This is a genomic window from Alcaligenes sp. Lyrl_28, from assembly GCF_051948705.1.
Classification (GTDB): Bacteria; Pseudomonadota; Gammaproteobacteria; order Burkholderiales; family Burkholderiaceae_B; genus Alcaligenes; species Alcaligenes ammonioxydans.
Map to the genome: position 1 here is coordinate 343753 of NZ_JAYJLG010000003.1, position 57671 is coordinate 401423.

Annotated in this window: 50 protein-coding genes (2 of these 50 only partly in view); 30 read left to right on the forward strand and 20 right to left on the reverse strand. The window is 56.6% G+C overall.

Annotation, left to right across the window (positions count from 1 at the left end; all coding sequences use genetic code 11):
* Positions 1–435 carry the beginning of a bile acid:sodium symporter family protein gene (locus VF694_RS09310; protein WP_440164155.1) on the reverse strand. The gene continues 498 nt to the left of window position 1, outside the view, so the window shows 435 of its 933 coding nt (coding positions 1–435); it begins with the start codon at positions 433–435; the stop codon falls past the left edge of the window.
* A 348-nt stretch (positions 436–783) separates the two neighbouring features.
* On the opposite strand from VF694_RS09310, the gene VF694_RS09315 reads away from it, so the two are divergent.
* The 6 genes from VF694_RS09315 (at position 784) to VF694_RS09340 (ending at position 6312) form a co-directional block, all read left to right on the forward strand.
* Positions 784–1707, forward strand: a complete 924-nt coding sequence (locus VF694_RS09315) for a DMT family transporter (RefSeq protein ID WP_219235949.1) — start codon at positions 784–786, stop codon at positions 1705–1707.
* 182 nt (positions 1708–1889) lie between these two features.
* Positions 1890–2333, forward strand: coding sequence for a ShlB/FhaC/HecB family hemolysin secretion/activation protein (locus VF694_RS09320; RefSeq protein WP_440164156.1), 444 nt, complete (start codon positions 1890–1892; stop codon positions 2331–2333).
* Between the two features lie 2 nt (positions 2334–2335).
* Positions 2336–3946, forward strand: coding sequence for a hypothetical protein (locus VF694_RS09325; RefSeq protein WP_440164158.1), 1611 nt, complete (start codon positions 2336–2338; stop codon positions 3944–3946).
* Positions 3943–4416 (forward strand): hypothetical protein, encoded by a 474-nt coding sequence (locus VF694_RS09330; protein WP_003801366.1) that lies wholly within the window; start codon positions 3943–3945, stop codon positions 4414–4416. The genes VF694_RS09325 and VF694_RS09330 overlap by 4 nt, the downstream gene beginning before the upstream one ends.
* A 241-nt stretch (positions 4417–4657) precedes the next feature.
* Positions 4658–5059: a hypothetical protein gene (locus VF694_RS09335; RefSeq protein ID WP_440164160.1), complete on the forward strand. Its 402-nt coding sequence runs from the start codon at positions 4658–4660 to the stop codon at positions 5057–5059.
* Positions 5060–5382: 323 nt separating this feature from the next.
* Entirely contained in the window at positions 5383–6312 is a 930-nt protein-coding gene (locus VF694_RS09340) for a dienelactone hydrolase family protein (RefSeq protein ID WP_131071906.1), read from the forward strand.
* 84 nt (positions 6313–6396) lie between these two features.
* On the opposite strand, the gene recJ is transcribed toward VF694_RS09340, so the two are convergent.
* Entirely contained in the window at positions 6397–8121 is a 1725-nt protein-coding gene (gene recJ / locus VF694_RS09345) for a single-stranded-DNA-specific exonuclease RecJ (RefSeq protein ID WP_003801358.1), read from the reverse strand.
* Positions 8103–9050, reverse strand: coding sequence for a hypothetical protein (locus tag VF694_RS09350; RefSeq protein ID WP_440164162.1), 948 nt, complete (start codon positions 9048–9050; stop codon positions 8103–8105). Before VF694_RS09350 ends, recJ begins: the two co-directional genes overlap by 19 nt.
* A 42-nt stretch (positions 9051–9092) precedes the next feature.
* Between VF694_RS09350 and VF694_RS09355 the strand changes: the two genes are divergently transcribed.
* The 9 genes from VF694_RS09355 (at position 9093) to guaB (ending at position 22950) form a co-directional block, all read left to right on the forward strand.
* A complete protein-coding gene (locus tag VF694_RS09355; RefSeq protein ID WP_003801355.1) occupies positions 9093–10367 on the forward strand; it encodes a lipoprotein-releasing ABC transporter permease subunit in 1275 nt (424 codons plus the stop codon).
* Positions 10360–11073, forward strand: a complete 714-nt coding sequence (locus VF694_RS09360) for an ABC transporter ATP-binding protein (RefSeq protein WP_003801352.1) — start codon at positions 10360–10362, stop codon at positions 11071–11073. The genes VF694_RS09355 and VF694_RS09360 overlap by 8 nt, the downstream gene beginning before the upstream one ends.
* A 75-nt stretch (positions 11074–11148) precedes the next feature.
* Entirely contained in the window at positions 11149–11982 is an 834-nt protein-coding gene (locus VF694_RS09365; protein ID WP_003801350.1) for a TatD family hydrolase, read from the forward strand.
* Positions 11983–12206: 224 nt separating this feature from the next.
* Positions 12207–14672, forward strand: coding sequence for a DNA internalization-related competence protein ComEC/Rec2 (locus VF694_RS09370; protein WP_440164164.1), 2466 nt, complete (start codon positions 12207–12209; stop codon positions 14670–14672).
* Positions 14673–14792: 120 nt separating this feature from the next.
* Complete coding sequence (locus VF694_RS09375; RefSeq protein WP_003801346.1) at positions 14793–15689, forward strand: alpha/beta fold hydrolase; 897 nt, start codon at positions 14793–14795, stop codon at positions 15687–15689.
* A 6-nt stretch (positions 15690–15695) separates the two neighbouring features.
* The gene (locus VF694_RS09380) at positions 15696–16544 is read left to right on the forward strand and encodes a PHP domain-containing protein (protein WP_240208787.1); all 849 of its coding nucleotides are present in this window, start codon (positions 15696–15698) and stop codon (positions 16542–16544) included.
* Positions 16545–16561: 17 nt separating this feature from the next.
* Positions 16562–17155: a transcription elongation factor GreB gene (gene greB, locus VF694_RS09385; RefSeq protein ID WP_003801341.1), complete on the forward strand. Its 594-nt coding sequence runs from the start codon at positions 16562–16564 to the stop codon at positions 17153–17155.
* 230 nt (positions 17156–17385) lie between these two features.
* Entirely contained in the window at positions 17386–21447 is a 4062-nt protein-coding gene (gene purL, locus VF694_RS09390) for a phosphoribosylformylglycinamidine synthase (RefSeq protein ID WP_131071576.1), read from the forward strand.
* A gap of 42 nt (positions 21448–21489) precedes the next feature.
* Positions 21490–22950, forward strand: a complete 1461-nt coding sequence (gene guaB, locus VF694_RS09395) for an IMP dehydrogenase (RefSeq protein ID WP_131071577.1) — start codon at positions 21490–21492, stop codon at positions 22948–22950.
* 228 nt (positions 22951–23178) lie between these two features.
* Here guaB and VF694_RS09400 read toward each other — a convergent pair whose 3' ends face one another.
* Positions 23179–24069, reverse strand: a complete 891-nt coding sequence (locus tag VF694_RS09400) for an alpha/beta fold hydrolase (RefSeq protein WP_003801336.1) — start codon at positions 24067–24069, stop codon at positions 23179–23181.
* Positions 24070–24230: 161 nt separating this feature from the next.
* On the opposite strand from VF694_RS09400, the gene guaA reads away from it, so the two are divergent.
* Positions 24231–25817: a glutamine-hydrolyzing GMP synthase gene (guaA, locus tag VF694_RS09405; RefSeq protein ID WP_003801334.1), complete on the forward strand. Its 1587-nt coding sequence runs from the start codon at positions 24231–24233 to the stop codon at positions 25815–25817.
* Between the two features lie 421 nt (positions 25818–26238).
* Here guaA and VF694_RS09410 read toward each other — a convergent pair whose 3' ends face one another.
* Complete coding sequence (locus tag VF694_RS09410; RefSeq protein WP_003801333.1) at positions 26239–27150, reverse strand: LysR family transcriptional regulator; 912 nt, start codon at positions 27148–27150, stop codon at positions 26239–26241.
* Between the two features lie 111 nt (positions 27151–27261).
* Here VF694_RS09410 and metE point away from each other — a divergent pair, with 111 nt between their 5' ends.
* From metE to hisI, 12 genes are all read left to right on the forward strand, one after another.
* Positions 27262–29553 carry a 5-methyltetrahydropteroyltriglutamate--homocysteine S-methyltransferase gene (gene metE, locus VF694_RS09415; RefSeq protein WP_440164166.1) on the forward strand — a complete coding sequence of 764 codons (2292 nt, stop codon included), beginning with the start codon at positions 27262–27264 and terminating at the stop codon, positions 29551–29553.
* Positions 29554–29805: 252 nt separating this feature from the next.
* Entirely contained in the window at positions 29806–30783 is a 978-nt protein-coding gene (locus tag VF694_RS09420) for a DUF1852 domain-containing protein (protein ID WP_003801329.1), read from the forward strand.
* Positions 30784–30812: 29 nt separating this feature from the next.
* Positions 30813–31841 carry a methionine synthase gene (locus tag VF694_RS09425; protein ID WP_003801327.1) on the forward strand — a complete coding sequence of 343 codons (1029 nt, stop codon included), beginning with the start codon at positions 30813–30815 and terminating at the stop codon, positions 31839–31841.
* Between the two features lie 538 nt (positions 31842–32379).
* Entirely contained in the window at positions 32380–33027 is a 648-nt protein-coding gene (locus tag VF694_RS09430; protein WP_059317735.1) for a TetR/AcrR family transcriptional regulator, read from the forward strand.
* Positions 33028–33046: 19 nt separating this feature from the next.
* A complete protein-coding gene (locus VF694_RS09435) occupies positions 33047–34759 on the forward strand; it encodes an acyl-CoA dehydrogenase family protein (RefSeq protein WP_003801323.1) in 1713 nt (570 codons plus the stop codon).
* Between the two features lie 284 nt (positions 34760–35043).
* Positions 35044–36267 (forward strand): zinc metallochaperone GTPase ZigA, encoded by a 1224-nt coding sequence (gene zigA / locus VF694_RS09440; protein WP_440164168.1) that lies wholly within the window; start codon positions 35044–35046, stop codon positions 36265–36267.
* Positions 36268–36330: 63 nt separating this feature from the next.
* On the forward strand, positions 36331–37272 hold the full coding sequence (gene folE2 / locus VF694_RS09445) for a GTP cyclohydrolase FolE2 (protein ID WP_440164170.1): 942 nt from the start codon (positions 36331–36333) through the stop codon (positions 37270–37272).
* Between the two features lie 130 nt (positions 37273–37402).
* The gene (gene yidD / locus VF694_RS09450) at positions 37403–37678 is read left to right on the forward strand and encodes a membrane protein insertion efficiency factor YidD (protein ID WP_003801316.1); all 276 of its coding nucleotides are present in this window, start codon (positions 37403–37405) and stop codon (positions 37676–37678) included.
* The gene (locus tag VF694_RS09455; protein ID WP_440164171.1) at positions 37575–38132 is read left to right on the forward strand and encodes a SufE family protein; all 558 of its coding nucleotides are present in this window, start codon (positions 37575–37577) and stop codon (positions 38130–38132) included. Before yidD ends, VF694_RS09455 begins: the two co-directional genes overlap by 104 nt.
* Positions 38129–39523: a dihydroorotase gene (locus tag VF694_RS09460; RefSeq protein ID WP_440164172.1), complete on the forward strand. Its 1395-nt coding sequence runs from the start codon at positions 38129–38131 to the stop codon at positions 39521–39523. Before VF694_RS09455 ends, VF694_RS09460 begins: the two co-directional genes overlap by 4 nt.
* A 25-nt stretch (positions 39524–39548) precedes the next feature.
* On the forward strand, positions 39549–40001 hold the full coding sequence (fur, locus tag VF694_RS09465) for a ferric iron uptake transcriptional regulator (RefSeq protein WP_131071638.1): 453 nt from the start codon (positions 39549–39551) through the stop codon (positions 39999–40001).
* On the forward strand, positions 39998–40513 hold the full coding sequence (gene hisI / locus VF694_RS09470; protein WP_230406289.1) for a phosphoribosyl-AMP cyclohydrolase: 516 nt from the start codon (positions 39998–40000) through the stop codon (positions 40511–40513). The genes fur and hisI overlap by 4 nt, the downstream gene beginning before the upstream one ends.
* 130 nt (positions 40514–40643) lie before the next feature.
* Here hisI and VF694_RS09475 read toward each other — a convergent pair whose 3' ends face one another.
* The 7 genes from VF694_RS09475 to VF694_RS09505 all read right to left on the reverse strand — a co-directional run bounded on the left by VF694_RS09475 (position 40644) and on the right by VF694_RS09505 (position 47727).
* Positions 40644–42167, reverse strand: a complete 1524-nt coding sequence (locus VF694_RS09475) for a tripartite tricarboxylate transporter permease (protein WP_003801306.1) — start codon at positions 42165–42167, stop codon at positions 40644–40646.
* Positions 42168–42169: 2 nt separating this feature from the next.
* The gene (locus VF694_RS09480; protein WP_081050018.1) at positions 42170–42619 is read right to left on the reverse strand and encodes a tripartite tricarboxylate transporter TctB family protein; all 450 of its coding nucleotides are present in this window, start codon (positions 42617–42619) and stop codon (positions 42170–42172) included.
* A gap of 122 nt (positions 42620–42741) precedes the next feature.
* Positions 42742–44124, reverse strand: a complete 1383-nt coding sequence (locus tag VF694_RS09485) for a sensor histidine kinase (protein WP_059317732.1) — start codon at positions 44122–44124, stop codon at positions 42742–42744.
* Positions 44117–44836: a response regulator transcription factor gene (locus VF694_RS09490; protein ID WP_003801300.1), complete on the reverse strand. Its 720-nt coding sequence runs from the start codon at positions 44834–44836 to the stop codon at positions 44117–44119. The genes VF694_RS09485 and VF694_RS09490 overlap by 8 nt, the downstream gene beginning before the upstream one ends.
* A 228-nt stretch (positions 44837–45064) precedes the next feature.
* A complete protein-coding gene (locus VF694_RS09495) occupies positions 45065–45529 on the reverse strand; it encodes an NUDIX hydrolase (RefSeq protein ID WP_003801299.1) in 465 nt (154 codons plus the stop codon).
* 259 nt (positions 45530–45788) lie between these two features.
* Positions 45789–46115, reverse strand: coding sequence for a hypothetical protein (locus VF694_RS09500; protein WP_059317731.1), 327 nt, complete (start codon positions 46113–46115; stop codon positions 45789–45791).
* Positions 46116–46209: 94 nt separating this feature from the next.
* Positions 46210–47727 carry a CoA-acylating methylmalonate-semialdehyde dehydrogenase gene (locus VF694_RS09505; protein WP_059317730.1) on the reverse strand — a complete coding sequence of 506 codons (1518 nt, stop codon included), beginning with the start codon at positions 47725–47727 and terminating at the stop codon, positions 46210–46212.
* 497 nt (positions 47728–48224) lie between these two features.
* On the opposite strand from VF694_RS09505, the gene VF694_RS09510 reads away from it, so the two are divergent.
* Both VF694_RS09510 and VF694_RS09515 read left to right on the forward strand, forming a co-directional pair.
* Complete coding sequence (locus VF694_RS09510; RefSeq protein ID WP_440164175.1) at positions 48225–48779, forward strand: cytochrome b; 555 nt, start codon at positions 48225–48227, stop codon at positions 48777–48779.
* Between the two features lie 3 nt (positions 48780–48782).
* Positions 48783–49715: an NAD(P)H-dependent flavin oxidoreductase gene (locus tag VF694_RS09515; protein WP_003801290.1), complete on the forward strand. Its 933-nt coding sequence runs from the start codon at positions 48783–48785 to the stop codon at positions 49713–49715.
* A gap of 60 nt (positions 49716–49775) precedes the next feature.
* Here VF694_RS09515 and VF694_RS09520 read toward each other — a convergent pair whose 3' ends face one another.
* The 8 genes from VF694_RS09520 to VF694_RS09555 form a co-directional block, all read right to left on the reverse strand.
* Positions 49776–50690, reverse strand: coding sequence for a LysR substrate-binding domain-containing protein (locus VF694_RS09520; protein ID WP_440164177.1), 915 nt, complete (start codon positions 50688–50690; stop codon positions 49776–49778).
* A gap of 394 nt (positions 50691–51084) precedes the next feature.
* On the reverse strand, positions 51085–52710 hold the full coding sequence (locus VF694_RS09525; RefSeq protein ID WP_003801283.1) for a copper resistance CopC/CopD family protein: 1626 nt from the start codon (positions 52708–52710) through the stop codon (positions 51085–51087).
* 53 nt (positions 52711–52763) lie between these two features.
* Positions 52764–53300 carry a YcnI family copper-binding membrane protein gene (locus tag VF694_RS09530; RefSeq protein ID WP_003801280.1) on the reverse strand — a complete coding sequence of 179 codons (537 nt, stop codon included), beginning with the start codon at positions 53298–53300 and terminating at the stop codon, positions 52764–52766.
* A gap of 62 nt (positions 53301–53362) precedes the next feature.
* Positions 53363–53785, reverse strand: coding sequence for a hypothetical protein (locus VF694_RS09535; RefSeq protein WP_131071643.1), 423 nt, complete (start codon positions 53783–53785; stop codon positions 53363–53365).
* A gap of 222 nt (positions 53786–54007) precedes the next feature.
* Positions 54008–54610: an ATP-dependent Clp protease proteolytic subunit gene (locus tag VF694_RS09540; RefSeq protein ID WP_003801276.1), complete on the reverse strand. Its 603-nt coding sequence runs from the start codon at positions 54608–54610 to the stop codon at positions 54008–54010.
* 454 nt (positions 54611–55064) lie between these two features.
* On the reverse strand, positions 55065–56552 hold the full coding sequence (locus tag VF694_RS09545; RefSeq protein ID WP_440164180.1) for a surface lipoprotein assembly modifier: 1488 nt from the start codon (positions 56550–56552) through the stop codon (positions 55065–55067).
* Between the two features lie 115 nt (positions 56553–56667).
* The gene (locus VF694_RS09550; RefSeq protein ID WP_440164182.1) at positions 56668–57543 is read right to left on the reverse strand and encodes a Slam-dependent surface lipoprotein; all 876 of its coding nucleotides are present in this window, start codon (positions 57541–57543) and stop codon (positions 56668–56670) included.
* Between the two features lie 64 nt (positions 57544–57607).
* A protein-coding gene (locus tag VF694_RS09555) for a TonB-dependent receptor domain-containing protein (RefSeq protein ID WP_301607303.1) crosses the window boundary here: on the reverse strand, positions 57608–57671 show its end. It continues 3104 nt past the right edge of the window; 64 of the gene's 3168 nt are visible here — the last part of the coding sequence; the start codon falls outside the window, past its right edge; the stop codon is at positions 57608–57610.

The following is a 57671-nucleotide window of genomic DNA, read 5'->3' on the forward strand; positions in this document are numbered from 1 at the left end:
GGCGGGAGTCACAATGGGCGCAAGCAAAGTGGTCACCGAAGTGATGGCTACTGACAGGGCCAGGTCGCCACGAGCCAGGAAGGTCATGACATTGGACGAGGTGCCGCCGGGGCAGCAACCCACCAGAATCACGCCAATGGCCAGTTCGGGTGGCAGAGAAAAAGCGTAGGTCAAAAACCAGGCCAGGGCGGGCATGATGATGAATTGACCCAGTACGCCGATGGCCACCCGGCCGGGCCGGACAAACACTTCGGCAAAGTCCTGACGTGACAAGGTCAGTCCCATGCCGAACATGATGATGCCCAGAAGTGGAACAATATAGGCGCCCAACCAGCGATAGTGGTCGGGGAAGTAGTAAGCCAGAATGGCAAACAGGAGAACCCAGATGGCAAAGGTATTGCCAACAAAACGGCTCAGGCGGGCGATAGCCTGCATGATCAAATTTCCTTCAAGGAGCACGGCTGGCCGGTAGGCTGGCACGATGCGGATTAGTCTGTGATGGGGAGCAGCATGGATCGGGCCGGATTGTCCCGGCCCTACATCGCAATCCTGCTTAAGGACTGGCGACGCGACGTTCCGCAGGGGTGGGATAAAACGCTGGCAACACAGTGCCGTACAGCAGATCTGGGTAAGGTCAGGGGTACAGGCGGCGGTGAGCGAAACGGGCAACATGGCAGGCCATGTCTTTTATCCAGGAAGGTCGAGCTCGGGCGTATTGTAGACCCTGGTCACCGTGGTATTTTGATTAGCTGCCTGGCGAATGTGTGTATTAGGAGAGGGTGGGTGAAGAGAGCGGGATCACGTCTGACGGCCTACGCGTGTTTGGCCTTGTCCATGTCCTTGGTGGGCAGTTATATCGCCCTGACGCGGCCCCTGGTCGCAGCGTTGCCAGTGTTTTTGCTGGCCTGGCTACGCTTTGGCATTGGCGCAATAGCCATGCTGCGCTGGGTACGCAAACCATCGACGGAGCCCGCACTGGACCTGCGTACTCGAGGCCTGATTTTTCTGGAATCCTTCCTGGGCAATTTCCTCTTCACTCTTTGCATGGTGACGGGCATCAGCATGACCAGTGCGGTCTCTGCGGGCGTTATTTTGTCGGCCATCCCTGGCATGGTGGCCTTGTTCAGCTGGTATTTTCTAAAAGAAAGCATAGGACCGCGTACGTGGGCGTCTTTGGCCTTGGGCATGGGGGGTATTGCTTTGTTGGCTTGGGTGCAGGCTGATGAGCACGGGGTGGATCAATTGGAGCCAGGGAAAGTGTGGTTGGGTAATGCACTGATTTTTTGTGCGGTCCTGTGCGAATCGGCCTACGCCGTTATTGGCAAACGCCTGACTGCCATGCTTAGCCCCAAACGTATCAGCGCGATCATTAATCTCTGCAGTTTGGCCCTGATTACGCCACTAGGCTTATACGCCGCCTGGGATTTTGATTTCACGGCACCGGCAGGCTGGATCTGGCCGCTGCTGGTTTTTTATTCTTTGGCCGCCAGTGTCTGGACGGTTTGGCTGTGGATGACGGGTGTGCGTTCCGTGCCTGCTTCGCAAGCCGCAGTGTTTATGGTGCTGATGCCGTTAGGCACCGCAGCAGTGGGTGTGCTGGTGTTGGGGGAGAGCTTCACCACCGTGCATGTGTACGCTTTCATCCTGGCTTTGGCGGGCTTGGTGCTCGCGACTTTGCCGCAGCGTTCAGAAGCCAGATTGTCCTGATGGCTAGCCATTCAAATTGTCCTTATTCGTAAGTATTTCTACAGGGTATTACTGTCGCGCCCATCATTTGTTTACTTGGGTATCATTAGCCCCGCCAGTTTCCTGGTATTAGAAAAAAATATTGATGCTTACGAAAAGGGATATGGGTGATGAGGGGCACGGTTTGGCCCAAGAGGTGGCCTTTGCTGGTTTTGTTTGCGCCGTTTGTTCCTGCATTGGCGCAGACACAAAATGGAATGGCGCAAGAGTTGTTGCGACAGCAGGAACGGGAACGTGTGCTGCGTGAGCAGCAAGAGAGCCTGCCTGATGTGCGTTTGCCGCCTGTGCAAATCCCCGCTCCCGAGCAATTGCCTGACAAGGAAAGTCCTTGTTTTCCTATTTCACAGATCGGGCTGGAGGGGGATCAGTCCCAGCGTTTTATTGGTGGCCGTTACTCGGTGCGTGGCTTTGATGGTGAGCTGATGCTCATGGGTGAGCGTGGCTGGGCCTGGCACAATGAAATCGGTGTATCAGTGGGTGCTTATTATGGTCATGTGGGTGGGCCGTCCACAAGCTGGCTTCAAGAGCGCAACTTAGCGGGTTCCGTGATTGGGCTGGGAGCAGGTGCCTGGCACCACCTTGCCTAACCATGGCGGCCAGCGGCAAGAGTGGCAGCACCACGTCTAGCGGTATTAGTGGCGCCCAAATCACCATTACAGATCAAGCTAAGCAACAGCTTCTGACAGGGGAAACACTGGATGAGCGTCTTGCCAGTTTGAACCGTGACGTATTGACGAGCCAGGACGGCAGCAATGCTCTTAAGCCGATTTTTAATGAGCAGGAAATTCAGGCGGGTTTTGAGATTGTCGGGGCTTTGCAACGTGAGACCGGCGTATTCCTGAACAATCGGGCCAAAGAAGCCACAGCCGCCAAGAATGCATTGGATCGTGAGCGGAGCAAGCCGGAAGGTGAGCGTGATCCTGCCCGTTTGGCGGCGCTTGAACAACAGCTAAAAGCCACGGCAATCTGGGCCCCGGGTGGTGCTGGCCGTCAGGTGCTGACAGCCCTGGCGGCGGCCGCGGGGGGCAATGTGACTGGCGCCTCCTCACAGTTTGCCCAGAATCTGGTGGTCAATTACCTGCAACAGCAAGGGGCCGGGTTTATCGGCGGCTTAGTTAAAGATGGCACATTGACCGAAGGCAGCGCCTTGCATGCCGCCTTGCATGGTGTGCTGGCATGTGCGGGAGCGGCGGCCAGCGATCAAGCTTGTGCTGGCGGGGCACTAGGCGCTGCAAGCAGTAGCTTGTTGACCAATCTGTTCCTGGATCAACCGGGAGAGACGGCGCAGGCAAAAGAAGCGAAGCGCAATCTGATTGCAACGCTGATGGCCGGTATCAGTGCAACCGGTGGTCTGGAGGCGGCTACCGCCACCAACAGCGCCATTGCTGCTCTTGATAACAACTATCTGACGCAATCTTCGGTCGATAAAGTGAAAGCCTGCCTGAGCGGCAAGACATGTTCCTCCGAGGAGCAAAAGAAGGCCAGCCAGCAAGAGGCTGAACGGCTCAGTCAGTTTCTAGATAAAGAAATGAATGCGCTTTGCGCGGCCAATCCGCTTGGTGATGCATGTCGTACGGCGGTCAATACGGCCACGCAGTACATTGCCATGCAAGATGCCTGGGCCTTATTGAATGGAGACGTGACTCGTTCGTCCAAAAACACCTTTGATTATGTCTACAACAGCCTTGGAGCAGAGTCGCGCTTTGCGTTGTACTACAACACCATTGATAACCGTGCGGATTTCTTTGGGGCATCGGACCGTTATGAGCAGAACATTGGTTCGGGGGCGAAATGGTATGGGGGTGCGGAATTTGTTTCCAGAGCACCATTAACGGGCTTGGGGGCAGATGGAAGTGGGTCTGGTTATACGTTTCTATTAGGGTCTGTTCTAGCTGGAATAAATGCACCTTCCATTTATGAGTGGCGAGCAGAAGCGGGTAACTCACTGATGGATGCTGGGTTTAGTAATTTCAGCAATTTGTATAATAAAACGATTAATAATGTTGTGTCTTGGGATATCAACCAATTAATGAGCGAGCAGAAAATTCTTCAGCCAATCCATGAAAAATACCTTACCGAAAGAATTATTTTCAGAACAGCATCAAGAATTTCAGGTGTTGATATTCTGGACTATGCATCACGAGTTCGCTTTGGTTGCAAGTTACTTGGATATAGTGAAGCGCAGGGATGTAAGCCATGAGTAAGTATCCTGTATTGAGAGTCATATTGGCTTTCTCTCTCGTTCCTATGTGGGGAGGGTTGTGTATGGGATTGGCAATTCTATTCACGATGCCTGCTTCCGATACCGTAGGGATTTTGTTGAATGTATGGCTTCAGTTCGTAATGTTGCTGCTCTCTATGGCTGTTGCCCTGTTCTTTGAAGTGGTTCCCGCAGCTATCTTGGGGGCGCTTTATGCTTGGATAAAGCTAAAACGAGGAGCATTGAGTTACTTGCTCGTTTTTATATGTGGAGGTTCTACAGCATATGCTTGGACAGAGTATGTTTTTGGGTTGGGTGGAAATGATCTATCAGCTAGATTTCAACACGCTTATCCATTAATTTTGCAGAACATACAGTCAAAGGCATTCGTATTAGGTGCGATATTTTCGCTGATAACGGCGATGGTTGTTTTGCCCCCATCTAGAGGAGAGCAAAGCTTCAGGTCGTGAAAACCATTTCAAGCGGGTCGACAAATCTGCTCTAATGGGCAGTGGCCTGGATGCAGCTACCGGCACCAACAGTGCCATTGCTGCTCTTGATAGTATTAAGGGATTTGTTTAAGTATCCTAGCGGCGAATCATTTAATTCGTCTTGTGATAAGGGCTGAGGTTTGTTTATGTTTCGACCTCCGAGGTATAGCCAGGAACAGGGGCGCAAGCCATGAGCCCATACCCACGCAGGCGTGTGTTTTTGAGTTTCTTGCTGTGTCCCGTGCTGGCCGGCCCATTTATTGGGGTATGGCTGGCTTTGTCGGGGTCACAGACCGGGGATGAGGTATGGGTGGTGCTGGTAGGCAGTATGGCAGGTGCTTTGCTGGCCGCACTCAATGCGCTTGTTTTCTATGGTGTTCCAGCGCTGCTATTAGCCTTGCTCTATAGCGTAGTGCAACCTACAAAAACAGGGCTTAGTGTCTTATTAATTACCCTTCTGGGGGCGCTGACTGCCTTATTTTGGAATATGTTTGTGTTTCCCGGTCTAAAGGATTGGGTGAGTGCGTTGTTAGGGGGTGGCACCTCATTGTTCATGACCCTATGGGCCTTACCTGAGCAGTCTCCAAATTCGCATCTGAAAGGCACGATGTCGGACAAGTAGAGCGAAATCGACTATGAATGTTGATGTGGGATGTAAATAGGTTCTAACAAGAATTAAAGCAAAGGGCCGATCATTTTTTACACCTTGTCTCAGTAGCGGGGAGTGTGAGCAAAGAGCACTAAGGGACAAGCGGTCACGGCAATCAATAGCGTCCATAGGCCTGCCAAGCTCGGTTGAATCACACTTTCATTTATGTTGCACTAGGGATGAAGCTGCATCGTCGCCGTACCACTTGGTGACAGCAGCAAGCTTTATGTTCTAAACGAGATTTCCTGGTCGTGGTGGCGATGAAAAACAGTAGACAGAGCCTGGTGAATAATCGGATGGATGCAGAGCAGACAGCCAGCGGCTTTACGCGTAGGTCTGGTTCGCGGTTCAGGGGCCTGATTGCAGCGGCTTTGGTGCTGGGCGGGACCATGCTGGGAGTGGCGCAGGGAGAACCGGTGCAGCCCGAGCAGCTTAGTTTTCCTAGCCTTGATACGTGGAAGGGAGATCAGGCTTTAACGCTGGACGGATACCTGTTCAAGCCGGCCGCTCAGGCGCCTTTTCCTGCTGTTGTTATGTTTCATGGCTGCGCCGGAGCATTATCTGCCAAGACTGGGCGCATCACCCCGCGATTTACCAAAATGGCGCAGTTGCTCAACGAGATGGGCTATGCGGTGTTGATGGTGGACAGCTTTAATCCACGCGGCGTGTCACAGATATGCACGACTCCTCTTGCGGATCGGGATATCAAGAACAGACACCGGGTCTTGGATGCTTATGGGGCCTTGCAATACCTGAACTCGCGCTCCGACATTGTTAGGAACAAGATCGGCGCCATCGGGTTTTCGCACGGGGGTAGCGGGGCACTGTCGGTAATGGATGCGACAAGTGAAGCGTATAGGCGTTCGGGCCAGCAATTTGCAGCAGCAGTGGCCTTGTATCCAGGTTGCGGCTGGCAGTCGCGCAAGCGTCCCGAGTTTTCGGCGTATGGCCCCTTGCTGATTTTAGCGGGCGAGAAAGACGATTGGACGCCGGTAGAGCCCTGCCGAGAGTTGGCTACCCGTAGTCAGCAGCGCAACGAGCCCGTTGAACTGCGCGTGTATGAAGGTGCCTATCATGCCTTTGACAGCGACAATGAGGTTTACGTCCGTAAAAATGTTCCCAACGGTGTTAATGGCGAGGCAGGGGTGCATGTAGGAGCCAATCCGGCTGCCCGCGAAGCGGCCTATGAACGCATCCGCGGGTTCTTCCGTGATCATTTGAGTTAACTCATCTGGAGTGCGCTATCCCTGTGCGGCGATAATCAAGGGATAGCGAACGTTAATGGGGTGCGGGCAGGGGATTGGGTTTGGTCAGCCCGCTGGGTTGATGGGGCAGTCCTGAGCGAATTCAATAATGAATTGCACACTGACATTGCCATTCCATTCGTTTTGATCCAGGCGATAAGCGGCTTCGATATGCTCGGGCAGCAAGGCGTCACGATTGAACCAGATGGCATCGAAGTATTCGCCGTTACGCTCCAGGTTCAGTTTCAAATGCTTGTTTTTCAGCAGGCGCTGCTGGCGAACAAAGAACCTGTCGCGGAATACGGGTGCTGGGAAACCTGCCCCCCAGACTTGTTTTTGCAGCATTCCAGCCACCGTGATATTGATGTGCTCAGGCTCCAGGGAGCCGTCTGTTTCAATGACGGGGTCAAATTGGAAGCGACCAGTGAGCTCTTGCACGGCCTCATCAAAAGCCTGCACAAAGACATCGTAATTGTCCTCTTCAATCGTCAGCCCGGCTGCCATGGCGTGGCCGCCAAACTTCAGAATCAGGCCAGGATAGCGTTTAGAGACCAGATCCAGTGCATCGCGCAGATGAACGTCGGGAATGGAGCGGCCTGAGCCTTTGATTTCGCCTTCATCACCTTGGGCGAAAGCCAGGGTCGGGCGCCAGTACTTTTCTTTCAGGCGGGAGGCCACCAGACCCACCACGCCCTGGTGCCATTCAGGATGATAAACGCAGACCGTGGCGCTGGTCTCCGGCTCGGCCAGTTCAGCTGCACGCAGTGCCTCTTCGCGCATGGTTTGCTCAATCGATCGACGATCCTGATTCATCTCCTCCAGTTCGCGAGCTAAATGGGCGGCCTCGTCTTCATCGTCCGTAATCAGGCAGCGTATCCCCAAGGCCATGTCGGCCAGTCGACCCGCGGCATTGATACGTGGGCCCAAGGCAAAACCCAGATCGAAAGCACTGGCCTGGCGGGGGTCACGACCGGCCACCTGGAATAGCGCCCGTAGTCCCACTTGCATTTGGCCTTTGCGCATGCGCTCCAGCCCCTGGGTGACAATCAGGCGATTGTTGGCATCGAGACTAACCACGTCGGCCACCGTACCCAACGCCACCAGATCGGCCAGCTCGTTCAGGCGTGGGCCACCATTGGCGTCAAGAACGCCGCGTTGACGCAGCTCGGCACGCAAGGCCAGCATCAGGTAAAAAATGACCCCGACGCCGGCCAGGTTTTTGGAGGGAAAGGCGCAGCCGGGCTGGTTGGGATTCACAATTGCCAACGCGTCGGGCAACTCATCGCCCGGTAAGTGGTGATCGGTGATCAGCACCTTCATTCCTGCCTGATGGGCAGCCTCGACGCCCTCAATACTGGCAATGCCGTTATCGACGGTGATGAGCAGATCCGGCTTGCCCGAGGGGTGTTGCTCGGCCAGTTCGACGACCGCTGGGGACAGGCCGTAGCCGGTTTCAAAGCGGTTGGGAACCAGAAAGTCCACAATGGCTCCCATGCTGCGCAGGGCGCGCAGGCCTACGGCGCAGGCCGTGGCACCATCACAATCGTAGTCGGCGATGATCAACATGCGATCACGACGGGCAATGGCATCGGCCAGCAGGGCAGCGGCCTCACGGGCCTGTGTCAGCATGGCAGGTGGAATCAGATTGCGCCAGGCTGGATCAATCTGCGCGGCGTCTGTCACTCCTCGGGAGGCCAGCAAGCGGGCCATTAAATCGTGAATTCCGGCCTGTTTCAGGGCGTGGCTGGCGGCTTCTTGGACGGGACGGGTTTTCAGGATAGGGGTGACCACCACTGACTCCAGTTAGAGGGTTGTTTGAACAGGGAAAAAGGCCAGATACGGCGCGCCGCGGGACCGACGTGAGCGTAGCGGTCCAGTCCGGTCAACACCAGCTCTGGCATGGGCCCTGTGAGCAAGGGGGCAAGCAGGGTGCGATCCAATTGGGCCAGTTGTTCAAGCCAAAGCCCCCAGTCTTGCCGTATCAAGCTGTCATGCAAATCATCCACCAGATGCAAGTCCCCAGGTTCGCGGCCTAACTGCTGGCAGGACGCCCCACCAAATAGCCACAAGCTGTTGACACTGGGTAAACCTGCCTGTTCGCGCTGCCGATTGTCGGGCAGGGCAAAGGCCAGCATCTGAAATTCATTGATCAGACGACGCCAGGGGCGGGTTTGCACATCTTGAGTCCACCAATTGTTCAAATTGCTTTGACTGACCAGTTCTGTTGAGGCCGCTTGCACCGTAAAATCAGCCGGTGGTGTGACGCGCCACCATTCGGGGCTGAGATACTCGAATTGAAAGCCAGTGTCGTCCAGGTACGGAGCAATGGCCTGCAACAAGGCTCGGCTGTAGGATTCGGACAAGGCCAATTGGTCGGCGGGGATCAGCATGGCGCCCTCGCGTGACGGGGCAATGTGTACCAGTTCGGCCAGCCAGACAGGCTGATCCGGTGCTACCGAGTGGATTTGTTTCAACTGACGTAGCCGCAAAGGGGCCAGACCTGCGCTAAGATGCTGGGCTTGGTCCCCCGTAAAACCGTGGGCCTGCAACAGCCAGGATTGTGCGGGTGTACACAGGTCCGTCGCTGGGTCGCGTACCGACAGGGTGCCTGTGCCCTGAGTCAGTAGTTGAATCAGCGCAGGGGCCTTCTGGGGCAAGTGTTTAATGAGTTCGCGCGCGATGGCCGGTTCCGGCAGCGCGCCGTTGATTACGATCTGCATGACAGCGATTGTAGTGTTTTCTTTGAGGCGATAGCAGCTCGCATGGGATACGAATTTTGGATTGGGGCGCGGTATGCCGGTCTGGCCAAAGGCCGCAAACGGCGTGGCGGACACAAAGACCGCTTTGTGTCCTTTATTGCGGGCAGTTCAATGGCGGGGATTGCCCTGGGCGTGGCCGCGCTGATTGTTGTGCTCTCCGTGATGAATGGTTTTCAGACTCAGGTGCGTGATCGCATGCTCTCAGTCTTGCCGCATATTGAACTGATTGTGCGCAATGCCGATCATCAGCAGGTCTTGAACGAATGGAACGCTCTGGCGCAAAAAGCCCAGACCAATCCCGCTGTGGTGGGGTCCGCTCCGTATGTTGCGGGGCAGGGTATGTTGGTGCGCAGCAACCAGCTGATGGGGGTGCAGGTGCGCGGGATTGAGCCCGAACAAGAGAGCAAGGTGTCCGAGTTGGCCCAGCAAATGGTCATGGGCCGACTGGAGAATTTGCAACCGGGCACCTTCGGTATTGTGCTGGGTGAGCAGTTGGCCAATCAGTTGCGAGTCAGCACTGGCGACACGGTGATGTTGATGGCTCCGCAAGGCTCGATATCGCCGGCGGGGTTTTCACCGCGCATGCGTCAGTTTACCGTCACCGGTGTGTTCTCCTCGGGCTATTACGAGTACGACGCCAGTCTGGCGTTTGTGAACGTGGAAGATGCCTCGAAGATCTTTCGTGACAGCGGCAACAGCGGCGTGCGTCTGCGTATCAAAGACATGCAGCAAGCCCCTTTGGTGGGACAGGAATTGGCCAGCGCCATGCCGCGTAATGTGCTGGTGTCGGACTGGACCGCCAATAACCGTACCTGGTTTGCAGCTGTTCAAACTGAAAAGCGCATGATGTTTCTGATTCTGGCGCTGATTGTGGCCGTTGCTGCCTTTAACTTGCTGTCGTCGCTGGTTATGGCTGTCAAGGATAAACAGTCGGATATTGCGATTTTGCGCACCATTGGCGCCACGCCTAGCGAGATTGCTCGCATTTTTCTGGTGCAGGGGTCGCTGATCGGGGTGGTGGGTACCCTGTTGGGTGTGGGGCTGGGCACGCTGATTGCCTACAATATCGACGTGATCGTGCCCTTTATTGAAAACCTGATGGGTCGTAAATTCCTGCCCCAGCAGATTTATTTCATTAGTGAACTGCCATCCAATCCGCAGGTTTACGATATTGTGCTGATTGCCATCGTTTCCCTAGTGTTGTCTTTCCTGGCCACGCTGTACCCCAGCTGGCGTGCCTCCAAGCTCCAACCTGCACAGGTGCTGCGTCATGACTGATCTTATCGCTCCCACCGTGTTGCGCGCCCGCGATGTCAGTGTTCAGTACGAAGAAGGCGGCAACACTATCCACGTACTTTCGGGTGTGAATCTGGAAGTATGCCGTGGTGAGATGGTGGCCATTATCGGGGCTTCCGGTTCGGGGAAAAGTACCTTGCTGCATGCTCTGGGTCTGCTGGATAAACCGAATTCAGGCAGTATCGAGGTCAACGGCACGCAGACGGAAAGCCTGAATGAAGGCGAGCGCAGCCAGTTGCGCAACAAGGTGCTGGGTTTTGTCTACCAGTTTCATCATTTGCTGCCTGAGTTTGATGCTTTGGACAATGTGGCCATGCCTTTGATCGTGCGACGCATGAAGCGCAAAGAAGCCCGCGAGCAGGCTCAGCAGATTTTGGAGCAGGTGGGTTTGTCGCAGCGTGTGCATCACTATCCGGGCCAGTTGTCCGGGGGGGAGCGTCAACGGGTCGCTCTGGCGCGCGCCCTGGTGACACGACCAGCCTGCGTGCTGGCGGACGAGCCCACGGGCAATCTGGATCGCTATACCGCCGAAGGCATGTTCGAGCTGTTGAGCCGGGTCAATGAGGAGTTTGGCACGGCGTTTGTGATCGTCACCCATGATCAGGCTCTGGCCTCCTTGGCGCATCGTCAGTTGCTGATGGACAAGGGGTATTTGACCCAGGAAATCAGAGCCAATCGACCGTCCTGACACCCGGCCGGACGCGATGTGGCCCAGTGTATCTGCTCTTTGCTGACCTGAAGGGGCTATTGTCGGAATTCTGTAATGCTTATCGACACACATTGTCATCTGGATGCTCCTGAATTTGACCGGGACCGTGAGCAAGTCATGGCGCGCGCCCGCGCAGCCGGTGTGCAGTCGATTGTGGTGCCGTCGGTCGCCGTGTTTGATTTTCAGACGGCTCGCGAGACCGCCTTGGCAGCGCCCGGTGGTGTGTATGCGCTGGGTATTCATCCATTGTTTACACCGGGAGCAGGGGTAACGGACCTGCAGGCCTTGGAGCGGGAAATCCAGTTGCGGCTGCCTGATCCTCGTCTAGTCGCTTTGGGCGAGATCGGTCTGGATTACTTTGTACCCGAATTGAAAACCGACGAGGCCAGCCGTCATCAGGAATTTCTGTTTGACGCCCAGTTGGGCCTGGCGCAACGCTATGGTCTGCCTGTCCTTCTACATGTTCGCCGCTCCCAGGATCGCGTGCTGAAATATCTGCGCCAATATCCCGCAGTCGGCGGGATTGCCCATGCTTTTAATGGTAGCGAACAGCAAGCGCAGATGTTTGTGCGCCAGGGCTATGCCTTGGGTTTCGGTGGGGCCATGACATTTGGCCGCGCCAAACAGATTCGCCGTTTGGCGCAGGCGTTGAGTCTGGCTGATATGGTGCTGGAGACCGATGCTCCAGATCTGGCCCCGTCCTGGCTGGTGGAGCCCGGGACTGCCTTGGCGTCGGTTCGTAACGAACCGGCACAGGTGTATGGGGTGGCCGACAGTCTGGCGCAGTTGCGGGGGCTTAATGTGGCAGATGTGATTGCGCAGACTGGAGCCACGGCCCGCCGAGTTTTGCCTCGCCTGGATGCATTTCTGTCGAGCCAGGGACAGTGAATGCGCTTGAGCGATCAGGGTGCGACTGTCTTTTCCCATAACGGTTTTCGCCCTGTCATGTCGCGCCTCTTCTTGACCCGGTTTTGACGGGTTGATGGACGGTTGCGGGAAAGATTCGTAGGTACAAGCCGAGGTGAGCAAAGTTGTTTGCCGTAACGGTCTGATGGTGCCTGGACTCCTAAGCTACAGATTTGGCTTGGGGGCGATATGGCAGGACAGAACGCATGATAGGGCGGGCATGTCTGGCTGCCTTTGTGGCTGCTGCAACATTTACCCATTTTCTGGCACCGTCTTATTTAGGGTATTCAGTCTGGTGCTGGCTGGGTGCAGCGCTGCTGTGCCTGGTGCTAGTCCCACGGTTTCCCGTGAGCTATGTCCTGGTGTTTGCCTTCTTGGGGGCCGGCTACAGCGTTTGGCACATACAGGATCGACTCAGCCAGTCTGTCCTTGCGGAAGATACCAATAAAGTCAGTCGTGTCGAGTTGGAAATCCTTTCTTTAGTGCAGGCAGGACCCAGCCACAGGCAGTTTCAAGCACGGGTTTTGCGCTCCCAGCCGCCGGGTTTGCCAGAGCATATCCTGGTGCGCTGGAATGCAGCCCAACGGTACTCTTTGTATCGAGAGCCCCCTGACCATCACTTCCCGGAACTGATGCCTGGCCAGCGTTGGCGGATGTCTCTCTTAGTTCGACCCCCGCAAGGAGCACGTAACCCCCACGGTTTCGATGCAGAGCGTCATGCCATCACTCAAGGCTGGCGGGCTGTTGGCAGTGTGCGGGGTCAGCCGCAACCCCTGGCTTTTGATCCGGCTGATTCCTGGCATACGTGGACTGAGCGCGTGCGTCATCATCTTCGCAAGCTCTTGCTGCCTTATGTGCAGGAGCGGCGCTGGGGCGGGGTGATGTTGGCGTTGTCCTTGGGGGATCAAGCCAGCATCGCTGCGCCGGACTGGCTGATTTTCAATCGCAGCGGGCTGACTCATTTAGTGTCCATCAGTGGCACGCACGTTACCTTTCTGGCTGTGCTTCTAGCCGGTCTGGTGTCCTGGTGCTGGCGACGTGTCCGCTGGGGACGCTGGGTACTGGCTGAGCAGATTCCGGCTCAGCTCGCTGCTACCTGGGTAGGGATTGCGGGGGCGGGGGTGTATTGCCTTATAGCAGGCTGGGGGGTGCCAGCCCAACGTACGTTCTTGATGTTGCTGGTGGTGGGCCTGTGTCGTGTCCGGGGTTTGCATTTGGGCGCGGGCCGAACCTTGCTGCTTGCGGCATGGGTCGTGGTGTTGCACGACCCCTGGGCGGGGCTGACGACCGGGTTTTATTTGTCCTTTGGGGCGGTATCGGTTCTGTTCGCTTTTGCTCAGCTCATGGGACAGGTGCCGCCAGCTGGGGCGTGGTGGCAGCGTTGGGGACGCAGAATGGGGTTTGCCGCCTGGCTGCAGATTCTGATTACCCTGGCCTTGTTGCCCGCCGTGGCTCCCTTGTTCCACGAGGTATCTCTGGCTTCCTTGCCCGCCAATGCGTACGCCATCACCTTGATCGGTTCGATTGTCACGCCCTTGGTGCTGCTGTTATTGATCCTGGTCGCACTCCAGGCACCGTCGGCCTGGTGTGAGTTCCTCGCTTATCTCGCTCATGCCGCGCTGGACTTCACGATGCAGCCCACGGTATGGCTGGCTGAGCGCCACCTGGCGAGCGTTCCGGTGCCTGCGCAACACTGGGCCTGGACTGTGCTGGCTTTGCTGGGGGTCTTGCTTCTGCTCTTGCCCCGAGGGTTTGTGTCCCGCTTGAGCGGCTTGTCGCTGTTGATCCCCGCTATGGCGATTCGCCCCTCTTTACTTCAGGAAGGGGACTGGGATTTATTTGCGCTGGATGTCGGCCAGGGCAGTGCCGTAGTCTTGCGTACCCGCAGTCAGGTATTGGTATTTGACGTGGGAAACCGTTATGGCCCTGATTCGGACGAGGGCAAACGCAGCATCGCCCCTTGGCTCAAAGCAGCAGGGATAGGGCAGATAGATACCTTGGTGCTGTCCCATGCCGATATGGATCATGTGGGCGGGACGCGCAGCGTCTTGCAGGCCGCCCCGGTCAGTCGGTCATACAGTAGCTTTGATCTGGACCTGCATGTGAGTCGGGAGGAGCGCCTGTTGGGCGTTGCGACGGGCTCCACTCCGCGCCCAGAGCAGATCCGGCGCTGCGAACAGGATGTCAGTTGGGAAGTGGATGGCGTGCGTTTTCGCTTCTGGTGGCCGCCGGCTGAGCCGAGCAGTGACAAGGCTGCCTCCGGTCGCGAGGAGGACAAGAATGCCGTCAGCTGCGTGCTGGAGGTTCAAGGTGCCCGACACAGCGCCTTGCTGTTAGGCGATGCCGGTGTCGCGCAGGAGCAAGCCATTGTGGCGGCTGGCGTGGGGCCCATTGATGTGGTTGTGGTCGGCCACCATGGGTCCCGGACCTCCTCGGGGGCTCATTTTGTCAAACAGATGCAGGCGGGGCTGGCGATTGCCCAACTGGGGTGGTGGAATCGTTTCGGCCACCCCCATGCCCTGGTGCAGGCTCGTTGGGAGCGATCAGGAGCTTTGTTTCTGCGTACCGATCAATGGGGGGCTTTGACGGTGGAGTCACGTCCGTCAGCCTTGTATTACTTTGGCGAGCGTGACCGCTACGCCCGCTACTGGCAATCGTCCCCACCGCCCTGAGCGGGGACATAAACGGCAGGGTAAAGCCGTCAGCCTGGGCTACAATAGCCCTTTATCTGTCAAATTCTTGTCCGAGCGTTCATGACAACTGATCTACAGGAGCCGCGCCTCAATTGGGTTATGTGTGCCAGTGCCGCAGGCACGCATCGCATGGCGTACTGGGAGTGGGGCGATCCCGATAACGATCAGGTCCTGATGTGCGTACACGGGCTGACGCGTACAGGCCGGGATTTTGACCTGCTGGCTCAGCGGCTGTCCAGCCGCTATCGCGTCATTGCTCCTGACGTGGTGGGACGAGGTCGCTCGGACTGGCTGATTGACCCCGCCGCCTATGCCATCCCGCAATACGTGGCTGACATGCTCGTGTTGATCGCCCGCGTGAAGCCGGCACGGCTGGATTGGGTCGGTACCTCCATGGGGGGCTTGATTGCGCTGGGCTTGCAAGGTGCGCAAGCCATGTCGGCCTTGCTGCGACCCACACGCCCCGGCCCAGGCTTGGCATCAGCGCCTTTGCAACTGCCTTTAGGGCGGGTGGTGCTCAACGATGTAGGGCCGGCGCTGAATCTGACAGGTCTGCAGCGCATCAGCGAATACGTGGGCCAAGCCGTTCAGTTTGAGACTTTCGAGCAGGCGGTGGACTATGTGCGGTCTGTCTCGGCCTCGTTTGGGGAACACTCCGCCGAAGAATGGGCACAGATGTCCCGTTACGTGTTTGTGGAGCATGAAGGAAAGTGGCGTCGTCATTATGACTTGCGCTTGTCACAAGCCTTTGCCCAGCAGGCGGATGTGGACTTGGAAGCAGCGCAGGCTTTGCTCTGGGGGGCTTATGAGGGTTTGCCAGACAAGGTTCTGATTATGCGCGGTCAGGAGTCTGATCTGCTGAAACCAGAGGTGGCGCAGGAAATGTTGCAGCGCAATCCGAATTCCCAACTGGTGACCATCCCCAAGGTGGGGCATGCGCCCATGCTGCGCAATGCCGAGCAGATCAACCACATCGATTACTTTCTTGCTGGATAGCCCCTTATGAGTGTTCAGGCCTGCCTGCCCGTTGATCTGCATTGCCATTCCATTTATTCAGATGGGGTGCTCAGCCCCGCAGAACTTGCTGAGCGTGCGCATGCTAACGGTGTGAAGCTGTGGGCCCTGACAGATCATGACGAAATCGGTGGCCTCAAGCAGGCCCGGCACCATGCCGAGCGGTTGGGAATGGGGTTTGTTGACGGGGTGGAAATCTCCGTTACCTGGGCGAACAAAACCATCCATATTGTGGGTTTGGGTGTGAACCCGGACCACGAGCCGCTGCACCAGGCCTTGCAGGACGTGCGTGCTGGTCGTGGACAGCGCGCCCGGCAAATGGGCGAGCGTCTGGCGCAGCTGGGGTTTCCTGACGCGTACGAAGGCGCAGTGCCCTTTGCAGCCAACCCGGAGTTGATCAGCCGAACGCACTTTGCGCGCTTTTTGGTGCAGCAAGGATATTGTGCCGATATGAACGAAGCCTTTCGTCGTTACCTGGCTGATGGTAAACCTGCTGCGGTCGAAACCGTGTGGGCCAGTCTGGAGGAAGCGGTAGGCTGGATACGCGAGTCGGGTGGTAAAGCCATTATTGCTCACCCGGGACGTTATGAGCTGGACGACACCCGCAGTCATGCTTTGTATAGCCAGTTTCTGGAATTGGGGGGCGTCGGGATTGAAGTGTTGACGGGCAGTCACTCTGCTCAGGAATACAGTGTGTATACCCAGGTGGCGCGCAGTTATGGTTTTGAAGTGTCTTGCGGGTCGGATTTTCATGGCCCCCGTGAAGGGCGGATTGATTTGGGCGGTTTGCCGCCTTTGCCTTCGGGGTTGAAGCCTGTCTGGCATGAGTGGCTGTAGCAGGAGCAATCAAAACGATGAATAAAGCCTTTGTAAAAGAGTCCGATCAGGACGATGACGACGATCTGGACACGCCGGCTAGCGCGCTGCCTAGCGGCACCAAAAACTATATGACGGTTCTGGGCTATCGCCGTTTGCGCAGCGAATTGAGCCATCTAATGAACAAAGAACGCCCCGAAGTCGTACAGATCGTCTCCTGGGCCGCCTCCAATGGCGATCGTTCAGAAAACGGCGATTACCTGTACGGTAAGAAACGCCTGCGTGAAATTGACCGTCGCATCCGTTTTTTGACTAAACGTCTGGAAATTGCGGAAGTGGTCGACCCCGGCTTGCAGCCGAACCCGGATCAGGTGTTTTTTGGTGCAACTGTGGTGTACAGCGACAGCCAAGGTGAAGAGTTCACCATCACGATTGTGGGAGTGGACGAGGCCGAGCCTTTGCAAGGGCGTATCAGCTGGATTTCACCGGTTGCCCGTGCTCTGATTAAAGCGCGTGAAGGCGATACGGTTGTGTTGCGTACCCCGGCCGGCAAGGAAGAGCTGGATATTCTGAGCGTGTCCTACCCTGAACCTGCCCCCGCCCCGGATCTGGATGGAGACAGCCCGATTTGAATCCCGTGCCTGGCCCGTACTGGAGATTGCGGGGCGCCAATCGCTCCGGTCCCTCAAGACGTCCTGTCGCGCTTGCCGGGGTGATCGTGTCTGCAACCCTGGTCGCGAGCCCGTTGTTGGATCTGAATTTTCCTTTTTGTGCACGCCATTTAGTGATGTGACCTCTTGTGTCGCTTCCGGTTAAAATGGCGTGTTTTCTATTTCTCCCACTTTTTTGCCCCTCCCGTATCGTGAGCCAAATCCTGTACTTTCCCGGTTCGTCCGTGCTCTCCGCATTTCGTCGTGAGCGTTTGCTAGAGCGTATCGAGCAGCGTCAACTGCCAGTTGCCGACATTCTTGCCTTGCATGAATACTACGTCTGGACTGAAGAGTCCGGTCTGGATGCCAGTGCCCGTCAGCACCTGAGCGATCTGCTGGACGATGGTCTGCCTGCGCTGGACCCGCAGCCGCCCAAGGGCGCTTTGGTGCTGCGCGTTGTACCTCGACTGGGCACCGTGTCGCCCTGGGCCAGTAAAGCGACTGATATCGCCCACAACTGTGGTTTGCAGGCCGTCCGTCGTATTGAACGCGGTGTGCGCTACATCATTACTCCCAAGCGTGGATTGTTAGGCGCTAAAGAGCTGGATCAGGCGCAGCTGGAGCAACTGGCTGACTTGCTGCATGATCGCATGACCGAGACGGTAGTGGGTCTGGATTTTGACGGACAGGCCTTGTTTACCCAACTGGAGGGCAAGCCGATCCAGACCGTGGATATTCTGGGCGGTGGCGTGGCAACCTTGAAACAGGCCAACGAGCAAATGGGTCTGGCGCTGTCCGAAGATGAAATTGAATACCTGATGGAGGCCTTTACACGTCTGGGTCGTAACCCGCACGATGTGGAGCTGATGATGTTCGCCCAAGCCAATAGCGAACACTGCCGTCACAAGATTTTTAACGCACAGTGGGTAATTGACGGTCAAAGCCAGGGTAAGACCTTGTTTGGCATGATTCGTGAAACCCATGCTGCTCAGCCTGAAAACACCGTGGTGGCTTATGCCGATAATGCCGCCATCATGACGGGCGGTCCAGCCACTCTGTTTCACGCCGGTATCAACGATCAGGCCAACGAGCCCGTGTATCAGCGTCACGAAGCGCTGGTTCACACGTTGATGAAGGTGGAAACGCACAACCATCCCACCGCGATTGCTCCATTTCCTGGCGCATCGACGGGTGCCGGTGGCGAGATTCGTGACGAAGGCGCAACCGGCCGTGGCTCCAAGCCCAAAGCGGGTTTGACCGGCTTTACCGTGTCCAATCTGTGCTTTCCTGAACAAATGGAACCTTGGGAAAAAGACTCCCACGGTATTCCTGACCGTATCGCCAGCCCGCTGGACATCATGATTGAAGGCCCGATTGGTGGTGCTGCCTTCAATAACGAATTTGGTCGTCCCAATCTGCTGGGTTACTTCCGTACCTTTGAACAAACGGCTGGCGATCAGCGCTGGGGCTATCACAAGCCCATCATGATTGCCGGTGGTCTGGGCTCGATCGACGATCGCCTGACTCACAAAGATCCTCTGCCAGTGGGCGCCTTGCTGATTCAGCTGGGTGGTCCCGGCATGCGTATTGGTATGGGTGGTGGCGCTGCGTCCAGTATGGGTGTGGGTGCCAACCGTGCTGAGCTGGATTTTGACTCCGTGCAGCGTGGCAACCCGGAAATGGAGCGTCGTGCCCAGGAAGTGATTGACCGCTGCTGGCAACAGGGCGAGAACAATCCCATTATTGCTATCCACGACGTGGGGGCGGGTGGTTTGTCCAATGCCTTCCCAGAGCTGGTCAACGATGCCGAGCGTGGCGCCATTTTTGAACTGACGCGCGTTCCTTTGGAAGAATCGGGTCTGTCGCCCGCCGAAATCTGGTCCAACGAATCGCAGGAGCGGTACGTCCTGGCTATTTTGCCCAAGGACTTGCCGCGTTTCGAGCGCATCGCTCAGCGCGAGCGTTGCCCCTTTGCCGTCGTGGGTGTGGCTACCGAAGAGCGCCAGTTGCGTGTGACGTTCGGTGAGGGTCTGCCTGGTGTGGACGACGTGCATACCCCCAAGAGCATCGAGGAGCGTCCTGTAGACGTGCCTATGGACGTGATTCTGGGCAAGGCGCCACGTATGGAGCGTGACGTCAAACGTCTGCAAGGGGTGGCTGAGCCGCTGGACCTGACGGAAATCCCCTTGGTCGATGCCATGCATCGGGTGCTGCGTCATCCCACCGTGGCCAACAAGACTTTCCTGATCAGCATTGGTGACCGTAGCGTGGGTGGCTTGTGCAGTCGCGATCAGATGGTTGGCCCATGGCAAGTGCCCGTGGCTGACTGCGCCGTAACCTTGGCTGACTTTGAAGGTGTGCGTGGCGAAGCCATGTCCATGGGCGAGCGTAGCCCTAGCGCCATGATCGACGCTGCTGCCTCCGGCCGTATGGCCGTGGCTGAAGCCCTGACCAACCTGGTCGCCAGCGATGTGCGTGACCTGAAAGACGTCAAGCTGTCTGCCAACTGGATGGCGGCGTGCGGTGTAGACGGCCAGGATGCTGCCTTGTTTGACACGGTTCAGGCCGTCAGCCAGTGGTGCCAAAGCCTGGGTCTGTCCATCCCGGTGGGCAAGGACTCGCTGTCCATGCGCACCAGCTGGGAGCAGGACGGCGAATCCCGTCAGGTGATTTCTCCGGTTTCTCTGGTTGTGACTGCGTTTGCCCAAGTGGCCGATGTGCGTCGCACGCTCACCCCCCAATTGCAAACCAAAGCGGGTGATACTGCCTTGATCCTGATTGACCTGGGGCAGGGCAAGCAGCGCATGGGCGCCTCCGTTCTGGCTCATGCCTTCAATCAGGTCGGACAGTCCGTCCCCGATATGCAGGATGCCCAGGCCATGCTGTCGTTTGTGAAGGTGATCCGTCAGTTGGCCGATCAGGATCTGATCCTGGCCTACCACGATCGATCCGATGGCGGTCTGGCTGCCACCGTGGCTGAAATGGCGTTTGCCGGGCATACCGGCGTGTCCGTGAATCTGGACATGTTGACTATTGACCCACACGCCGCGGACTGGGGGGATTACAAGATCCGCGCCGAACAAGTTGCCGTACAGCGGGATGAACTTACCTTGCGCGCTCTGTTCAATGAAGAGGCCGGTGCTGTGATTCAAGTACCGCTGGCCCAGCGCGACCGGGTTATGCAAACTCTGCGTGAGGCAGGCTTGTCGGCTCACTCCCACGTCATTGGGGGTCTGAATAAAAACGATCAGATCGAGTTCTACCGTGATGGCGCCTGCATTTATCAGGCACCTCGGGTTGAGCTGGCCCAACAGTGGAGCGAAGTCAGCCGCCGTATCATGGAGCGGCGTGATAATCCCGCTTGCGCCCAGGCTGAATTCGAACGCTGGCAGGATGTGGAAGATCCCGGTATCAGCCCGCGTGTTCTGTTCAATCCGCAGGAAGACATTGCCGCTCCTTTCATCGCTACCGGTAAGCGCCCCCGCGTTGCCATCTTGCGCGAACAGGGTTGCAACAGCCAGGTCGAAATGGCCTGGGCCTTTGACACAGCCGGGTTCGAGGCCGTGGACGTACACATGACCGACTTGCTGTCGGGCCGCGCATCGCTCGAAGGCATGCAGGGCATGGTGGCTGTAGGTGGCTTCAGTTATGGGGACGTGCTGGGCGCCGGTGAAGGCTGGGCCAAAACCATTCGTTTCAACAGTCAGTTGTCCGATCAGTTCGCGGCGTTCTTTGGACGTAGCGATACCTTTGGTTTGGGTATTTGTAATGGTTGTCAGATGATGGCCGCCTTGGCTCCCATGATCCCAGGCGCAGAATTCTGGCCGCGCTTTACCCGTAACCAGTCGGAAAAATACGAAGCGCGTTTCTCCAGTGTGGAAATTGCTGCGTCGCCGTCCCTGTTTTTCAAGGGCATGGAAGGCACCCGCTTGCCGGTTGCCGTGGCTCATGGTGAAGGCTTTGCCAACTTCCAGCGTCAGGGCGATGCATCCAAGGTAGCGGCTGCAGTTCATTTTGTGGATCACCGCGGTCAGCGCACCGAGCAATACCCGCTGAACCCCAACGGCAGCCCTTACGGTTTGACGGGTGTAACCACGGCAGATGGCCGCTTCACCATCATGATGCCTCACCCGGAACGTGTGACGCGCAACGTCATGATGTCCTGGACGCCAGAGCAGTGGGGCGCCGCCGATCAGGGTGCTGATCAGATGGCAAATGGTGGATTTACTCCCTGGATGCGGATGTTTCGCAACGCTCGGGTCTGGATTGCGTAATTGCTTACGCGTATAATCGATTTTTGGACGGAGTTATAAAGCATGCGTCTCATCAAGAAAGCACTGACCTTCGACGATGTGTTGTTGGTTCCCGCTTACTCCGAGGTTCTGCCTCGCGATACATCCTTGCTCACCCGCTTTACGCGGGACATCACCCTGAATATTCCGCTGGTTTCGGCTGCCATGGACACGGTTACCGAAGCGCGTCTGGCTATTGCCATGGCACAGGAAGGCGGTATCGGGATCATCCACAAAAACCTTACAGCCGATGCCCAGGCGCGTGAAGTCGCACGTGTGAAGCGTCACGAGTTCGGTATTGTGATTGACCCGGTCACGGTCACGCCCACCATGAAGGTGCGCGATGCCATCAATCTGCAGCGCCAGCACGGTATTTCCGGTCTGCCTGTGGTGGAAGCCGGTAAATTGGTGGGTATTGTCACCAACCGCGATCTGCGCTTTGAAGACCGCCTGGATCTGCCTTTGCGCGATGTCATGACGCCCCAGGAGCGTCTGATCACCATGCACGAAGGTGCCACGCTGGATGAGGCCCAGGCCTTGATGCACCGTCACCGCCTGGAGCGCGTGCTGATTGTGAACGATCAGTTCCAGCTGCGTGGTCTTGCCACTGTCAAAGATATTGTCAAGAACACCGAGCATCCACTGGCCAGCAAAGACAGCCACGGTCAGTTGCGTGTCGGCGCTGCGGTCGGTGTGGGTGATGGTACGGAAGAACGAGTCGAAAAACTGGCCGCAGCCGGTGTGGACGTAGTGGTGGTGGATACGGCCCATGGTCACTCTCGTGGCGTTATCGAGCGTGTTCGCTGGGTCAAGAAGAATTTCCCGCGCATTCAGGTCATTGGCGGCAATATTGCCACGGCGGAAGCGGCCCGTGCGCTGGTCGAAGCGGGTGCAGATTGCGTCAAGGTCGGGATCGGCCCAGGCTCTATTTGCACGACGCGTATCGTGGCCGGTGTGGGTGTGCCGCAAATTACCGCGATTGCGGATGTCGCCAAGGCCTTGGAAGGTACGGGCGTGCCGCTGATTGCTGACGGTGGTATCCGCTTCTCGGGCGATGTGTCCAAGGCCCTGGCTGCGGGTGCGTCTGCCTGCATGATGGGTGGCATGTTTGCCGGTACCGAGGAGTCTCCTGGTGAAGTAGTGCTGTTCCAGGGCCGTTCGTACAAGTCCTACCGTGGTATGGGTAGCTTGGGCGCCATGGTTGATGGTTCAGCGGACCGCTATTTCCAGGACCCTTCCAATAACGCAGACAAGCTGGTCCCAGAAGGAATTGAAGGCCGTGTGCCCTACAAGGGCAGTGTCATCGCCATTATTTACCAATTGGTGGGCGGCATTCGTGCTTCCATGGGTTACTGCGGTTGCAAATCCATCGAGGAATTGCATGCCAAGGCCGAGTTCGTGGAAATTACGGCTGCGGGTGTACGTGAGTCTCATGTACACGATGTGCAGATCACCAAAGAGGCGCCAAACTACCGCGCCGACTGATCGTAGTCAGTCTCTTTCATGCCAAAAAACGCCAACCTGTGGGTTGGCGTTTTTTTTGCCATGCCGCTTTCCTGTCTGACCGTAGTGGGCGGCCGCCTGTATGGATCAGGATGGGAACGTGGCGGGCGATGTTTTTCGCTGCATGGAGGCCTTCCTCTGCGGATGGCACGGGCAAATGCGTCTTTGCGAACTTTATCGACCTGATGTCCCGGCGTTCCCGCAGGCTGACTAGTCGGCGATTTCCACGAGCAAGCGACTTAGCAAATCGGGATGGGTGATAGCCGCACTATGCCCGGTTTCCAACTCCCTAAATTCCCAGTCCTTTTGCTGGCGGGCCCACTCGCGCGAGGTGTCTACTGCGCGAAACACCGGCTGCGTGCAGGAAATATAAGTGCAGGGGCGGGAGTTACCGATGACCGGGTTTTGCAATACTAAAGCTGATCTGTAAACGCTCAGGGGTTGTGGAGTCAGGCGATTGCCGACAAAGCGCAGATCCTCTGTGGCATGCAGTCCCAATGCATGCAGGGGAGGAGGGGGGACAGCGGGAATCGTGCTTTGGCCGGCCGAGGCGATCATGCTCTCCACCATTTTTTCAGGCAGGGTATCAAACGTGCTGGTGCCGCTAGGCAGAATAAAGGCATCCAGATAAATCAGATGACGTATGCAACGTGGCATGACATCGGCCACGCCGCTGATCACCAGGCCTGCAAAGCTGTGGCCAACCAGCACGACATTGGACAGATCTTCCCAGCGTATCAAATTGGCGACATCATCCACAAAGGTATTCAGGGTGATGTCCGGACCCAGTAAATGACTGCGCTCGCCCAGGCCCGTCAAGGTGGGGGTGTAGACTTTGTGTCCTTTGGCCTGGAGCCGCTCAGCCAGCCGGGACCAGCACCAGCCACCGTGCCAGGCGCCGTGAACCAGTACAAATGTCAGGCTGCCCGATACCTCGTCGGTATCTTGCTGGCATTCGTAGGCAAAGCCACGCGAACGTTCGTCAGCAGCACCAGAGGCGGGAATATAGCTGCCCCCGCTTTGCTGTGGACCGGCCTGTGCAGGTCGGGATTCATGGTGTTCATTGAGCTCGTTTGAATGAGGGGTACGACTCGAAGACATGCTGAAACTCCCAAAATGGCTGCATGTACTGTAGCTGCCTTGCCGCATGAATGCCAGTGATGCAGGACAATTTCGGCCTGGAGTATTTCTACGGCTCCCTAAGCGGCGCTACACAGCGTAAAATAGACCCTTTACCGCTTTATTATTGGCTCGATACTTTCATGCACCAGCGAATTCTGATTCTTGATTACGGCTCCCAGGTCACCCAACTTATTGCGCGCCGCGTGCGCGAAGCTGGTGCTTACTGTGAAATTCATCCCGGTGATGTCAGCGATGAATTTATCCGCTCCCAAGAAGGCCTGAAAGGGATTATTTTGTCGGGCAGCCATGCGTCAGTCTACGCCGACGACGCTTTGCAAGTTCCCGCTGCGGTTTTTGAAGCAGGCGTTCCCGTTCTGGGCATTTGCTACGGCATGCAAGCCATGGCCCGCCAATTGGGCGGCGTTACCGAAGGCTCCGACAAGCGCGAATTTGGCTATGCTGAAGTGCGCGCCCACGGCCACACCAAGTTGCTCGATGGTATCCAGGACTTCGCTACGGCAGAAGGCCACGGCATGCTCAAAGTCTGGATGAGCCACGGCGATAAAGTCACCGCCTTGCCTCCCGGCTTCAAGCTGATGGCTTCCACGCCTACCTGCCCCATCGCCGGTATGGCTGATGAAGATCGTGGCTTCTACGCGGTTCAGTTCCACCCTGAGGTTACCCATACTGTGCAAGGCGCTGCCTTGTTCCAACGTTTTGTGCGCGATATCTGTGGCTGCGTGGGCGACTGGAACATGCCGGACTACGTGGAAGAGGCCATTGCCAATATTCGCGAACAAGTCGGCGACGAGGAAGTGATTCTGGCCCTGTCCGGCGGGGTGGACTCCTCGGTTGCTGCCGCTTTGATCCACCAGGCGATTGGCGACAAGCTGACCTGCGTATTCGTGGACCACGGCCTGCTGCGTCTGAACGAAGCCGAGCAAGTCATGCGCACCTTCGCCGACAATATGGGTTTGAAAATCATCCATATCGACGCGTCCGATCGCTTCCTGGGCAAACTGGCCGGTGTTACTGATCCAGAAGCCAAGCGCAAGATCATTGGCCGCGAATTCGTAGAGATCTTCCAGGAAGAAGCTGCCAAGCTCAGCAATGCTCGCTGGCTGGCACAGGGCACGATTTACCCAGACGTTATCGAATCGGCTGCGGCCAAGTCGGGCAAGGCTACGGGCATCAAGTCTCACCATAACGTAGGTGGCCTGCCAGAAACGCTGAACCTGAAGCTGCTGGAGCCTCTGCGCGAACTGTTCAAAGACGAAGTGCGCAAACTGGGCGTGGCCTTGGGCCTGCCACCTGCCATGGTCTATCGTCACCCCTTCCCAGGCCCAGGCTTGGGTGTGCGCATCCTGGGTGAAATCAAGCGTGAATACGCAGACCTGCTGCGCCAAGCTGATGCAATCTTCATCGAAGAACTGCGTAATACGGTTGACGAAGAAACTGGCAAAAATTGGTATGACCTGACTTCTCAGGCATTTACCGTCTTCCTGCCCGTAAAGAGCGTCGGCGTGATGGGCGATGCACGCACTTACGAGTACGTGGTTGCCATGCGCGCTGTACAGACGACCGACTTCATGACGGCGGACTGGGCTGAACTGCCTTACTCGCTGCTCAAGCGTACTTCGGGTCGCATCATCAACGAAGTGCGCGGCATTAACCGTGTGACGTATGACGTCAGCAGCAAGCCGCCAGCGACGATTGAGTGGGAATGATCCCGCGTCCGGCAGTACCGTGCTCCTGATGGCATAAAACCTGATAAGCCCGCATTACTGCGGGCTTATTTACATTCATCCGCTTTTGCAAATGGAACCCGACTCTTTCCGTTGCATATTAAGCCTATGTACGTTGATGGCTCTCGCCGACGAGTTCAGGCTTGCCACCACGTCCTTGTTAGTGATGTAGTTGTTTTCCGGCCTTGCTTGGGCCAATCCCGGCGCGCATCGTCGGTGTCCCACGGTGGGGCAGCCTCAGTAGGCATGGCCTGTGGATTGGGCGCAAAGGGTGCAGTGAAACGCGCTTGATGGCATTTTCAGTCTATGGGGCGCGATGGTATACGCGTATCTTACTTACTTCGTCAGCATCATGGCTTCATGATTCAGACAAGGGGATATTAAAGCGTCTGTAAGTGGCGCTTTACTTCTTGTTCTGCTCTTGTCCTCCGGGCCCAAACCCCCGCGCCAGCTCCATAAAGGCCTGCAGGTAGTCAATTACGGCCTCCGTCTCCCGCATACCCAGGTAAATTTGTTTGGCGATGCCTTGTTTGCCCAACCTGACCGGTACCACGTCCAGCTTTTCGGCATACTCCTCCACCAGCCATCGCGGTAGCGCCGCCACTCCACGGCCGCTGGCTACCATCTGCATCATGATGTCGGTTGTTTCAATCGTTTTGTGCCGTCTGGGGGCGATGCCGGCGGGCAGCAGAAACTGGTTGTAGATGTCCAGCCGGTCTATGTCCACCGGGTAGGAAATCAGCACTTCCCGGTCTATGTCCTGAGGTTTGGCATAGTCTGCGGTAGCCAGGCGATGTTCGGTATTAACCACCAGCACCTGCTCGTAATCGAACACGGGCTCGAACTTCAAACCTGGCTTGTAGAGCGGGTCCGGTGTGACCAACAGATCAATCTCATAGCCAAACAACGCGCCAATCCCGCCGAACTGGAATTTCTGCTTCACATCGACATCCACGTCTGGCCAGGCGTTCAGATAGGGGGAGACGATCTTCAGCAGCCACTGATAGCAGGGGTGGCATTCCATACCGATACGTAGCGATCCGCGCTCTCCCTGAGCAAACTGACCCAGGCGCTCTTCGGCCAGGTCCAACTGAGGCAGCACGCGATTGGCGACCGCCAGCAGGTACTGGCCTGCCTGCGTCAACTGCAGGCTGCGGCCCTCGCGGCGCCAGATTTCAGTGCCTAATTGTTGTTCCAGTTTTCTCATGGTGTGGCTGAGGGCCGACTGAGTGACGTGCAGCACATTGGCAGCGGCGGTCAGGGAGCCTTGCTTGTCGACTTGCTGTACGACGGACAGGTGGATGCGCTCTAACATGTTACGTGAAGAATTTTCATGAATTGGTGAGATAAGACCATTTTACTTCATTGAACCGGCTTCCTACAATGCAAGTCATTCTTTGTTCACCCCGTCCTTTGAGAGCAGCACATGACGACGATTCATAATCTTGGCTTTCCGCGCATTGGCGCCAAACGTGAACTGAAGTTCGCTTTGGAATCCTATTGGAAGGGTGAGTCTTCGCGTGAGGATCTTCAGGCCTTGGGCGCGCAGTTGCGTCAGCGTCACTGGGAGAATCAGGCGGGGCTGGATCTGGTGCCTGTAGGGGATTTTTCTTTTTACGATCAGGTTCTCGATACCAGCTTTCTGCTGGGCAATCTGCCCGAACGTGTGCAAGGTTTTCAGGGTGATGAGCTGGATAATTATTTTCGTGTCGCGCGAGGCCGGTCCGCTCAAGGGGCGGAGGAGCATAGCGCCTGCTGCGGCGGAGTGGCAGCTGGTGAGATGACCAAGTGGTTTGATACGAACTACCACTACATCGTTCCCGAATTCAAGGCCGACACCCAATTTACGCTGCACGCTTCGCGTTTACTGGAGCAGTTGGCACAAGCCCAGGAGCAGGGCGTTCACGCCAAGCCGGTGATTATTGGGCCCCTTACTTATTTGGCATTGGGTAAAGCCAAGGATGAGTCCAACAAGCTGGCATTACTGGATCGGCTCTTGCCGGTGTATGTGCAGTTGTTGGAAGCCCTGGCTGAGGCGGGTGCGGACTGGGTTCAGATTGACGAGCCTATTCTGGTCACCGAGCTGGATGACCAGTGGCAGCAAGCCTTCAAAAAGGCGTATGAGCAATTCAAACCTGTTGGCGTCAAGCTGCTGGTCGCAACGTATTTTGGACAACTGCTGGAAAACACTGCCTTGGCAGCCGGTCTGCCGGTGGCGGGTTTGCATGTGGATGCGATCAACGATCGGGATGGTGTGGATGCGTTGCTCACACTCCTTGCTAAGGACAAGGTACTGTCTTTGGGCGTGATCAATGGCCGCAATATCTGGAAAACGGATTTGACGGCCACGCTGGACTGGGTGGAGCCTATCGCACGCCAACGAGGGGATCGTGTGTGGTTGGCCCCTTCCTGCTCATTGCTGCATGTGCCAGTGGATCTGGAAAGCGAGCAGAACCTGGATGCGGATGTGAAATCCTGGTTGGCCTTCGCTCTGCAAAAGTTGGACGAGTTACGCATTCTGGGCCAAGCCCTGGCTCATGGGCGTGAGGCTGTCAAGGCAGAATTGGCCGAGAATCTGACGGCTCTGACAGCGCGTCGTCAGTCTCCCCGTGTCCATAATCCAGCGGTGAAGGCGGCTGTTGCTGGGCTTAGCGCCGAGCAGGGCAAGCGCAAGAGCGAGTATGCGCAACGGGCCGCCAAACAGGCGCAGTTTCTGAATCTGCCGGCGTTTCCCACGACGACTATCGGCTCCTTCCCTCAAACGACAGACATTCGCCGTGCCCGTAGTGAGTTCAAAGCCGGCCGTCTGGATGAAAACAGCTATCAGGCCGCCATGCGTGCCGAGATTGAGCGCAGCGTGCGTGAGCAGGAGAAGCTGGGTCTGGACGTTCTGGTGCATGGCGAGGCCGAGCGCAACGACATGGTTGAGTATTTTGGAGAACAGTTGGAGGGCTACGCATTCAGCCAGTTCGGCTGGGTGCAGTCCTACGGGTCGCGCTGCGTGAAGCCTCCCATCTTGTTTGGGGATATCAGCCGTCCCCATGCCATGACGGTGGAGTGGATTACGTACGCTCAGTCGCTCACTCAAAAGCCGATGAAGGGCATGTTGACAGGGCCGGTGACGATTTTGAACTGGTCTTTTGTGCGGGACGATCAGCCCCGTGCGGAGTCTTGCCGGCAGTTGGCGTTGGCCATACGCGAAGAAGTGCTGGACCTGGAGAAGGCCGGCGTGCGTGTAATCCAGATTGATGAGGCTGCCTTGCGTGAGGGTTTGCCCTTGCGTCAATCGCAATGGCAGCGCTATCTGGACTGGGCCGTCGAGTGCTTCCGTATCGCTGCCAATGGGGTGAGTGATGCGACGCAGATCCACACTCACATGTGTTATTCCGAGTTCAACGACATTATTTCCTCGATCGCGCACATGGATGCCGACGTAATCACGATTGAAACCAGCCGCTCGGACATGGAATTGCTCGATGCCTTTGAGCACTTCCAGTACCCCAATCAGATCGGACCCGGTGTGTACGACATTCATTCGCCCAACATCCCCAGCGAGCAGCACATCGTGAATTTGATGAAGAAAGCCGCTGAGCGTGTGCCCGCAGACCGTCTGTGGGTGAACCCGGATTGTGGGCTTAAAACCCGTCAGTGGGCAGAGGTGATTCCGGCCTTGAGCAATATGGTGGCCGCCGCGAAAACCTTGCGGGCAAGTGTCTGATCGGTTCAAGGATCGAGTTTGGCAAACAGTCCCGGCCAGATGCTGGGACTTTCTATATAAGCCAGAGCGCAGACTACTTTCCTGGCAGCGACGCCAGGCAGAGAACTTCTCCCGGTTTGGCGCGCTAGGGCTTTGCGTTGAGCCTCTGCCTGTCAATCCGTGCAGCAACAAAATAAAAAGCCTGCTCTGCTCAATTCCATTTTGTTGGCAAGCAGATCAGCTTCCATATCAGAAATTAGGGTCTAAAAGAAAATGAACCAAGAATTTGCGTTTAGCATCCGTAGTATTCGTTTCGATGAAAACTATCGTCCGGCAGACAGCACACGTCTGACGACTAACTTTGCCAATTTGGCGCGAGGTGAGAGTCGCCAGCAGAATCTGCGCAATACGCTGGCCATGATTAACAATCGCTTCAATAATTTGGCTCATTGGGATAATCCGGCGGGCGATCGTTATGCTCTTGAGTTGGATATTGTCTCTGTAGATATCGATATTGAGGGAAATGGCTCCACCTTCCCAACAATTGAAATTCTGAAAACGACCATCGTTGACCATAAAGAGAACAAACGTATTGATGGTATCGTTGGCAATAATTTTTCCTCTTATGTGCGCGATTATGATTTCAGCGTGGTTCTGCTGGAGCACAACAAGAACAAAAATGGCTTTAGTGCCCCGGAGGGATTTGGGGATCTGCATGGCAAGTTGTTCCAGTCTTTTGTCAATTCCAGGCTGTACCAGGAAAACTTCAACAAATCGCCCGTGATTTGTCTGAGCGTGTCCAGCAGCAAGGTGTACCACCGCACCGGCAATCAGCATCCTGTATTGGGATTTGAGTATCAACAAAACGAGTTTTCGCCTACGGATGCGTATTTTGCAAAAATGGGTCTGAAGGTTCGTTACTTTATGCCTCCCAATAGCCTTGCTCCGTTTGCTTTTTATTTTCGGGGCGATTTGCTGAATGATTATACGAGTCTGGAATTGATCAGTACGATCAGCACGATGGAAACATTCCAGAAAATCTATCGCCCCGAGATTTATAATGCCAACTCGGCGGCGGGAATGCGTTACCAACCTAGTTTGAAAAATCCCGATCACTCGGTAACGCAAATTGTGTACGACCGCGAGGAGCGCAGCCGATTGGCGGTTGAGCAAGGCCGGTTTACAGAAGAGAGCTTTATCAAGCCCTATAAAGCCATTCTTGATCAATGGGCGGCGAATTACGCGCGTTGATTCATCAAAAACAACAAGGTTATTTATTTATGAAAAAGTTGCTACCCACCTCCACCGCAGGCAGTCTGCCTAAACCTTCCTGGCTGGCCGAGCCTGAAAAGCTGTGGTCGCCTTGGCGACTGGAGGGCGAGGATTTGATCGAAGGCAAGAAAGACGCCCTGCGATTGTCTTTGCAAGAGCAGTTGCACGCTGGCATTGATTTGATTAGCGATGGCGAGCAGACGCGACAGCATTTTGTGACCACGTTCATTGAGCACCTGGACGGGGTCGATTTTGAGAAACGCGAGACCGTGCGTATTCGCGACCGGTACGATGCAAGCGTTCCTACGGTGGTGGGGGCAGTGACCCGTCCCAAGTCCGTGTTTGTGGAGGATGCGAAATTCTTGCGTCAGCAAACCTCGCAGCCGATCAAATGGGCCCTGCCAGGTCCTATGACCATGATCGATACGTTATACGACAACCATTACAAAAGCCGTGAAAAGCTGGCCTGGGAATTTGCCAAAATCCTGAACCAGGAAGCCAAAGAGCTGGAAGCCGCAGGCGTGGATATCATCCAGTTTGACGAGCCCGCTTTCAACGTGTTCTTTGACGAAGTCAACGATTGGGGTATTGCTACTCTAGAACGTGCCATCGAAGGTCTGAAGTGCGAAACCGCCGTGCATATTTGCTATGGCTATGGCATCAAGGCCAACACGGACTGGAAGAAAACCCTGGGCTCGGAATGGCGTCAGTACGAAGAGTCATTCCCAAAGCTGCAGCAATCCAAGATCGATATCATTTCCCTGGAATGCCAGAACTCCCGTGTGCCTATGGATTTGATTGAACTGATCCGTGGCAAGAAAGTGATGGTGGGCGCCATTGACGTGGCCACCAACGTGATTGAAACCGCTGACGAAGTGGCCAACACACTGCGCAAAGCACTGAAGTTTGTGGACGCTGACAAGCTGTATCCCTCCACCAACTGCGGTATGGCACCTTTGCCACGCGCAGTGGCACGTGGCAAGCTGCACGCCCTGAGCGCCGGCGCTGAGATCGTTCGTAAGGAACTGTCGGCCTGATGGCTTTGATGCCTGAACGCTAGCCTGTTCAGACTGCCCTCAGCAAACGGTCAAGATGGTGTTGCCATCGCTGTTGCTGGGGGCATATTTTTGTGTGGGTGTGCAGGAGTGCTGCAGATTTTTGCTGGGCGGAGCCTGGGCCTTGTTTCGTAAATGCCCCAGGTTTTAAAGCCTGGGGCATGAAAAAGGAGAGGTGTGGAAATGGGCTGAACCCTGGATAAGCTCAATCCCCAAACGCCAAACACCAAACGCCAAACACCAAACACCAAACACCACGAGCCAAACGGCCCACCTGCGTCCACACTCATCCTCGAACTTCCATAGCGCAAGCCCCAAGAGTCAACTTCAAGACTTCGCTCTTGGGTCCCAGCTCCCCGATCTCAGGTTCCCCATCCCAGACCTCAAGTCATCAATGCGCCTACCTAGCCTATCATGCTTGTAGGCGAGTTTTTTGCGACCACTGGATAAAGAAATTCTTGTTCACCACAAAGAAATGAATTAGGATTCACTCATATTATGAATCAGGATTCACTTCTTTATGGCGTACCGACAAACTCCCGCTGTTCAAGCCCGCTTGCATGACAATCGGAGCCGTATCCTGGAAGCGGCCCGCAGTCTGGTCAGTGAGGGTGGCTGGCAGGAAGCCCAGGTGGCCAGTGTGGCGGCCGCGGCGGGCATGGCGACCGGGACGGTCTACCGTTACTTCCCCTCCAAGGCAGAGCTGTTTGCAGAGGTCCTGTCGCAGGTGTCCCAGCGTGAGGTGGACGTACTCACGGATATCGCCCAGGCGGACGGCTCTTGCATGCTGCGCCTGCAAGCCGCAGTCGCCACGTTTGTGAAACGTGCCATGCGCAATCCTCGCCTGGCCTATGCCTTGATTGCCGAGCCTTGCGACAAGGAAATTGACGCGGCTCGTCTGGTGTATCGCGCCGCAATCAGTCAGGTTGTTCACGCCCTGGTCTCCCAAGGTCAGGACGCGGGGGAAATGCGTCAGGATGTGCAGCCCGATATTGCGGCGACCGTCATTGTGGGCGGTTTCATGGAAGGTCTGATTGGCCCGCTTTCTCCCTTAAGCCGTCAACAGCACGATGGCACGGACAGTTACCAGCGCCAAGTGGCCGCGCTGGCTGACCAGATTGCCCAGATGGCGTGTGCCAGCGTGGCAGTCCTTTCTGCCACACCCTAGAAAAAACTCGGAGACAAACATGAATCAGCCGCTTTCCCCCAGTGTTTTGACTGCGTCCGAGGATCGTTACAGCACGCATCAGGTTTTGAATCAGGCTTTGCCTGCCAGCGGGTTCAATGCTTTTACGGGTGATCGGGTGCTGGTTGACGCCATCAGTCGTGAAGCTCCCTGGGCCGCGTCGCGTTGTCAGGCGTTGGGGGCGGTAGCTGGGGATGAAAATGTGCAGGAACTGGCTCACTTGGCGAACCGCCATATCCCCGAGCTTAAAACGCATGATCGATTTGGCAACCGGATTGATTGGCTGGAATTTCACCCCAGCTGGCATGAGTTGATGGGCCTGGCCTGGCAGCACGAGGTGCCCAATTTAAGCTGGCGTACCCAAGAGAAAAACGGCCATTTCGCCCGTGCTGTCTTGTCTTATTTGTGGAATCAGGTGGAGCACGGTACGGGCTGCCCGACCGGCATGGCTTATGCGGCTTATGCTGGTTTCGAGGCCGAGCCTGCCTTGGCGATCTGGGCGAATAAGCTCAAAGGGACGCGCTATGAATATAGTCGTCGCGAAGTGGGGGACAAGCCCTCGGTGGTGATTGGTTATGCGATGACGGAAAAGCAGGGCGGCTCGGACCTGCGTGAGACACAGACGACCGCGCGCTTTTCCCACAGTGCGGATTATCACGGTGCTACGGCGCAGTGGTATGAGCTGACAGGGCATAAATGGTTTTGTTCGGTGCCGCAGTCCGATGGCTTTTTTACGCTGGCTAAAGTCAATGGCGCTGTTACGTGCTTCTTCTTGCCCCGTACCTTGCCGGACGGCAGCTACAACCGCTTTTTTGTGCAGCGCTTGAAGGACAAGGCGGGGAATCGATCCAACGCGTCCAGTGAAGTGGAATACGCCGGCACGCTGGCGATTCGGGTGGGGGAGGAAGGGCGTGGTATTCGGGAAATCCTGTCGCACTCGCATCTGACGCGTCTGGACTTTGCGATTGGCTCGGCGGGTTTGATGCGGCAGGCGCTGACCTTGGCTCTGCGTCACACGACATCACGCAAGGCTTTTGGAACCTCTATTGCCGACCGCCCCATGATGCGCAATGTGCTGGCGGATATGGCGGTCGAGGTGGAAGCGGCAACTTTGATGGCTTTGCGAGTGGCCAAGGCGACGGATCTGATGCAAAGCAGCGAACATGAACGACTGCTGGCTCGGGTAGCGACTCCTGCGGCCAAATACTTTAATTGCTCACGCGCGCCCTCCATCGCGAATGAAGCCTTGCAGTGTCATGGTGGGAACGGGTTTATCGAAGAGAACCCCATGGCCCGCGTGTATCGAGAGGCACCCTTGAACAGCGTGTGGGAAGGCACGGCCAATATGATGTGTATGGATGTGCGGCGCGCCATGATCAGGGATCCGCGCACGGTGGAGGCGGTTTTTGATGAACTCAAACCCTTGGCCGGGCAAGACAAGCGCTTCGATGCGTTGGTGCAGCACACTGAGCGTCTGGTGAGAGCGGCGATCGAGGACGAGTTTCTGGCCCGCCCCATGACTGAAGCCGTCGCCCGCGTCTCGCAGGCAGCCGAGCTGCTGCGCTATAGCTCTCAAGAGGTGGCGGATGTGTTTTTAAGTACGCGCAGCGGCGGGGATGTGGGGTCTTGGGGAGCGCATTACGGCACCTTGGAAATGGCAACGTCCTCCTCAATCGCGCAGAAAATTGTGCGCAGGGCGATGGTCACAGATTGATCTTTGCTGTTTGCAAAGTCTGGAGTGAGCGGGGGCTATCTGGATCAAGTCTTGGATAGCCCTTGTTGCTTGAACCGGGTGGCTTTGCAGGCGAGGCGGCCACCTGACACCTGATTCCCGCTTCCCGTGACGTGGGGCTGGGAGAATCAGGTTGTCCGTTCTAGTCTTCCAGCCCTCCTTGCAAGAGGGTTTTTTCTTGGCTAGATATTGTTATGTTATAACATATCAAAATTGGCAAAATCCTGTGCAAGGAACCGCCCATTGATGCTCAAGGATGAAGATAAATGACGATGGACCCCGATAACACGCCGGTCGATCCCGCGGCCCGCATTCCCGTAACGGTTTTGTCCGGCTTTCTGGGTGCGGGCAAGACGACTTTGCTGAACCACATCCTGAACAATCGTGAAGGCCGCCGCGTGGCCGTCATCGTGAACGATATGAGCGAGGTCAATATAGATGCGGCTCTGGTTCGTGACGGTGGTGCCGAGCTATCGCGCACGGATGAAAAGCTGGTGGAAATGAGCAATGGCTGTATTTGCTGCACCTTGCGCGAGGACTTGTTGCTGGAGGTTGATCGTTTGGCCAAGGAGGGGCGTTTTGATCAGTTGCTCATTGAATCCACTGGCATTTCAGAGCCGCTGCCCGTGGCTGAGACCTTCACCTTTGAAGGCGAGGATGGCCGTTGCCTGGGCGAAGTCGCTCGCCTCGATACCATGGTCACGGTGGTGGACGCCTTTAATTTCCTGCGCGATTACAGCTCGCAAGACAGCATTCAGTCCCGGGGTGAATCCCTGGGTGAAGAAGACGCGCGTACCGTTGTGGACCTGTTGATTGAGCAGATCGAATTCTGTGACGTGTTGGTTCTGAACAAGATTGACTTGATCAGCGAGCCAGAACGCGAGCGCCTGATGGCCATTCTGAGCAGCCTGAATCCTCGCGCACGTATTGAAATGGCCGAGTTCGGCAAGGTGCCCCTGGACCGCGTGCTCAACACCGGTCTGTTTGACTTTGAAGAAGCCTCCAGAGCCCCAGGCTGGCTGCAGGAATTGCGTGGCACTCACACTCCGGAGACACAGGAATACGGCATAGGCAGCTTTGTTTATCGCGCACGCCGTCCGTTCCATCCGCAGCGTTTTCTGGATCTGGTCGAAAGCGAATGGCCCGGCGTGGTGCGTTCCAAAGGCTTTTTCTGGTTGGCAAACTTCCCGACTTTGGCGGGTTCCTGGTCACAGGCGGGCGCGGTGGCTCGCTATCACGTGGCGGGTTACTGGTGGGCTGCCATGCCGCCCGAACGCTGGCCGCAAGACCCCGAAGCGGTAGCCCTGATCAAGGAAAAATGGGATGAGCGAGTCGGGGACGCGCGGCAGGAGCTGGTGCTGATTGGCATGGAGATGGACGAGGCTGCATTGCGCGCTCGTTTCGATGCCTGCCTGTTAAGCGATGAAGAAATGGCCAGCGGTCCCAGCACCTGGACAACATGGACAAATCCGTTTTCAGACTGGCCTTGATGGAATTGAGGTCTTGCCAAGTCTCTGTCGGCTTGGACAAGGCCTTTTGATTGGATGTTGAGTATGACTGTTGTACTTCCCGACCCGGCTCTGAACGATTCCAGCTATGGCCTGACTCCGCTGTCTTGGGTAGGTATGGAGGGAATCGATTTACCCATTGCCGTGGTTGAACCGGGCTATGCGCGCCAACTTCATGCGCGTGTGGATGCCCAGGTTGATTTGCCGCTGACGCATGTGAAAGGGATACACATGTCCAGGCTGTATCGCTTGCTGAATGACCTGCCGCCCGAACAGGCCTTGTCGCCGTTGGAGCTGCGACGTCTTTTGCAAAGCATGGTGGATAGCCAGGAGGACTGCGGCACGCGCAGTGCGCGCTTGGGTTTCAGATTTGATTTATTGGTGCGACGGCCTGCCTTGGTGACGCCGGATCTGGCAGGTTGGAAGTCCTATCCCGTCGTGCTGGAAGCCAGACTTTTGGACGGTATCTTTGTGTGCAAGGTGCAGGTTCAGATTGGCTATTCGTCGACCTGTCCGTGTTCGGCGGCGCTGGCTCGGCAATTGATTGAACAAGGTTTTATGCAGGCCTTTGGAAAACAGCCTGTGCTAGGTGCGGTGGAGGTTGCTGCCTGGTTGCATGAGCACGCCAGTCTGGCCACTCCGCATAGCCAGCGCAGTCAGGCTCTGGTTCAGGTCCACGTATTGGAAAATAGGGAAGACTGCGGGTTTTTAGCGCTGATTGATCGTGTCGAAGAGGCGCTGGCAACACCCTTGCAAACCGCCGTCAAGCGGGCTGACGAGCAAGCTTTTACGGCCTTGAATGGCCAGAACCTGATGTTTGTGGAGGACGCAGCGCGTCGTATAGAAGCGGCCTTGGCGGGCTATCAGAACCCTGGTATTCGGGTCCGTCATTTAGAGAGTTTGCATCCCCATGATGCGGTGGCGTTCAAAGTTCCATTGTCGGAAGCAACGCCTTTTTCAGGACTGAACGGGGGCGTGGAGCCATGAGTGTTTTAGCCCTTGCTAATCCTTGTCAGACACTGCTGCAAGGTCAAATTTGCTTGCTGCTGGAGCAGGTCAGCAAGATCACGTTCAGTCTGACTGACCTGATGCTCCATTCCCGTCTTTCGGAGCGGCGATGAAAGCCTTTCTTGTCTCTGTCCTGGTCCTGCTGGTTCGGGGCTACCAACTTTTAATCAGCCCATTATTGGGGCCGCGCTGCCGTTTTTATCCGACTTGTTCGCAGTATGCGATTCAGGCTTTGCGCACGCATGGCCCCTTCAAAGGAACGTGGCTGGCCGCACAACGCCTTGTCCGTTGTCATCCTTGGCATCCGGGCGGGCACGACCCGGTTCCTGCTCGTGGCGATCAGGGCAGGCAAGCGTCCAGGCAGTCAGGAGAAGGCCGTGGATAAGGGGGGCGTACCTAAAGAGTCCATCGCTCAGACTCAGCAAGCCATTGTGGACAGTTTCCAGTGCCTGGGTAACTGGATGGCGCGCTACGAATATCTGATTGATCTGGGGCGCTCCTTGCCCGATTTCCCGGAAAAATGGCGTACAGAAGCGAATCGTTTGCACGGCTGTCAGGCACAGGTCTGGATGGTCTCTGAATTGCATGATCACAGGTTGTTTTTTCAGGCTCGTAGTGATTCTGCCATCGTCACCGGCTTGTTGGCTTTATTGATGAAGGTGTATTCGGGGCGTCTGCCTGAAGAAATTCTGTCCCATCTCCCCGACTTTTTACGGGCAATTGAACTGGAGCAGCACTTGTCACCGAATCGCGCCAATGGCCTGTTTCACATGATGGAGCGGATTCGTTTGATGGCACAAGATGCTCTGGGTGCAGAAGCCGCAAAGGCAAAACCATGACGCCAGCAATCCTGAAGGCCCCTCTATCCCGGTCCACAGAAACGACCAAACAGCATGATCTGCGCCATGCCGATCTGCTGCTCTGTGGCGGTACGGTAATGACCCCTAACGGTGCCGAGCACATTGACATCGCCTGTGTGCAAGGCCGGATTATGGCTCTTGGCGATTTGCAGCCCAGCTGGAGCGCAGAGTGCCTGCTGGACTTGAGCGGCCTGCATGTATTGCCAGGGGTCATCGACAGCCAGGTGCATTTTCGAGAGCCGGGGCTGGAGCACAAGGAGAATCTGGAAGCGGGGACACGGGGTGCGGTCCTGGGCGGGGTGACTGCAATTTTCGAGATGCCCAACACCCACCCCTTGACGCTGGGAGCAGCCGATCTGCACGCCAAGCTAAATGCCGCTCAAGGTCGTAGCTGGTGCGATCACGCCTTTTACATCGGTGGCTCATCCTTGAATGCCGAATCTTTGCAGGAACTGGAGCAGCTTCCAGGCTGCGCGGGCATCAAGGTCTTTATGGGTAGCTCTTTTGGCGATCTCCTGGCGGATCAGGATGAAGTCCTGATCCGCATCTTGCGTCATGGCCGCAGACGGCTGGCGGTGCATGCGGAGGATGAGGCCAGACTGTGTGAACGTAAGCATATTGTGCTGGATAGTGGGGACGTGCGGCAACACCCGGTCTGGCGTGATGTCCCAAGTGCGTTGATGGCGACTCAACGCATCGTTCGCCTGGCGGCACAGGTGAATCGCCGCCTGCATGTGCTGCACGTGTCCAGCGCAGAGGAAATGCAGTTTCTGGCCGCCCACAAAGCTCGCGTGACGGTGGAAGTCACTCCTCATCACCTGAGTCTGCAGGCTCCCGACTGTTATGAGCGCTTGGGCACGTTGGCCCAAATGAATCCACCGGTGCGGGAGCAGCGTCATCAGGACGCGCTGTGGCAGGCGGTCCGAGCGGGTGTGGTAGATGTGATCGGCAGCGATCATGCGCCGCATACCTTGTTGGAGAAGTCTCAGGGCTACCCGGCCTCGCCCAGTGGCATGACAGGCGTGCAAACTCTCCTTCCCCTGATGTTGAACCATGTGCATGCGGGTCGTCTGAGCCTGCAGCGACTGGTGGATTTGACCAGTACCGGTCCTGCCCGGATTTTTGGTCTGGAAGGCAAAGGGCGTATTGCCGTGGGCTTTGATGCCGACTTCAGCATTGTGGATCTGAAGGCGCGGCGTCGTATTCGCAACGACTGGATGGCCAGCGTCAGCGGCTGGTCTCCCTACGACGGCCTGCCGGTTGTGGGCTGGCCGATTCACACCATTGTGCGCGGCCATTGTGTGGTTCGTGATGAAGCCTTGGAAGGGCAAGCGCAAGGCAGGCCACTGCGTTTTCTGGATGTCCCCTAGCCGCCCATTCAGCAAGGAGTACGCCATGACGGATTCAAAAGAGCTTAAAGAGCGTGGCCTGAAGGTGACCGCAGCCCGTATCCAAATTCTTGAGATTTTCCAGACCCCCGGCATGGGTCATTTGACGGCGGACGATGTGTATCGTCAGTTGATCCGGCAAGGCAGTGAAATTGGCTTGGCCACTGTGTATCGCGTGCTGACGCAATTGCAGCAGGCAGGCCTCTTAAAGCAGGTTTATTTTGAGCCCGGCCGGGCTCTGTATGAGCGGGATGATGGCGAACACCATGATCACCTTATTTGCACGGACTGCGGTCGCGTGCAGGAGTTCCATGACGAGGTGATCGAACAGCGCCAACAAGCGATTGCTCAAGAGCGGGGCTTTCAAGTTCTGGCTCATAGCCACGTCTTGTATGGGCCTTGCCTGAATCCCGATTGCACGTATCGCCCCGGCTCCCCCGATGACAAGGAGAAAACGTGAAAACAGCAGGAAAAGAATGCGGACTGGACGACACCCCCATGGTGCAGATGCGCCCTCGAGTGTCAGTGGAACAGGTGGAAGAGGGCGAGGAGCTGGCGCCCAAATTTGACGAACAGGGCCTGATTGCCTGCATCACTACAGATGCGAAGAACGGGGAGGTCCTGATGTTGGGGTACATGAATCGGGAAGCCTTGGAAAAAACCATACAGACGGGCGAGGCCCATTACTGGAGCCGGTCGCGCCAGACGCTCTGGCATAAAGGGGCGAGTAGTGGTCTGGTGCAAACAGTAGAGGAGATGCGCATCGATGACGACCAGGACGCCGTACTGCTGCGCGTGCGGGTAGCCGGTTCAGGAGCCAGTTGCCACGTAGGCTACTACTCCTGTTTTTATCGGCAGGTACCGGTAGGAGCGGCGCACCGCAAGGGCCAGAAACTGGTGTTTATTGAGTCGACCAAGACCTTTGATCCGCAGGACGTGTATGGCGATGCGCCCAATCCTACCGTGCTTTAGCCTGCCGTTTGGGTGGACGGGGCCAGACAAGAGGCTGTCCGGTTTTCCTTGGGGAGCAGGCTAACAAAGCCGGGCGTGGTCGCCCCGCTTTGTGTTTGTCGCAGTTGCCTTGTGAACGGGCTTGGCTCCACTAGGATGCTTTGGCCAGACCCCCCCATTTTTTCTGACGGTTCGCGCGCCAGAACGAGTAACTCAGTCCCAGTATCAGCAAGATGCAGGCAATGATAAAGACCATGCTGATCGGGCGCTCCAGAAAGATCATGGGGTCGCCGCGGGACAGCAGCAGGGCCCGGCGGAAGTTCTCTTCTACCATCGGCCCCAAGACAAAGCCCAGCAGCAAGGGGGCAGCTTCAAAGCGCAGGCGCATGAAGCCGTACCCCAGAATGCCAAACAGCAGCACGATGTTGACATCGAACAGGTTGTTGTTGGTGCTATAGACGCCCACGCACACAAAGAACAGGGCAGCGGGGTACAGGTACTTGAAAGGTACAGACAGCAGACGCACCCACATCCCGATCAGGGGCAGGTTCAGGATCAGCAGCAGGATGTTGCCCACCCAGAAGCTGGCAATCAGGCCCCAGAACATATCGGCGTGTTCGACCACCATTTGTGGGCCGGGCTGGATGCCATGAATGATCAGTGCCCCCAGCATCAAGGCCATGACCGGATCGCCAGGAATGCCCAGGCTCAGGGTAGGAATGAAGCTGGTTTGGGTCGAGGCACTGGTGGCGGCTTCGGGCGACGCAATGCCTTCAATCGCACCCCGTCCAAAACGCTCAGGTTTCTTGGCGATTTTCTTTTCCGTGGCATAGGCAATAAAGGAGGCAATGGTCGGGCCTGTGCCGGGCAGGATTCCGAAGGCAGCGCCAATGGCCGTGCCGCGAACCAAAGCGCCCTTGGACTGCTTGATGTCGCCTTTTTCCGGGCGCAGGGAGCGGGTGGAGACTTTACCAATAGCCTTGGTATGGCCGCTATGGATCCGGTTGATGTTCTTGAGGAAGTCCGCAATACCGAACAGACCCATCGCCAGTGCGACAATCTGCAAGCCGTCCTGCAGCTCCGGAATATTGAGGTCAAAGCGCGACACACCGCTGTTTACGTCCGTCCCTACCACGCCAAAGATCAGCCCCATGACCACCATGGCCACGCCTTTGATGGCCGAGCCTTTCGCCAAGGTGGCCCCGGCCAGCAGTCCCAGCATCATCATGGAAAAATATTCGGCAGGGCCGAACTTGAAGGCCACATTGACCAGGGCTGGCGAGAACAGGATCATGGCCAAAATGCCGATCGTGGCTCCAAAAAAGGAGGACAACATCAACATGAACAGGGCTGAGCCGGCCTTGCCGTTGCGGGCCATGGGATTGCCATCCAAACAGGCCACCGCGTGTGAGGCGGTTCCGGGCAGGTTGAGCATGATGGAGGTGATGCCGCCGCCGTATTGGGAACCGTAGTAAATTCCGGCCAGCATAATCAGGGCAGCCGTGGGCGTCATGGCGTAGGTCAGGGGCAGCAGGATGGAGATGGCGGCCAGTACGCCCATGCCGGGCAAAACACCGATCAGGTTCCCCATGAACACGCCAAAGACGGCCCACATCAGGTTGTCCAGTTGAAAGGCAACGCCAAAGCCGTGCATCAGGTTAGAGAGAATGTCCATGCCTAGCCCCACGTGAACAGGGGAAATTGCAGCTCCAGCCCCCAGGAGAAAATAAGCACACCCAGCAGCGTTACAAACACGGACAGCAGCAAAGCGGTGAGCCAGGAGTGCTCTTTGTCGCCCATGGCCGAGATGAACACCAGGGCGAAGGTGGCGGGAACCAGTCCGCCGTAGCGGCCCAGGATAATGAAGGCGATGATGCCACCCACAATGGCCAGCCAGCCTCGCCATTGCGGTGGGCCGTAATCTTCTTCCTGCTCCTCGTCGTGCGAGGCGGTCTCGACAAACAGGTACAGCGCGCCCAGCGCGATCATCACGATACCCAGCAGAAACGGGAAGTATCCCGGCCCCATGCGGGCCAGGCTGCCCAGGGAGTATTTCTGTCCCATCAGAACCGTCAAGACGCCCACCCCCACCATCAGCCCGACTGAGTAATATTTTTGTCTGCTCATGACCCTCCCCATTTCCGTAAAGCACGCATGATTTTTATAACTCCTGAAAAAGAGCGTTTAAAAATGAGGCTAGCTTAGCGGAGCAGAAGTTTGCTTAGGGTGACAGTTTCATTACCTTTTGGTCATGTTGGCGGTTGTGCAAAAGAGGGGGCGGGAAGCGCAATGGTAACTTTCAGGCCGGATTCTCCTTTTGAGAAAATCAGTTCGCCGCGATGTAATTCAACGATGGCCGAAACACTGCTTAATCCCAATCCAAATCCTTCGCTGTCATGATGGTAGCGGTAGAAATATTTGCCCACGTTCTCGTATTCACTTTCGGGTAAACCGGGGCCATCATCTTCAACACTAATCACAACAAGATGGCCGATTTTTCTTTCGATGCCGACGTTAACGTTTTTTCTGGCATATTTAATTGCGTTGTCCACGAGATTGGCCAAGGCACTGGCTAAAAGATTGCTATCACCATTCAGGGTGACGGCATCGATTCTCTTTTTGTGCAGTCTGACCCCTTTTTCTTCCGCAATAAACTGGTACAGATCCAGAACGTCCTCCGCAATCTGCTCCAGGTTGCAGGCTTTAAAGCTTTGTCGGTGGACTCCGGCATTCAGTTCTGCAATCTGCAGCAGCTTGCCCAGCAGTACGCTCAGCTTCTCCACTTCTTCAATGGCTTCCTGTTGGGCCTGCTGGACGGGTGCCGGGACGCCGGGCAGGTTACGGGTCTCGCGCAGCTTGCCAACGATTCGGGTCAGTGGCGTGCGAATATTGTGGGCTACGGTATCGGAGATATGGCGGGCGCTTTGCATCAGGCTTTCAATCTTGTCCAGCATGCGGTTGATGTCGTGGTGGATCAGGCCAAAGATATCCTCGCTTTCGGAACTGATCCGCTTGGAGATGTCGCCTGCACCTACTTGCTCCGTCAGCACACGGATGCGGCCGATGCGGTATTTCAGTTCGCTGCTAAAGACGTAGGCGCCCAGAATCACCAGCATCAAGGCGAGCATCATGGAGGTGAGGATGATGCGGCTCAGCATGGCACGCAGCTCGTTCAAGGTGCCCAGTTCGTGCCCAACTACCAGGGTTTCTCCGCCAGCCAATTTGGTGACGCGAACATTGCCTTCAGACAGGGCATCGATATGCTTGATCTGAACTTCCACCACCTGTTGCTCGGGCAGTTCGTTCAGGCCTGGAATCGCGTGGATATTGCCCACCAGTGTGTGCTTGTTCTCATCGAGCAGCAGGTAGATTTCCTGCCCCGAATCAATCCGGTCCGACAAGGTCAGTTCGATCATGCGCAAGACCTCTTCGCGTCCACCTACCTCATAGGCAATGCTCAGCCGCTGCACTGCAACGCTGATCTGGCGCAAGTGCTCGTCGCGCAAGGCACCAAAGACCTGAACGTAGAAAAAACCGATCAGAAACAAGGTGGTGAAGATGGCCAGTATGCTGTAGTTGAGCGTCAGCCGAAACGAGGTGGACTCCCAGAGCCGTTTCAGGAGCTCAATCATCGCTGCGTTTCAGCCTGATCCCGTCAACGCTAGCCTTGTCGCTGAGTACATAGCCGCGACCGCGTATCGTATGAATCAGAGGTGGAATGCCTTCCCTGTCCACTTTGCGCCGCAGGCGGCTGACCAGCACATCCACCACATTCGATTGCGGGTCGAAGTTGTAACCCCAGACCACTTCCAGCAGCATGGTGCGGGTCAGGATTTTGTGACTGTTCATCATCAGGTAGGACAGGAGTTTGATTTCGCGCGGTTGCAGCTCCAGCACGACCCCTGCGCGGGTGATTGTCTGTGTACGAATGTTCATCACCAGATCATCAATCTGCACACTTCTGATTTCTGCATTATCTGTGCTGCGGCGGATCAAGGCATGCAAGCGGGCAGCCAGCTCCTGAAAGGAAAAAGGCTTGATTAAATAATCATCCCCGCCCGCTTTTAAACCATCCACTTTGTCGTCCACTCCTGATAAAGCACTCAATACCAGAACGGGGACTTTTTTTCCTAATGATCGCAAGGTGAAAAGAATGGAAAGGCCATCTACATGATTGGGAAGCATGCGATCCAGAATAATGACGTCCCATATCTCTTTCATGGCATTTTCCAAACCGGATACGCCGTCGTGACTAGCGACAACCGAGTAGCCCAGTTCGGACAAACCATTTACCAAATAGCGGGCGTTGTCGCGGTCATCTTCGATCAATAAGCAATTCCACATATGACTTTCCATTTTTTAGAAACAGGCAATGACATCCATTTAAAAAAACGGATTGTTCGCAAGGCTTAAGGCGGATCATGAGTCAAACATGACAAAACGCTCATGTTTGGCGTCGGCGATGAAAAGAAAAAGGGATGGGCACCCGATCGTAAGCCATTCCGGATTATAGGAATAATTAGCCTGCGTATTAGAAGCGGGTAGACCGGTGCTGCAGAGGCTCAGTGTCGGTCAGGCAGTGCGGCAGGAGGCAGCCAGTGCCAATGCGCGGCGCGCGAGGCCACGTACATCAAGGCTGTGTGCCACCTCCAGCGCGTCCAGCTCGGCCTCGGTGAACCAGCGCGCGTCGAGTGCGTCATCGGCGGCTTGAGCGCTACCCGACTGCCACTGAAAGAGAACAGCGATAAGAATGAAATGTGGATAGCTTGGCGGGGTGGGGCTGGGTTCGCGGTCAAACACATCCAGGGCATCAAAGATGTGCAGGGCCTGACCCTGTACCCCAGTTTCTTCGCGCAGTTCGCGATGCGCGGCGGCATGGATGGTTTCACCGGGACGGATTTTGCCGCCCGGGAATGCCCAGCGTCCAGCATCGGGCCGGTTGGCGCGGCGTATCAGTAAAATTCGGTCTTGATGAACGACGGCGGCCAGGGTGGCGGGAACCGGTCCCGTGGCAGGGGAAGCGGGATCAGCGGACAAGATAGCAACTCCAGGTCAAGGATGGCCTTCCTTGATCAAGCGGCGAGCAGATAGCGATCCGTTCCTTTGCTGGCATGACCCGGATCAAGCTCAGCCGGTCACTCTGCTTAGCAAGAGGGACAGGCAGTTTTTCAGCCCGCTTCCCAGGGCCCCTCGATCATAAAGACGGTTTTTGACAATATGACCTGGGCGAGTATACCTGCCTTTGCGTGACCCTTGCCCCCTGTGCCCTGGCCCTGACCCGCATGCCCAAGGCGGACTACGCATCGCTGGCAAGCTGGGCTTGAATGAGTAGATCAGCCAGTTGTTGGCGGGCGGACGTCCACCGTCCAAGCACGGTGTCCTCGCCCACGCTAGGATTCAGTACGTCCTGTATGGCCTGTAGCAGACAGGTGCTCGCCATGGGATCGAGCTCAGGCAGGACGGGCAGGGCCTTATGCAGCTTGCTGGTCCAGGGGGCCTGGGATTCTGCAAGGGGGCAGGTACGCAGCAACAAGGCATACAGATGGATGGCCAGGGCGTCACCACCTGTTTCCAACAGGCAAGCGGTGGTCTTGATGAGGTCGCGTTGATCGTCAGTCAGCATATGCAGGGGCAGGGGAGAGGGACGGCAAAGTCGGTGGCAGCCACGGAACGCATGGGGCGTTCGCTTGTTGAACCCTAAAAGGTGGCTGTGGTGCTCATTGCGTAGTGGGCATGACAAATTGCGCGCCTTTGGCGATGCGTTCCGGCCAGCGCTGCATGATGGATTTTTGCCGGGTGTAAAAGCGCACCCCTTCTTCTCCATACGCATGCATATCGCCATACAGGCTCTTTTTCCAGCCGCCAAAGCCGTGCCAGGCCATTGGCACAGGCAAAGGCACATTAATTCCCACCATGCCGACTTGAATGCGGCGCGCGAACTCGCGGGCTACATGACCGTCGCGCGTAAAGCAGGCTACGCCATTGCCGAACGCGTGGGCATTGACCCGTTCTATGGCTTGCTCAAGGTTCGCCACCCGCATGCAGCCCAGTACCGGCCCGAAGATTTCCTCTTGGTAAATACGCATCTCAGGAGTCAGACCGTCGAATAAGGTGCCGCCCATCCAGAAGCCGTCCTCGCAGCCTGGTCCCGCTTCACTGCCTTGAAAGTGGCGGCCGTCGACCAGCAGTCGGGCACCTTCCTGTACGCCCAGTGCGATGTAGTGGGCAATGCGTTCGTAAGCGGCACGGCTTATGAGGGGGCCCATTTCGGCGGCCGGGTTTTCGCCATTTAGCACCTTCAAGGCTTGCGTGCGCTCGACGAGTTTGGGGATGAGCCGGTCGGCCACATCCCCCACCAATATGGCTACGCTGATGGCCATGCAGCGCTCGCCCGCCGAACCGAAGCCGGCACCGATCAGTGCGTCCACCGCCTGATCGATATCGGCATCGGGCATCACCACCATATGGTTTTTGGCACCACCCAGCGCCTGCACTCGTTTGCCATGACGAGCGCCCGCTTCGTAAATGGCGTGGGCGATCGGCGTCGAGCCTACAAAGCTGATGGCCTGCACCAGCGGGTGTTCCAGCAGCGCGTCAACCGCTTCCTTGTCGCCTTGCACCACATTGAATACCCCATCGGGCAGACCCGCCTGTTTGAACAACTGGGCGATCAAGAGCGAGGGACTGGGGTCGATCGGACTGGGTTTGAGAACAAAGGTGTTTCCGGCGGCAATGGCCAGCGGAAACATCCACATGGGCACCATGACGGGAAAGTTGAACGGGGTCACACCCGCCACGACGCCCAGAGCTTGGCGTACCGTCCAGTTATCGATATGGCTTGATACCTGTTCGGTGTAATCGCCTTTCAGCAGTTGCGGGATGCCGCAGGCGAACTCCACGATTTCAATGCCGCGAGCCACTTTACCTTGGGCATCGCTGAAGACCTTGCCATGCTCGGCGGTAATCAGGTGGGCCAACTTGTCCTTATGCTCGTTCAGCAGTTGCAAAAACTTAAACAGGATTCGGGCGCGGCGGATAGGTGGGGTGTCCGCCCAGCCGGGGAAGGCGCTTGCAGCGGCCTGAACTGCCTTATCCACCTCGGCAGCGGTGGCCAAGACGACCTGAGCGCTAACGGCGCCGGTGGCGGGATTGCAGACGTCCAGATGACGGCCGGAGGTGCCCGGCACGCGCTGGCCGTTGATGTAGTGGTCAATAAGGGCGACAGGATGAGTCATGCAGTCAGTCTCTTGGAGGGGGCGTTGTAAAGCAGCATTAGCAACTCCTAAGATAGGTGACTATAAGAATCATGTAAAATGATGAATAATGAATTTATAAATCATTAATAGTGAATAACAAGCGCTACGTTCAACGCAGGCTTGCGATGAGCCGAGGCGTTACTCATCAGGACCGTGGCTTATGCCAGTTAAACCTGGGCGATAGATGCGGTGACGCCTGACCCGTTGGCCGTCGCCTCATGACAGGGTATAAAGATTAAATAAATCATAAATAAAGATTGGTTCTATCAGGTTTTATCATTTTACTTGATGGTTGATCGTGTCTATCTTAGCGGCGTGCGGACGGTGACCCGTTCCAGAGCAAGGGCCTTGGCGGGCCCGTCGCTCACTTCTTTGCAAGCCGCGCGGCATTGGCCAGCACTCACGCGTATCGCCCGGCTTACGGTGTGTGTGCTAGGACAGGAGAGGGTCTTCAGTACTTTTTCAAGGAGGTCGTCATGCAGTTGCGCGACAACGGACTCAGGTTCTCGCCCATTACGATTGTGCTGCACTGGCTGGTCGCAGCCTTACTGCTGTCTATCCTGGGGTTGGAGGTGGCAATGGCCCGAACCGCGGCCCAGGCCTCGTCTGCCCGACTGGAGCCGATACAGAATCTGTTGGGGCTGATGCTCTTTCTGATCTCGGCTTATCGATTCTGGGCCAGGGTGAGCTCGCCTCATCCTTTACCCTTGGGCTCGCCCACGCCGGTACAAGTGATTGTGTCCCGCTCGGTGGCCACCGCCCTGGCATTGGCGATGGTGCTGCTGCCGCTAGCCGTCTGGCTATCCCGCGCAGCGGCCGGCGTGGGAATTGAGCTGCCCGGTGGCTTGATGCTCCCGGCTCCGATCGGCCCGAGCAAGCTGCTCAAGGCGGTGCTGGACGCTTTGTTCAACATTGGGGCGACGGCTTTTGTGGCCGGGCTTGCTCTACATCTGTTTGGCGCGTTCAGAAACCACCTTGTGCTGAAGAATCAGACCTTGCGCCGCATGTTGGGCAAACAGGTGGAGTTGTGAATCATGGGTGATACAAAACAGACTTTTGCAGGCAATGTCATCACAGACATGTGCGGGGTAGCGTATCCGATTGTTCTGGCGGGCATGGCCGCGATTTCGGGGCCTAAACTGGTGGCCGCGGTAGCAAATGCGGGCGGGGTGGGAGTGTTGGGAGGCTTGCGTCTGGCTCCCAAGGTGCTGCGCGAGTGGCTGCGGGAAACCAGAGGTCTGACCGACAGACCGTTTGGTGTCAATATCGTGCCCCAGTTTGGTGGACCGGCTGTGTTTGAGGCCCAGTTTCAGGTGATTCTTCAGGAGCGGCCCCGACTATTGTCCTTGTTTTATGCCGAGGATGCTGGTGCCGACCTGATTGCCCGCGCCAAAGATGCGGGCATGATCGTCATGGTGCAAACCGGCACGGTGGCTCTAGCCCGTCAAGCGATTGCACAGGGAGCCGATATTGTGGTTGCCCAGGGCAGTGAGAGTGGAGGGCATTTGAATCGTGGCACGGTGGGCTTGATGTCCTTGCTGCCTGCGATTATCGACGTTGCACACGGTTGTCCCGTTCTGGCGGCGGGCGGCATCACGACAAGTCAGGATGTGCGGGCTGCCATGAGCCTGGGCGCGTCGGGGGTGCTGGCAGGTACTGCTTTTTTGGCCAGCGAGGAATCCAATGCGCACCCACTCTACAAACACAGAATTCTGGAGGCAGGTACGGACGATACGGAGTATCGCACTGGTTACTCCTTTGGCTGGCCCTATGGGACGCCGCATCGGGTGATACCCAACCGGGACAGGTGGAATCTGTTGCGTCTGATCGGGGGCGGTGCCAGGGCGATTGATCAGGACAGCGTGGCCAGGAAACTGTCTTTGTATGCCGGTCAGGGGGTGGGCAAAATCCATCGTATTATGCCGGCTGCAGAGCGCGTGGCGGAACTGGCACGGGGCCTGTCCTGAGGCTTTACGGGCAGATGGTTGTGGGAAGGCTGCGCAAGCTCAGCCTTGGGACTGGTGGGGCTAATCGAGGCGTTCGGCCTGGTCTTGCATTGATTTGGGTAATTGGGCGAACTGTGTGTGCGCCAGGGCGAGAAAACTGCGTAGAGCCGAGCTGGGTAGGGTATCCGAACGACGGATGAACACGGTTTTCACCCGGGCTACCTGCGGCGGCAGCTCATGACATTGGATAGGCAGGTGCATGCTGCGGGTTTGGGCAATCGCCTTCGGTAGTAAGCTGATGCCCATGCCCGAGGCCACGCAGGACAGAATGCCGTCCAGGGTGCCCATTTCCATGATCTGATCGGGGACCAGGCCGGCTTGATGGAGCCAGTGTTCCAGCGTAGAGCGGTAAAAGCACCCGGTCTTAAAGACCAGCACGGTTTGCTGGGTGATCTGTTCGATGAGCTCAGAGAGGGAGGGGATGGCCTTGCTGCTGAGCAGAACCAGTTCCTCTTCAAAGACTTCTTCTTGTGACAAGGCAGGATTGTGATGGAGTCCGCCTACAAAGGCGCCGTCCAATTGGTGACTTTCAATCGCTTTGATGAGTTCGGCCGTGGTGCCGGTTTGCAAGGACAATTGAACCTGGGGATAGCGTTCGCGGTACTGAATCAGTAATGGCGGCAAGCGTATGGCAGCTGTAGTTTCCATGGAGCCCAGGCGTAGCAGGCCGCGTGGCGTGCCCGTGTCCTGCAAGGCGGCGCGGCTTTCATTGGTCAGTTGCAAGATCCGCTGGGCGTACGTTAGAAAAGTACGCCCCGCCGCTGTGAGTACCACCCCGCTTTTCTGGCGTATGAACAGTTGCTGCCCCAGCTCGGCCTCCAGCTCCTTGACCCGCATGGTGACATTGGACTGCACAGTATGTACTTTCTGGGCGGCAGCGGTAAAGCTGCCCTGTTCGGCCACAGCACAAAAAATCTGTAACTGGCGCATTTCCATACCGACTTCTCCATCGTTAAAAATGATGCCTGGTTTTTTGTTTCATCACTTTATGGTATCCATGCGCGACCGTAAAGAGGTCCTTCAACGCGGATTGCGGTCAGGGAGAGACTTGATGGTACCAAGTACACAGCAATCAGGTACGCGATATTCTGCCCGATCATCCCAATAAGATACAGGTTGCGAGCCCCGCGAGCGTATGGCTGGCCAGACGGGGTCATACTGGGTCAGTTCCCTAGCTGTGATGAACAAGCTCAGTCTGCCCTAAGCGCTAGGGTGGCGGCCTTGGCCGCCCTCAAGATACTGGATTTGCTGGCGCGAAGGGCAGTGCGAGATTCTTGGCTATGTGCGTTTGTGCAGTCCCGCTGGAAATGGCACATGGGCGGAGCGCGGTTCAGTGCGTCTGCAGATTCAACGTGCCGTCCAGATTGATGCGTTCAAAGTCAGAGACCAATACCTGAATGCGAATATTCCAACTGGCCAGATGAGGCAGTTCAATCGGGTTGACCAGCCACTGGCCCTGCAAGGTAGGGGCAGCCGGAAAAGTAATGGAGGCGATACCGGCCTGCGGGTTGCTGAACGTCACCTCGACCTCTTGGGCTTGAAGGGGGATGAAACCGGGCTGGTGCAAGGTGATGGTCAGGGTGGGTCGGGAGGTAGCCGTGGCTGGGAGATACACCAGATCCGCCATGCCTGTTTCGGTTCGGATATGACTGGCAATGCCGGGCGCGACCCACTGGGCCAGGGACCGGGGAGGTGGGGTAAAACGCCACAAGGCGACGACGGCCAGGATCAGCACGGCCAGCGCGTATTCCAGACGGATCACTCTTTGCAGGGCGTAGCGCGCTCCTTCGCGCTTTTGCATCACGGCCGGGCTCAAGCGATAGCGGTTGTATGCACCCAGGGCCAGCAAAAACGCGACCAGAACCAGCTTGGCGATCAGGACCTGACCATATCGGCTTTCCCAGAGCGAGGCGAGCTGATCGAATTGCACGTAGATCAAGGCCACGCCGCTTAGGGTCAGCACCAGCAAGATGCGGGGAATCCAGTGCGAGAACCACCTTAACAGGTGGGGCGGCTTGTCGTGCCTGAGCGCACAGACCAGCGGCAGGAAGGAGCCCACCCACAGTGTCAGTGCCACCCCATGGAGCCAGACGCTGGGCCGCGAGAGCCAAGTGGGACTGGCTGTACTGGCATGGCCGCTGGAAGCCAGCGAGGCTCCCAATAGAACGAGGGCCGCGACGGCCAGCCATGGCTGGGCAGTGGTCCAGACTGCTTTCCAGGAAAGGGCCGCACCAATCAGAGCCATCCAGCCCAGCAGCACTGCCAGGCCCATGGAGCTGGATACACCGGCTGTCCAGGACTGGGGCTGTAACAGTGCAGAGAGCGGCAAATCCAGGGCATCGATACCCACCAGGCCAAGAGTCAGCAACAAGGCAGCGGCGCCCACGGCGAGCAGAACGGGAAGCCAGTGTCGATGACGGGCAAATGCCCCCTGGGGCGTCGGGCTCAGCGTTTGGTAGACCAGCCCTCCTATCCCTGTGAACAGACTCACATAAGCCACGAATCGGGCCAGCCAGATCAGACCATTTCGCAGGGGATGGCTGTGGGGTGTGGACGTCAGATTGGTGCCTGGTGTGCCAATGGAAAACGTCAGGATTCCGCCAACGGGGTGGCCGTCGGCGGAAATCACCCGCCAGCTCAGGCCGTAGTTGCCTTTGGCCGACAAGGTTGGCAAGGCCAGCTCCAGTCTCTGTTCGTGTGTGACGACGTTCGTGAGCGTCTCGACGGTGCCGTCAGGGCGAATTAATTTGAGCAGCAAGGGTGCCACGGGCTCATTGAAGCGCAAACTGGCGGTTTGCGGGGCCTGCATCAGAATCGTGCCGCTGGCGGGTTTGCTATCCACCAGGGCTGCATGAGCATGCAGTACGGGCGACCAGACCAACAGCAAGAGCAGCACAATCAGCCCTGAGACCAAGGCAAGCCCGCCTGCACGCCCTTGCTGAGTTTGCGTTCGCATAAAATTCTCCTTCAGGCGGATGCGCCCGATCCGTTCGCATCCGCTACCTGGGCTTACGGTTTGGGCAATAGCTGCAATGCCGGGGCGGGGGCGTCCGAATGATCTTTTGTCGGTCGTGAACCGGACTCAGTCTGATCGATCCAGCGCTCCAGTCCTTGCTCACATTCCTGAACGACCGGGAAATGGAGCGTGCTGTTGGGTTGGAGTTCGTCGCTCAAATAGCTGATGAAGACAAATTCGTCGTAATGATCGTCTGGCAATGGGCCACCAGCCCAAATCACTTCCTGGACCCCCGAGCTGACTTTGGCGCCCCAACGGGTGTAGCTTTGCGTGTAATCACCCTTCACGGTTTCCAGTGTCCAACCGGCCTTGGGCTGGGGTTTGACGCCCACTACACCGTCGGGAACACGGACACGGATTTTGGTGGTGGCAGAGCCTTTGCAGCCATGCGGAACCGTCAGAATGGCCTTATAGCTGCTGCCCACGGGGGCTTGCTCGGTGAGCAGTGAAATGTGGGCAACAGCGCCCGAAGCGAACAGCATCGCTGCCATGCCTGCAATGGCACGGGAAGACGTGGAAAAAATCGACATTAAAAACCTCGGCTGGATAGAAAAGTGCAAACCGTCACGGAACGGGGAAACCATCGGCGAGGCTAAAAGGGTGGGGCGCGTGAGCCTAACGGCGGGCCTTGTGCCAGTAACGGCGACCAGGCCCGATGCGTATCGTCCAGCAACACGACCCGATACCGCATCAGATTGTGTAGGGCCGGTGCATCCAGGGCAGGCAGTAAAGCGGCAGAAACCGCCATGCCAAAGGGGCAGTCCTGCTCAGGGTGAGGCGTGTCGGGGTCTGCCTGGCCCTCTTGGTCGGGCAGATCAATCCAGAGCGTAGGGGGGGAATGGCTTGCCGTACAAAAGGTAATGGCAAAGCCCTTGCTGTGGGACGGACTGGCAGGCATATAGCCGGCCGGGATAAAGGCGCGACCCACGCAAGCCAGCACAGCCAGGCAAAACAGAATTTGCCAGACTCCGAGCTTGCGACAAACGAGACGAGGACCCAGGGCGCGCATGGACAAAAGTATATTATAAAATGCGCAGCGGCCTGATGAGGCCTGTGTCAGCTATAAGGCACCAAATTTCAACGTGTCATCACGGGGCTGCTTGATGAGGGGCAGGGTTCGCTGCCAGGATGCCTGAGTCTGTAGAGCATCCTGGTGTGTGGACGAGGGGCCTGATACGGCATCGCGGTAGGAAATGTCCGCAACACGCACTCCCCGTCCCGCAGGGCGGGGAGGGGTTTACGCTTGAGAGGGCAGCAGCTCGTTACGGCGTTCGATAATGCGCGAGATCAGGCCATATTCAATGGCTTCCTCGGCACTCATCCATTTGTCGCGTTCGATATCGTCACGTACACGCTCGATAGGCTGGCCGGTTTCACGGGCAATCACTTGAGCGATACGTTCGCGCGCTTTCATGATTTCTTGCGCTTGAATGGCCATATCGCTGGCCTGACCGCCGGCGCCACCACTGGGCTGGTGAATCAGAAAACGGGTTTGGGGCAGGCAAACACGACGCTCGCGAGCCGCACCGAGGAACAGGTGGGTAGCGGCACTGCCGACCCAACCCGTCCCGACCATGGTGACAGGCGAGGAAATAAAACGCACTACATCATGGATGGCATCGCCCGATTCCAGATGGCCGCCGGGCGAGGACACGATCATGGTGATCGGTGCCGTGGACTCCGCATCCAGAGCCAGCAGCTTGCGCACGGTTTCCGCGGCGAGTTTGTCCGTGATGGTGCCAAAGACCAGCACTGTGCGGGCGCGGAAGGCTTTTTCTTCCAGGAAAGCGCTGTGTTGAGAGCTGCTGTCAGAGCTGGTTTCTTTTTCTTGGCCAAACATGGGAAAGACTCCAAGGGGTAAGTGGTCTGTCTGCTAAGGAAAATCGATTGCTCGACTATATCCCGGCTGATGGTCTGCGGGTTTTTTGCGCGGCGCTTTGTGTGGTTTTTGGTATCGGGCCACAGGGGACACCATTGCGCTTGGCATAAGCGCCCCGCAAGCAGCGCGGTGTGCCTTGCAAAGCAGCTCATGGTCGCATGCTTGTGGGCGTCTTGATCGCAAGAACAAGCCCTGATTATTCTTCCTTTCCGATTCGCTTGACGGCTAAGACCGCTGGGCACGCCATGGCTTGGCGATGAGCCCTTGCATCAAATTGTGGAGGGGTGATGGCAAAGCCTTTCTGTTGCACGTGGGGCGAGGCTTGCCGTTCAAAAACGATATCGTTCCGCTCACTTCTCAGTGCTCACCTGAAGGGCGAAAAGAGGGGATGCGATAAGTCCAACGGAACTTTGGTTTAAAACCGCTTTTCCAGCTTCAGCGCGACTTCGGTTTGCTTGTATTTGAAAGCCCAGTCGATGTTGCTGTTGTTGAAGGTGTGCTTCAGATACAGATTGGGCGTAATGCCTTGGAACGCAAAGCGTGGCATGCCCACGTTCAGGATATAAATCTGCTGGCGGTCCTTGCGCAGCCCACCCAGGAACAAGTCTTGGGCATCGTGACGGGTCTGCCGGTACAGTGCCGTGGCGTTGATGTTAAAGCCTGCATCAAAGGCCCTGTAAATTCCCAGGTTCGCCATATAGCTGCGGCTTTGCGCGGTTTGCTGAGACTGCAGATTGCGGGTGTAATTCAGGCCCCCGTAGACTACGGTTTTGGCGTCAATCAGATACGAGCCGTACAAGCCTATCTGGTTCTCTTTGACGCCTTCAAAGTACTGGCGTAAATCGCCTTTGTAGGACAGGCTCTTATGCTGGGCATTCACGCCCACTTGCAGCCTGTCGCTAAGATTGTGCTTCCAGTCCACGCGCCCGCCCCAGGACTGATAGCTGGTGCGACGGTTGGTGTAATTGTTCTCGAACAAGGGCGTAATCGACAGATCGTTTTTAGCGTCCTGATAGTTGTAGCCCGCGTAAATAATGCTGGTGTTGTCGCTGTAATAAATGTTCTTGGGCTTGGCTTCCTTATGCTTGTCGTACAGATTGCCGTAGCTCAGGCCGCGCAGAAGCAGATTGTGGTTGCCGCTTAGCTGGAAGCGCCGGTTCAAGGTCAGGTCGTAGACCATGGCCGTGGATTTGACCGGGTCCGGCATCTTGCGCACCGACGGAAAGCACCCAAAGAAATAACAGGTAAAGAAGGTGTCTTGCTGTCCGTTTTCTTTATTGATATTGCTGTTGTAGCCCAAGCCAATCGAGGCAGAACCGTGCCAGGCATTGCGGTCTTGCAGGGCACCCTGGAAGCCTTCGATCACGAGTCGCACTTCATCAGGAATACCGGCAGAGGAAATCTGGCTGAACAGCTCCTTGGCTTCGCTGGATTGATAGTCCTCGAACAGTACGCGGGCCAGCTCCAGCTTGGCGCGCATCATAGTGGGATCGCTTTCCTGAGCCCGGCGCAGCTTGCTGATCGCCAGGCTGTGATTGTCCTTGCTACGGGCCACCACCCCTTGAGCCATCAGCACCAAGGCAGGGTTGTGGCCGGGCAGCTCCTGATACTTTTCTACAAACTGATCCACCTTGGCCCACTGCTGCAGATTGATGGCGACATAAATGGCCGGTTCCAGATCAGTCAGCGTGGCATCGACGCTATAGGTTGTGCCGTTGATGGTGATCAGGGCCGATGGGTCCCCATCGGGCGGGGTTTCTTCCACTAAATGGGAGCGTTCACGTTCGTTCAGATTGCGGTCGATTTGATTCAGAAGTCGGCGCGTATCGTCGTCGTTGGCTTGCACCGCGCTGGATGCCATGGCCAGCAGCAGGCACAAAAGGGGAAGGGCTCGCCCATGCATGAATGAAAACCTTGCAAGAAAAAGGGGAGATGGACGCAGGGTCGGGAGAGAAAGGGGATCAAGCATGTCGATCCCCCTTTTCTTATGGCAACACTAGCGTGTTGTCAGAGGCGGATTACTGTTTGGCACCGCCGAAGGCCATGTCATTGGTACCGTTGGCTGGGTTGTAGTAAATACCTGCCAAGGCGTCAGCGGCTGCGCCGTAGAATTGGCCTTCGATTTTTGCCGAGTTGCTGAAGGTCTTGTCGAAGGTACCGTTGGAGGCGATGGTTGTCCCATTGAAGTTGACTCCACCCAGTGCCCCTGCCAGCGTGCCACTGCCGCCACCGTAATTCGCTGTTAGCGTGCTGGTGAATACACCGCCGTTGGTAGCAGGATCAAACTTGCGTACCCCTACTACGTCGTATTTCACGTTGACCAGGTTAGGCATGGCTGTGGTTGGATTTTCGCCGGTGTAGAAGACCGTGCGATCAGCATGGCCCAGGTTCAGATCTGTGCTGCTACCTTGGCTGGGGTTAGCGACGCGCGGAGCCCACTCACCAAAATACACTTCTTGACCAGGGACTTTCGCAACGACTTCACCACCGAAATGAGGGAAACCAGCGAGCGGGCTATTCATTTGTCGGTAAGCGTAGATTTGGGTGCCAGCACCTACACCGCTGCTAATAGTGTGGCGCCAAGTCTCGGAGATCTTGATGCCAACGGGCATTTCAATGTAACCATGCCCATCTACATTGCCCAGTACGGTATTGGTTTGCCAAATGGGACCGCTTTTGAAGCTCACTACGCCAGATTGTTTGGTGGCGTCATATGGGTCAGTACCTGGCATGGAGATACCAGCTTCGCCTTGAGCCATCATTGTGGATGGCTTATCAGCCACTACAAATGCTTTTGAGGAACCACCCGCTACGGGGGCTGCGAAGCTGCTGGCGGAGGCCAGCAGGAAAGCCGAAACAATAGCCAGTTTTTGTACATTCAGATTTGCTTTCATTACGAACTCCATTAAGTGAAGAAAAAGGGCGTTTTTACGAAAACGACCCAAAAAACCGATTTACTTAAAAACGTGCTGTCATACCGACGCGCACTGTCCGTCCAGGGGCCGGAATAGAGGTGCGGGCC

What these genes read in the sequence shown, in the direction of transcription:
- VF694_RS09325 (WP_440164158.1), top strand. Translation starts at nt 2,336, where the DNA reads ATGGCGGCCAGCGGCAAGAGTGGCAGCACCACGTCTAGCGGTATTAGT.
- VF694_RS09330 (WP_003801366.1), top strand. Translation starts at nt 3,943, where the DNA reads ATGAGTAAGTATCCTGTATTGAGAGTCATATTGGCTTTCTCTCTCGTT.
- VF694_RS09340 (WP_131071906.1), top strand. Translation starts at nt 5,383, where the DNA reads ATGGATGCAGAGCAGACAGCCAGCGGCTTTACGCGTAGGTCTGGTTCG.
- VF694_RS09350 (WP_440164162.1), bottom strand. Translation starts at nt 9,050, where the DNA reads ATGCAGATCGTAATCAACGGCGCGCTGCCGGAACCGGCCATCGCGCGC.
- VF694_RS09355 (WP_003801355.1), top strand. Translation starts at nt 9,093, where the DNA reads ATGGGATACGAATTTTGGATTGGGGCGCGGTATGCCGGTCTGGCCAAA.
- VF694_RS09360 (WP_003801352.1), top strand. Translation starts at nt 10,360, where the DNA reads ATGACTGATCTTATCGCTCCCACCGTGTTGCGCGCCCGCGATGTCAGT.
- VF694_RS09365 (WP_003801350.1), top strand. Translation starts at nt 11,149, where the DNA reads ATGCTTATCGACACACATTGTCATCTGGATGCTCCTGAATTTGACCGG.
- VF694_RS09370 (WP_440164164.1), top strand. Translation starts at nt 12,207, where the DNA reads ATGATAGGGCGGGCATGTCTGGCTGCCTTTGTGGCTGCTGCAACATTT.
- VF694_RS09375 (WP_003801346.1), top strand. Translation starts at nt 14,793, where the DNA reads ATGTGTGCCAGTGCCGCAGGCACGCATCGCATGGCGTACTGGGAGTGG.
- VF694_RS09380 (WP_240208787.1), top strand. Translation starts at nt 15,696, where the DNA reads ATGAGTGTTCAGGCCTGCCTGCCCGTTGATCTGCATTGCCATTCCATT.
- greB (WP_003801341.1), top strand. Translation starts at nt 16,562, where the DNA reads ATGAATAAAGCCTTTGTAAAAGAGTCCGATCAGGACGATGACGACGAT.
- guaB (WP_131071577.1), top strand. Translation starts at nt 21,490, where the DNA reads ATGCGTCTCATCAAGAAAGCACTGACCTTCGACGATGTGTTGTTGGTT.
- VF694_RS09400 (WP_003801336.1), bottom strand. Translation starts at nt 24,069, where the DNA reads ATGTCTTCGAGTCGTACCCCTCATTCAAACGAGCTCAATGAACACCAT.
- guaA (WP_003801334.1), top strand. Translation starts at nt 24,231, where the DNA reads ATGCACCAGCGAATTCTGATTCTTGATTACGGCTCCCAGGTCACCCAA.
- VF694_RS09410 (WP_003801333.1), bottom strand. Translation starts at nt 27,150, where the DNA reads ATGTTAGAGCGCATCCACCTGTCCGTCGTACAGCAAGTCGACAAGCAA.
- metE (WP_440164166.1), top strand. Translation starts at nt 27,262, where the DNA reads ATGACGACGATTCATAATCTTGGCTTTCCGCGCATTGGCGCCAAACGT.
- VF694_RS09420 (WP_003801329.1), top strand. Translation starts at nt 29,806, where the DNA reads ATGAACCAAGAATTTGCGTTTAGCATCCGTAGTATTCGTTTCGATGAA.
- VF694_RS09425 (WP_003801327.1), top strand. Translation starts at nt 30,813, where the DNA reads ATGAAAAAGTTGCTACCCACCTCCACCGCAGGCAGTCTGCCTAAACCT.
- VF694_RS09430 (WP_059317735.1), top strand. Translation starts at nt 32,380, where the DNA reads ATGGCGTACCGACAAACTCCCGCTGTTCAAGCCCGCTTGCATGACAAT.
- VF694_RS09435 (WP_003801323.1), top strand. Translation starts at nt 33,047, where the DNA reads ATGAATCAGCCGCTTTCCCCCAGTGTTTTGACTGCGTCCGAGGATCGT.
- zigA (WP_440164168.1), top strand. Translation starts at nt 35,044, where the DNA reads ATGACGATGGACCCCGATAACACGCCGGTCGATCCCGCGGCCCGCATT.
- folE2 (WP_440164170.1), top strand. Translation starts at nt 36,331, where the DNA reads ATGACTGTTGTACTTCCCGACCCGGCTCTGAACGATTCCAGCTATGGC.
- yidD (WP_003801316.1), top strand. Translation starts at nt 37,403, where the DNA reads ATGAAAGCCTTTCTTGTCTCTGTCCTGGTCCTGCTGGTTCGGGGCTAC.
- VF694_RS09460 (WP_440164172.1), top strand. Translation starts at nt 38,129, where the DNA reads ATGACGCCAGCAATCCTGAAGGCCCCTCTATCCCGGTCCACAGAAACG.
- fur (WP_131071638.1), top strand. Translation starts at nt 39,549, where the DNA reads ATGACGGATTCAAAAGAGCTTAAAGAGCGTGGCCTGAAGGTGACCGCA.
- VF694_RS09475 (WP_003801306.1), bottom strand. Translation starts at nt 42,167, where the DNA reads ATGGACATTCTCTCTAACCTGATGCACGGCTTTGGCGTTGCCTTTCAA.
- VF694_RS09480 (WP_081050018.1), bottom strand. Translation starts at nt 42,619, where the DNA reads ATGAGCAGACAAAAATATTACTCAGTCGGGCTGATGGTGGGGGTGGGC.
- VF694_RS09485 (WP_059317732.1), bottom strand. Translation starts at nt 44,124, where the DNA reads ATGATTGAGCTCCTGAAACGGCTCTGGGAGTCCACCTCGTTTCGGCTG.
- VF694_RS09490 (WP_003801300.1), bottom strand. Translation starts at nt 44,836, where the DNA reads ATGTGGAATTGCTTATTGATCGAAGATGACCGCGACAACGCCCGCTAT.
- VF694_RS09500 (WP_059317731.1), bottom strand. Translation starts at nt 46,115, where the DNA reads ATGCTGACTGACGATCAACGCGACCTCATCAAGACCACCGCTTGCCTG.
- VF694_RS09505 (WP_059317730.1), bottom strand. Translation starts at nt 47,727, where the DNA reads ATGACTCATCCTGTCGCCCTTATTGACCACTACATCAACGGCCAGCGC.
- VF694_RS09510 (WP_440164175.1), top strand. Translation starts at nt 48,225, where the DNA reads ATGCAGTTGCGCGACAACGGACTCAGGTTCTCGCCCATTACGATTGTG.
- VF694_RS09515 (WP_003801290.1), top strand. Translation starts at nt 48,783, where the DNA reads ATGGGTGATACAAAACAGACTTTTGCAGGCAATGTCATCACAGACATG.
- VF694_RS09520 (WP_440164177.1), bottom strand. Translation starts at nt 50,690, where the DNA reads ATGGAAATGCGCCAGTTACAGATTTTTTGTGCTGTGGCCGAACAGGGC.
- VF694_RS09525 (WP_003801283.1), bottom strand. Translation starts at nt 52,710, where the DNA reads ATGCGAACGCAAACTCAGCAAGGGCGTGCAGGCGGGCTTGCCTTGGTC.
- VF694_RS09530 (WP_003801280.1), bottom strand. Translation starts at nt 53,300, where the DNA reads ATGTCGATTTTTTCCACGTCTTCCCGTGCCATTGCAGGCATGGCAGCG.
- VF694_RS09540 (WP_003801276.1), bottom strand. Translation starts at nt 54,610, where the DNA reads ATGTTTGGCCAAGAAAAAGAAACCAGCTCTGACAGCAGCTCTCAACAC.
- VF694_RS09545 (WP_440164180.1), bottom strand. Translation starts at nt 56,552, where the DNA reads ATGCATGGGCGAGCCCTTCCCCTTTTGTGCCTGCTGCTGGCCATGGCA.
- VF694_RS09550 (WP_440164182.1), bottom strand. Translation starts at nt 57,543, where the DNA reads ATGAAAGCAAATCTGAATGTACAAAAACTGGCTATTGTTTCGGCTTTC.